Below are 55,960 nucleotides of genomic sequence, written 5' to 3' on the forward strand. Positions count from 1 at the left end.
GCCCCCCGCCCCGCCCCCCCCCCCCCCGCCCCCCGCCCGCCCCCCCCCGCCCCCCCCCCCCCGCCCGCCCCCCCCCCCCCCCCCCCCCCCCCCCCACCACCGGAAGGGGTGAATGCACGTAACTTTCGCCGCGCGGTCGCGTTCGGTCGCGGTACGCGCCGGGGCGGCCACGGAGGGTCAGACGGTGGCGGGCTCCCGGCGCCGCTCCCGGCGCTCCGCCGCGCGGACCGGGTCGAGCGAGGGGACGGCCGCGAGGAGCCGCCGGGTGTACGGGTCCCGGGGTGCGCCGTACACCTCGGCGACCGTGCCCTGTTCGACGATCCGGCCCTCGTGCATGACGGCGACCCGGTCGCTGACCTGCCGGACGACGGCGAGGTCATGGGCGATGAAGACGAGCCCGAGGCCCAGTTCGGCCTGGAGTTCGGCGAGCAGCGCGATGACCTGGGCCTGGGTGGTGACGTCGAGCGCGGAGACGGGTTCGTCGCAGACGATCAGCCGGGGTTCGGCGGCGAGGGCGCGGGCGATGCCGACGCGCTGCCGCTGTCCGCCGCTGAACTCGTGCGGGTAGGCGCCGTACCGGTCGGGGTCGAGGCCCACCCGGTCGAGCAGTTCCCGCACCCGGGTCCGTATCCGGGTCCCGTCGCGCTCCCCCGCCGCCCGCAGCGGGTCGGCGATCGACTCGCCGACGGAGCGGCGCGGGTTGAGGGAGGAGACGGGGTCCTGGAAGACCATCTGGAGTTCGCGTCGGTGGGGGCGCAGTTCCCGGTCGGTGAGGGAGCCGATCTCCTCTCCCCGGTAGCGGAGTTCGCCGTCGGTGGGGTCGAGGAGGCGGACCAGCATCCGGCCGAGGGTGGTCTTGCCGCTGCCGGACTCCCCCACGACGCCGAGGGTCTCGCCCGCGCGGACGGTGAGGGAGACCCCGTCGACGGCGGTGAAGGCCTTCCGGCCGCGCCCGAACTCCCTGCGCAGGCCGTGTGCTTCGAGGAGCGGCGGGCCGTCCTTGGCCGGGACGGGCCTGACCGGTCCGTCGAGCCGGGGCACGGCGGCGAGCAGCCTCCGGGTGTACGGCTCCGCCGGGGCGCCCAGGACGTCCCTGACGGGGCCGTGTTCGATCTGGCGGCCGTCGCGCATGACGAGGATCTCGTCGACGCTCTCGGCGGCCACGCCGACGTCATGGGTGACGAGGAGCAGCGCGGTGCCGGTCTCGCGGCGCAGTTCGTGCAGCAGGTCGAGGATCTGGGCCTGCACGGTGACGTCGAGGGCGGTGGTCGGTTCGTCGGCGACGATGAGCCGGGGTTCACAGGAGAGGGCCATCGCGAGCAGGGCGCGCTGCCGCATCCCGCCGCTGAACTCGTGCGGGCGGGAGCGGGCGCGGCGGGCGGCGTCGGGGATGCCGACGCGGTCGAGGACCTGGACGGCGCGGGCGCGGGCGGCGCGCCGGGTGCCGCCGAAGTGGGTCCGGTGGACCTCGGCGATCTGGTCGCCGACGGCGTAGTACGGGTCGAGGGCGGACAGCGGGTCCTGGAAGACCATGGCGGCGGTGCCGCCGCGCAGCCGCCGCAGCGCGGCGGGGCCCGCGGTGGCCGGGTCGGTGCCGTCGACGCGTACGGTGCCGCCGATACGGGCTCCGGTGCCCCGGTGGAGTCCGAGGAGGGCTCCGGCGACGGTGGACTTGCCGCTGCCGGACTCGCCGACGAGGGCGAGCGCCCGGCCCTCCTCCAGGGTGAAGGAGAGTCCGTCGACGGCCCGGACGGGTGCGCCCTCGCGGGCGAACTCGACGGTGAGGTCGCGGACTTCGACGAGCGGTGCCGTGGCGGCGGGGCCGTGGACTCCGGCGGGCGGGGTCGTGGCGGTGGTGCCGGGTGCTTCGGCGGGCGGGGTGGTGGCGGTGGTGCCGGGGGCTTCGGCGGGCGGTGTCATGTGAGGACGACCCTTCGGTCGGCGGCGGCGTAGAGCACGTCGGCGAGGACGTTGGCGAGGACGACGAAGACGCCGGTCACCAGGACGACGCCCACCACCACCGGCAGGTCGACGGAGCGGACCCCGTCGATGAGGGTCTTGCCGAGTCCGGGGATGCCGAAGAGGGACTCGGTGAGGACGGCTCCGCCGAACATCGAGCCGAAGTCGACGGCGCTGACCGCGATCACGGGCGGGACGGCGCCCCGCAGGGCGTGCCGGGTGACGACGGAGCGTTCCCCGACGCCGTAGGCGCGGAAGGTCCGGATGTGGTCCTCGGCGAGGGTCTCCAGGGTGGAACTCCTGGTGAGCCGGGCGTACTTGGCGGACTCGAAGAGGCCGAGGGTGAGCCAGGGCAGCAGCATGTTCCAGGCCCACTGCTCGGGGTCCTCGCCGAGCGGTACGTAGCTGGGGAAGGGCAGCCACTGGAGGTGGGCGCAGACCACCATGAGGAGGACGAGGCCCAGGATGAAGACGGGGGTGCCGGTGCCCGCGAGGGTGACCAGGGTCAGCAGGCGCTCGGTGGGGCCGCCCCGGCGGAGCGCGGAGAGCAGTCCGGTGCCGACGCCGACGACGAGCCAGACCGCCATGGCGCCGAAGGTGAGGGAGGCGGTGGCGGGGAGGCGGTCCAGGATGATCCGGGTGACCTGCTGGTCGCTCTGGTAGGAGAGGCCGAGGCAGGGCGCGTCGCAGTGGACGACGGAGGTTCCCGCCGAGTAGTCGCGGCCGGTGAACACACCCTGGAGGAAGTGCAGGTACTGCGCGAACATGCTTTCGTTCAGGCCGAGTTGCTCACGGACCTGGGCTATCTGCTGGGGGTTGCAGCGCTCCCCGCAGGCGAGCCGGGCGGGGTCGCCGGGGGCCAGGTAGAAGAGCGCGTACACGAGGACCGAGAGCGCCAGGAGGACGAGCGCGGCACCCGCGAGCCGCTTGAGGACGAAGCGGGTCATCGGGAGGTCTCCTTACGGGTGCCCACGCGCAGCCGGCCGGCCTCGCGCGGGTCGAGGGCCGTGCGGACCGCGTCGCCGAGGACGGTGAAGGCGAGCACGGTGACGAAGAGCAGTCCGGCGGGGAGCAGGACGTAGGCGGGGTCGGCCCGGAACCAGGTCTGCGCGCTCGACAGCATCTGCCCCCAGGACGGGGTGGGCGGGGTGACGCCCACGCCGAGGAAGGAGAGCGAGGCCTCGACGACGATGTTGGTGGGGACGAGGATCGCCGCGTAGGTGATGACGGGGGCGGCGAGGGAGGGCAGGAGTTCGCGGCGGGCGGTCCGCCAGGGGCCGGAGCCCGCGAGCCGGGAGGCGGCGACGAAGTCGAGGCCGCGCAGGGTGAGGGTCTGGGCCCGCACGATCCGGGAGGTCCCGGCCCAGCCGAGGAAGCCGATGACGAGGATCAGCAGCAGCGGGCGGGGGAAGCCGCGCGGGACGACGGCGGTGAGGGCGACGGCGAGGACCAGCATCGGCAGGGCGACGAGGACGTCGGTGACGCGGCCGAGGACGCTGTCGGCCCAGCGGTTGCCGAGCCCGGCGGCGAGGCCGACGAGGAGTCCGATGAGGACCTGGACGACGGTGGCGCCGACGGCGACGAGGAGGGAGATCCGGGCGCCGTACAGAAGCCGGACGAACAGGTCGCGGCCGGTGCCGGGTTCGACGCCGAGCCAGTGGTCGGCGCTCGCCCCGCCGAAGGCGCCGTACGGGACGCCGCCGCGGGCCGAGTCGACGAGGTCGTCGTGGTACGTGTTCGGGTCCTGGCCGGTGAGGGCGGCGATCAGCGGTGCGGCGAGGGCGAGGAGGACGAGCAGGAGGAGGACGGCGGCGGAGACGAGGGCTGCCGGACTGGTGCGGAGCCGTCGCCACACCTGCCGGGCGGCGCCCGTGACGGGAAGGTCCGCCACGGGCGCCGTCGTACCGGTCGGGGAGGTCACTTGACCGCGACCTGCGAGACGTCGAGGACACCGGTCCAGTCGCTGATGACGACGTTCTTGACGCTCTTGCCGACCAGCCGCTTGTAGACGGGGTGGAAGAGGGGCACGTCGAGGGCCTGGGCGCCGATCTTCTTGTCGAGGGCGCCCCAGCGGACGGCGGCGGCCTTGAGGTCGGTGAGCTTGTTGATCTCGTCGATCTCCTGGTTGACCGCCGGGTCGTTCAGCTGGGCGTGGTTGTAGTTGGAGCCGTTGGTGACGATCTGGCGGCCGTCGAAGATCGGCGCGAGGAACGGTCCGCCGGCCGGCCAGTCGGCACCCCAGCGGGAGAGGAAGAAGCCGGGGGCGTCCTTGACGCTCCAGCGCTTCTCGTTGAAGGAGTTGGGCTCCTGGCCGTCCAGCTCGACCTTGATGCCCGCCTTGCCGAGGGCCTCCTGGACGGCGGTGGCGATCTCGGGGCTGGTGGCACGGTTCTGGGCGGTGGAGTGCAGCAGGGTGATCGTCAGCCCCGAGGGGTAACCGGCTTCCTTGAGAAGGGCCTTGGCCTTCTCCGGGTCACCGGTCTTCCCGGCCGGGAAGTGGTCGTACGGCGTGTACCCGAAGGACTCGCGCTCGGGCAGGAAGGTGGTGGCGGCCTCGGCGAGCGCGGAGCCGCCGGCCGCGTTGACGACGCTGGTGCGGTTGATGGCGTACGAGATCGCCTGCCGCACCTTCGGGTTGTCGAAGGGCTTCACCTTCGGGTTGAAGGCGAGGTAGTTGGTGTAGCCGAAGTGGCCGGTGCCGACGCGGGCGGCGAGTGCCTTGTCGGAGCCGACCTGGGCGAGTTCGGCCGGGCCGAGGTTGGTGTCGGTGGTGACGGCGGCGGAGTCGGCGCCGGTGGAGGTGGCGAGGCGCTGGTTGATGACGGCCTCGTCGAGACCGGAGCGGACGTCGATCCGGTCGGGGTAGGCCTTGCGCTCCTCGTCGGTCTTCGGGTCCCAGTGCGTGTTGCGCTCCAGGACCAGGCGCTCACCGTCGTTCTCGTTCCGCACGACCTTGTACGGGCCCGAGGACAGCGGGTGCTCCTCGTACTTCGCGCCGGTGTCCTTGGCCTTGGGGACGGGGGCGAACTGGGTCTGGGTGGCGACGAAGGGGAACTCGCCCTCGGGCTTGCGCAGCTTGAAGACGATGGTCCGGGCGTCGGGGGTGGCGACGGAGGCGAGGCCCTTCTTGTCCTTGTACGGGCCCTGGTAGGTGTCGCCGCCGATGAGCCAGTCCCGCAGGTAGGGGGCGCCGCCGGAGAGTTCGGCGGCGAAGGAGCGCTCGACGCCGTGCTTGATGTCGGCGCTGGTGATGGGCGTGCCGTCCTCGAACTTCAGGCCCTCCTTCAGCGTGAACGTCCACTCGGTGGCGTCCTTGTTGGGGCGGCCGGTGTCGGTGGCGAGGTCGGGGACGACCTCGGTGCCCGCGGCGCCCTCCTCGCGGTTGCGGGTGGTGAGCGTGCGGAAGACGAGGGAGGGGACGTTGCCGCCGCCGGAGGTGTAGAGCCGGGCGGGGTCGAAGTCGGTCTGGGGCTCGCTGTTGAGGACGGTCAGCGTGCCGCCCTTCCGCGGGGCGCCGGAGTCCTTGCCGGGGGTGCCGTCCGCGGCGCCGGTGCCCTCGGGGCCCGCGCAGGCGGCGGCGCCCGAGGCCAGGACGAGACTGACGGCGGCCGCTGCCACGCGGCGCGAGATGACGGACGATCGACGCATCGGAAGAAAACCTCTCGGGGAACTGCGGACGGGGAAAGGGAATTCCACGCGGGCAGCGGCGAGCGGAGTCGTCCCCGTGAATGTGCCGGGAAACGGGAAAAGCAGAAAGCCGCGCCTGCGGGAAGGAAGAACCCGGGCGCGGCACATTCGCGTAGGAAATTACGGGAAGAAGGGCCGACGAGCGCTCGGGCGGGCGTCAGCTACAGAGAACGTCGGCGACGGAGTGTCCGGTCACGCCGATGAGCGCCAGCTCAATGGCGGCGCGCTCGGAGACGACGTGACGGTGCGACATGCCGAGAAATATGAACGAACATGCGAGCGATGTCAATGCGGCACGGTGAATCCCGGGATTCCGCACCCCGGCCGACGGGCCGGAATCCATCGGCCGGAATCTCAACTCCCGGGATAGACCCAGGGGTTGGGGCGGCACTTGATTCCGCCGATGTTCAGGGACTTCGTCTGCTGCTGCATCACCGGGGCGAGGGCGCCGGGCGTGGCACAGTCCTTGTGGGTGTGCCCGAGCCGGTGTCCGACCTCGTGGTTGATGAGCATCTGCCGGTAGGCGTACATCGCCTTGGGTCCGAAGGTCGCCGACCCCTGGGCCCAGCGGAACGCGTTGATCATCACGCGTTCGGTGGAGGCGGAGTCGCAGGACACGTTGTCGATCGTCGTGTCGAGGTCGGACTTGGCGCACCAGAAACCGGTGGTGCCGGGGCTGGCGAGCGTGATGACGAACCGGGGCTCGCCGCTGGAGATCCGCTCGAAGGACATGGCGCCCCGCCCGGCCCAGCTGCGCGGGTCGTTGAGGGTCTTCTGCACGGCCGAGGCGAACAGCTCCGGGTCGAGCCCGAGCCCCTCCTCGACGTCGATCCGGTAGCGGATCAGCTGTCCGGGGCCGGGGGCCTTCTGCAAGCCGGGCACGGCCTTGAAGGCGCCGGAGCCCTTCAGCTTCGGGTCGATCGGGTACTGCCGGGTCATCAGCTGTTCGTAGGTGGGCGGCGGCGGGGTGACGACCGGCGCGGGGGTCGTCGGGGCGGTCCGCTCGTCGGAGCGGGAGGCCGGGCCGTCGGCCGAGGCCCGCCCGTCCGGCTCCCCGGCGGCGCGGGGGGCGGCCTCGGTCGTCTCCCGGTCCGTGACCTGTCCGGCGACCACGACGGCGAGGACGGTGGCGACGGCGGCGGCCGCGACTCCGGTGAGGGTGCGGCCGAGTCCGCCCCGGGCGGCCGGGAGCTCCGCCTTCGGCCCCTCCTCGGGAAGGCCCTCGTGGCGGGGGCCGGGGACGAACGGCGCCTCGGCGCCCCGCCGGGTCCGGCCGGGCCCGGGTCCCGGACCGTACGACCCGGGGCGCGGACCGCCCTCGTCGTGCTGCGGATGTCCCCCGCGCGCGGACGCCCCGGGAGCACCGGCCGACGCGGGGACCCGGTGGACGGGGGTGCCGTGCGCGGGAGTGCCCGGGCCCGCCGACCCGTACGCGGGGGTGCCGTGCGCCGGAGTGCCCCGCTCCGGGGTCCCGTACAGCGGGGTCCCGTGGGCGGGGGTGCCGGGCCCGTCCGGCTGCCTGCGGCGGCGCCCGGTGCCCTGCGGGGTGCCGGGCCGCGACGGCGCCGGTTCCACCACGGGCTGCTGCCCGGTGTCGGCCACCGACGGCGCGGCACCCTTGCGGCTGTGTCGTCCCACGCCCCGGATCAGCTCCCGCCGTTGTCGGCGATCAGGTCCCGGACGGCCTGCGCGACCGTCTCGGGGTACTCCATCATCGCCACGTGACCCGCCTCGGGAAGGGTCAGCAGGCGCGAGCCGCTGAAGGCGACGGCCGCCCGGCGTGCCATCCGGTACGAGACGAGCTGGTCGCGTCCACCGTAGACGAGCAGTGTCGGCGCGAGGACCCGTTCGGCCTGCCGCCACAGTCCGTGCTGGCCGCCCAGCGTGTACGCGTCCACGATGCCGCGCGCGGAGCGGGCCATCGCGTCCCAGAAATAAGGGAGTTCGAGGCGCCGCTCCATCTCCTCCACGGCGTGCAGGAAGCCCTCGTCGGTGACCTTGCCGGGGTCCCCGTAACAGAGGGAGAGGACGCCCCGGACGCGCTGCTCCGGCGTCCAGTCCCGGCTGAGCTTCGCGAAGAACCCGGCGACGCCGGGCACCGCGAGCAGGGCCGTCGGCCAGGCGGTCCGCTGGGCGCGCAGCTCGGGCAGGGCGGGCGAGACGAGGGTGAGGGTGCGGACCAGGTCGGGCCGGGCGGCGGCGACCCGGGTGGCGACCGCGCCGCCCAGCGAGTTGCCGACGAGGTGGACCGGACCCCGGCCCGAGGAGTCGAGGAGCCGGACGACGGCCCGGGCGTGCCCGGTGACGGAGTAGTCGCCGTCGTCGGGCGGCGGGGAGTCGCCGAAGCCGGGCAGGTCGACCGCCTCGGCGTCGAGGAGGTCCGAGAGCAGCGGCATCAGGGTGGACCAGTTCTGCGAGGAACCGCCGAGACCGTGCACGAACAGCGCGGGCGCCCGCCCCGGCCCGTCGCCGGGCCTGGCGCGCACCGAGAGGGTGAGTCCGGGCAGCGGCACGGAGCGGAGCTCCTCGCCGTCGGCGACCCGTACGGCGCGGGGGGCGCGCGACCCGGAGGACGGGGCGGCGGTCCGGGTTTCCGGCAGCTCGGTCGACGACATGGCCGCAATATTACGAGACGATCACGCGCGGGCGTGTGTGGATGCGGTCACACGTACGGAACCGTGCGGTCACCCGTCCGTATGCGGTGGGGGGCGGCTGCTCCTAGGCTCGGAGGAGAGGGCCTTCGGAGAGGACCGCGACCCGCCGCCGGAAGGAACCCCATGACCGTCGATCCGAGCGATCCCGACACTTTCGCCGAGGAAGCAGAGGAAGCCGAAGAGGCCCGGGAAGGGAGCACCGTGCTGGACGACGAGATCCCGGAGGCGGACGCGGCCGAACAGCACACGGAACTGCGGCAGCGCGAGGACGAACCGGTCACCCACCTCGAACGGGATTCGGCGAACGAGGCCGATTCCTCCGAGCAGGCCCGGGTCGTCGCCCTGGACGAGGACGACTATCGCTGATTTGTTCGGTTTAAAGTTGAATCGACTGTCGACCCGGACGTCCGGTCCGTGAAATTCTGCGTTCGCACCGCGCACAGCCGGGTTACCCAAAAGTACGATGGCGACGCGGGCGACAGCGCGCATGGATCGATTCTTGGGAGGCCGCGTGAGCGCCATCGAGCAGACAGAGGCAGCACGCCCTCGCGGCACGCGCCTGCCGCGACGTGCCCGACGGAACCAGCTCCTCGGCGCGGCCCAGGAGGTCTTCGTCGCCCAGGGATACCACTCGGCCGCCATGGACGACATCGCCGAGCGGGCGGGCGTCAGCAAGCCGGTGCTCTACCAGCACTTCCCGGGGAAGCTGGAGCTGTACCTCGCCCTGCTCGACCAGCACTGCGAGTCCCTGCTCCTCGCGGTGCGGACGGCGCTCGCCTCCACCTCCGACAACAAGCTGCGCGTCGCCGCCACGATGGACGCCTACTTCGCGTACGTCGAGGACGAGGGCGGCGCCTTCCGGCTGGTCTTCGAGTCCGATCTGACGAACGAACCGGCCGTGCGCGAGCGCGTCGACCGGGTGAGCCTCCAGTGCGCCGAGGCGATCTCCGAGGTCATCGCCGAGGACACCGGTCTCGACAAGAACGAGTCGATGCTGCTCGCCGTGGGCCTCGGCGGGGTCTCCCAGGTCGTGGCCCGCTACTGGCTGTCGAGCGGGTCCGCCATCCCCCGCGACAAGGCGGTCGGTCTGCTGACCTCGCTGGCGTGGCGGGGCATCGCCGGGTTCCCGATGCACCCGGTCGACGGACAGCTGAGCGCCGAGGGCCACTGAGCGTTCCCGCGCCCTGTTCGCTCCTGGCGTGCGGCGGCTGAACCGTGCACGTCCCCTCACCGGGCTAATGTGTGCAGCGTACGGCGCGGAGAACCGCGCGACGCCGACCGTTCGGAGGGACATAGCCGTGGAGGTCAAGATCGGCGTGCAGCACGCACCCCGGGAGATCGTTCTGGAGAGCGGGCAGTCCGCCGAGGAGGTGGAGCGCGCCGTCGCCGACGCGCTGGCCGGCAAGGCGCAGCTGCTCAGCCTCTCGGACGAGAAGGGCCGCAAGGTCCTCGTTCCGGCCGAGAAGATCGCGTACGTGGAGCTCGGCGAGCCCGCCGTGCGCCGCGTGGGCTTCGGCACGCTCTGAGCCCACCGGGCCCGGAATCAGCGCGGAAGGCCCGGTGGACCGTCCTGGTCCACCGGGCCTTCCGTGTGTCCGGACCGGAAAAACCGGAAAACCAGCAACCGCAAACCGGCAATCGGGAAGGGGCCGGGGCGTCGGCCGGGGAGCCGGATTCCAGGGGCCGGGGGCCCGGATTCCAGAGGCCGGGGGCCCGGATTCCAGGGGGCGCGGGACCGGCTCCGGTCGGGCGGCCACCGAAGATCCGCCGAAGACCGGCAGAAGATCCGCCGCTCGGTCTTTCGTATGCCTGTATGTCCACGTCAGGGCGTACGGAAGGATTGTTTCCCGGACGCCGTGGGTAGGAGGGCCTTCGACCGCACCACCCGCCCCGCACGCTCCGCGAGGTGATCCCCCGTGTTCCTGGAAGCCCTCGGTTCCGCCCTGCTCGGTCTGGCCCTGGCCTGGGCCGCCGCACACCGGCTGCCCGACCGTCTCCCCGTCCGGGCGACCGTCCTTCTCGCCGGCACCCTGGGCGGTGTCTTCGGGGCGCTCGTCACCCACGGGGCCCTGGGGCCGGGCCACTTCCTCGCCACCCTCGTCGGGGGCGTGGCCGTGGCGGCGGTGCTCATCTCACTCCTCGTCAGGCCCGCCGCACGGCGGCTGCGACGATCAGCGGCGGCGTGACGGCCGCCGCCGACCGTACGGAGGAGCGGCGGTCTCAGGCCGCCAGACCCAGCGCGGCCATCCGCTTGGTGTGCGCCTCGGTGATCCGGGAGAACATCCGGCCCACCTCCGCGAGGTCGAAGCCGTCCGCGACCCCGCCGACCAGCATCGTGGAGAGCGCGTCCCGCTCGGCCACCACCCGCTGGGCCTGCGAGAGCGCCTCGCCCATCAGCCTGCGCGCCCAGAGCGCGAGCCTGCCGCCGACGCGCGGGTCGGCGTCGATCGCGGCGCGGACCTTCTCCACGGCGAAGTTGCCGTGGCCGGTGTCGTCGAGGACGGCCAGGACGAGCCCGCGCGTGTCGGAGTCGAGCCGGGCGGCGACCTCCCGGTAGAAGTCGCTGGCGATCGAGTCGCCCACATAGGCCTTGACCAGGCCCTCCAGCCAGTCCGACGGAGCGGTCTGGCGGTGGAAGTCGTCCAGCGCCTTGGCGAAGGGCTCCATGGCCGAGGTCGGCTCCGCGTCGACGGCGGCGAGCCGGTCCCGCAGCCGCTCGAAGTGGTGGAACTCGGCCGAGGCCATCTTCGCCAGCTCCGCCTTGTCCGCGAGGGTCGGCGCCAGCTTGGCGTCCTCGGCGAGCCGCTCGAAGGCCGCGAGCTCTCCGTAGGCGAGGGCACCGAGGAGGTCGATCACGGCCGCGCGGTACTGCGGCTCCTCGGCGGCCGTCGCCCAGTCCTGGGCGGCGATCCCGGTCGGTGTGGCATTGTCAGGCGTCTCCATGGAGCGCACAATAACCCGCTCGCGCACCGGGGTAAGGCGCTGGTCATTCAGTGTGACCGTGCCCTCATCGCCATTTCTCCCGACACACATGCGCGATTCCGGGGTACAGTGGTAATGCGCCTGCTGAGTATGCGGACATGCTTTCGCACGTTCGGACGTATCCGGTGGGCCGACTCATGAATGAGGATGCCCGGTCGGTGGCCCGATCGGCTCCGGCCCGACAGCCCTTCCGGCGGACCCGCGGAAGGGTCACCCTCAGCGGTACGACGCTCGAGCGACGGCAGTGGTCCCGTGCCACCCGGCAGCGATCCCAGGATCGCGTCGGCGGTTCCCGGCACGGTACGACCCCCTTCGTTCGCCTCGCGCCGCGTCTCACAGAAGAGGCAGCACCCTGACTACGACTTTCCGAGAACTCGGAATCCTCCCCGAGACGGCCGAGGCCCTGGAGGCCGTCGGTATCGTCACTCCCTTTCCCATCCAGGAGATGACCCTCCCGGTCGCCCTCACCGGCACCGACGTCATCGGCCAGGCCAAGACCGGCACGGGCAAGACCCTCGGTTTCGGCCTCCCCATCCTGGAGCGCGTCACCGTCCCGATGGACGTCGAGGCCGGCCGGGCCCAGCCCGAGCAGCTCACCGACGCCCCGCAGGCGCTCGTCGTCGTGCCCACCCGCGAGCTGTGCCAGCAGGTCACCAACGACCTCCTGACCGCCGGCAAGGTGCGGAACGTACGCGTGCTCGCGATCTACGGCGGCCGGGCGTACGAGCCCCAGGTCGAGGCGCTCCAGAAGGGCGTCGACGTCGTCGTCGGCACCCCGGGCCGCCTGCTCGACCTGGCGGGCCAGCGCAAGCTCGACCTGTCCAAGGTCAAGGTCCTCGTCCTCGACGAGGCCGACGAGATGCTCGACCTGGGCTTCCTGCCCGACGTCGAGAAGATCATGAACATGCTTCCGCCGAAGCGTCAGACCATGCTGTTCTCGGCCACCATGCCGGGCGCGGTCATCGGTCTCGCCCGCCGCTACATGTCGCAGCCGACGCACATCCGCGCCACCTCGACCGACGGCGAGGGCGTGACCGTCGCCAACATCACGCAGCGCGTCTACCGCGCGCACTCGATGGACAAGCCGGAGATGGTCTCCCGCATCCTCCAGGCCAACGGCCGCGGGCTCGCGATGATCTTCTGCCGCACCAAGCGGACGGCCGCCGACATCGCCGAGCAGCTGGAGCGGCGCGGCTTCGCCTCCGGCGCGGTCCACGGCGACCTCGGCCAGGGCGCCCGCGAGCAGGCGCTGCGCGCCTTCCGCAACGGCAAGGTGGACGTCCTCGTCTGCACCGACGTCGCCGCGCGCGGCATCGACGTCGAGGGCGTCACCCACGTCATCAACTACCAGTCCCCCGAGGACGAGAAGACCTTCCTGCACCGGGTTGGCCGCACCGGCCGCGCCGGGGCGAAGGGCACCGCCGTCACGCTGGTCGACTGGGACGACATCCCGCGCTGGCAGCTCATCAACAAGGCCCTCGGTCTCGACTTCCACGAGCCTGCCGAGACGTACTCCAGCTCCCCGCACCTGTTCGAGGAGCTGGACATCCCGGCGGGCACCAAGGGCGTCCTGCCCCGCGGCGAGCGGACCCGCGCGGGTCTGGGCGCGGAGGAGCTGGAGGACCTGGGCGAGCCCGGCGGACGCCGTGGACGCGGCCCGAAGACCGAGCGCACCGAGCGGACCGAGGAGCGCCCGGACCGCACCCGGACCCCGCGCCAGCGTCGGCGCACCCGTGGCGGCGAGCCGGACGAGGCTCCGGTGACCACCACCGAGACGGCTCCGGTCGCGGACGAGGCGAAGACCGAGGCCGGTCCGCGCACCCCGCGCCGTCGTCGCCGCACCCGTGTCGGCGCCCCCGACGCCCTGCCGGTGACGCAGTCGCAGCCGGTGGCCCGGCAGACCGGGACGGCCCCGGCCGCCCCGGTGGCGACCGCCGTCGAGTCCACCCCGGCGCCCGTCGCCTCGGCCGCTCCGGCCGAGGAGCCGAAGGCCCCGGCCGAGGAGCCGAAGGCGCCGCGTCGCCGTTCGGCGAAGAAGACCACCGCGCGTCCGGAGGCCGTCAGGACCGCTCCGGCCGCCCAGGCTCCCGTGGCCCAGGGACAGGCTCCGGCGCCCCGCCGTCGCCGCCCCCGGGTGGTCCGGCCTGCCGAGGACACCGGTTCGTTCCAGACCGTGGAGTCCGCCGCGGCCGCGCTGCACGCGGCGAAGGCGGCCCCGGCCGCCCCGGTGGCCGCCGTCGTCGAGGCCGCTCCGGCGCCCGTCGTCGAGTCCGTCCCGGCCGAGGAGCCGAAGAAGGCCCCCCGCCGCCGCACGACGAAGAAGACCGCCGCCCCGGTGGCCGAGGCCGCCGCTTCGGCCGTCGCGGTCGCCGAGCCGGTCGCCGCCGCCCCCGTGGTGGCGGAGCCCGTCGCCGAGGCCCCGGCCACGGCGGAGGTTCCCGCGCCGCGCCGCCGCCGGGTCGTCCGCAAGGCCGCCGGTTCGCCGGTGACCGCCGCTCCCGTCGTGGAGCCGGTCGTCGAGCCGGAGCCCGCGCCGGTCGTGGCGGAGGAGCCGCAGAAGCCCGCCCGCCGCCGGGTGGTGCGCAAGGCCGCCGGTTCGCCGGCCGGTTCCGCGCCCGCCGAGGCGGTCGTCGTGACGGTCCCGGCCGTCAAGTCGGCCCCGGCCGCCCCCGTCGCGGAGGCCGCTCCGGCGCCCGTCGTCGAGGCCGTCCCGGCCGAGGAGCCGAAGAAGGCCCCCCGCCGCCGCACGACGAAGAAGGCCGCTGCCGCTCCGGCGGACACGGCCACCGAGGCTCCGGCCGCCGAGGCAACCGAGGAGGCCCCCAAGGCTCCCCGGCGCCGTACGACGAAGAAGGCGGCGGTGGCCGCCGAGGCCCCCGACGCCTCCGAGCCGAAGACCCCGGCCCGGCGCCGTACGACGAAGAAGGCCGTCGCCGCTCCGGCGGACACGACCACCGAGGCTCCGGCCGCCGAGGAGGCCCCCAAGGCTCCGCGCCGCCGCACCACGAAGAAGGCGGCGGCGGCTCCGACCGAGAGCTGATCCCGTCCGACCCGTCGCCGAGGCCCGGCCCCCTTCCCGGGGGGCCGGGCCTCGGCGCGTACGGGGGACTTCCCCCAGTCCCGAGGCGCGCGGCCCCTACGGGCCTGAAGGGTCCGGCCTCCCCCGAGCCCCGGCCGTACGCGGACGGTTCGGGGCTCCCCCTACGGGAACCCCGCCGGGTCGCCCCTGAGGACGGCGGCCCGCCCGGGCGCCGCACAGATGGACCACCCGGGTCCGGCGGACCCGGACCGCCCCGTGCCCCCGCGTGTGCGGGCCGCTCCCGGTCCCGGGTGGCGTGGGCCGCCCGGGAGCTCGGCGGGGTACCGGGCGCCCGGTACCCCGGCCGTCCTGGCCGCCCCGGTCCGCGTTCCTCCGGTTACAGTCCAGACATGAGCAAGCCCCGGTCCCTCGCGCTGCCGACCCGTACCCGCGTCCGTCGCCTGGTGACCGCGCGCGGCGACTTCGCCGTCCTCGACTCCGAGCCGGGCGGCGAGCGACGGGGCACGGTGCTGCTGCTGCCCGGCTACACCGGCAGCAAGGAGGACTTCCTCGCCCTGCTCGGGCCGCTGGGCGAGGCCGGGTACCGGGCCGTGGCCGTGGACGGGCGGGGCCAGTACGAGACCCCGGGCCCCCGGGGCCGGGCCGCGTACCGGCGCAAGGCGCTGGCCCTGGACGCGGTGGCTCAGGCCGCCGCCCTCGGCGACGGCCCCGTACACCTGCTGGGGCACTCCTTCGGCGGTCTGGTGGCCCGGGCGGCGGCCTCGCTCGCACCGGGCGCCTTCCGCTCCCTGACCCTGCTCTCCTCGGGCCCCGGCCGGGTGTCCCGGCCGCAGCGCGTCCGGGTCCGGGTGCTGCGCGCCGCCCTCGCGCTGCTGCCGAAGGAGCGGGTGTGGCAGGCGATGTGCTGGCTGGACAGCCGGGGCGAGGAACCGGACACCGACGACGCCCCGCAGCTCGCGGACTTCCTGCGGCGCCGCTGGACGCGCACCCGGATCGCCCAGCTCTCCGGTGCGGGGCGGCTGCTGCTCAGCCGCCGGGACGGCACGTCGGAACTCGCCGCACTGCCGCTGCCGCTCCACATGGCGTACGGCGCGGACGAGATGGTCTGGCCGACGGCGGAACTCGCCCGGGCGGCGGCCGACACCGGCGCCCACCACACCGTGGTCGCGGGCGCGGGCCACTCCCCCAACGTGTCCCACCCGCGTGAGCTGACCGACCGGCTCACCGGCTTCTGGGAGCGGACGGCGGTGGCCCGGACCGCCGGGACCGCCCACTGAGCTCCGCTTTCGCCCCCGGCGAACCGGGGGCCGGGCGTCAGAACTGCGTCTTGAGGTGCTGCCAGAAGCCGTCGCGCAGGGCGCGCCGGAGGGCCGAGTGACCGCGCAGGGAGCGGCTGAGCAGGCGTTCCGCCTCGACGAGCAGTTCCTGGTCGACGGGTCCGGGCAGATAGGGAGCGGCGGGCATCAGCTCGGCGAGCCGCTCACGGCCGCGTTCGCCGAGCCAGATGGCCGCGATCCGGGCGCCGATGAAACGCACCTCCTCGCGGGAGGGCGGGGGCTCGCCCTCGTTCTCGTATGTGGTGACGGGACGGCGGGTGACGTACGGGCGGCAGAAGTCGAGCTCGAAGGTGCGCTGGCTGTCGACCTCCCAGAGCAGGGCCTCGGCCTGGTTGCGGCCCTCCGCGGCCTCGATGCCCCAGAGGTGGACGCGGGCGCCGTAGCCCTGGGCGGCCTCGACCGCCGAGACGAGGTCCTCGTCGCCGCCGACCAGGGCGGCGTCGCTGATGGCGCGGTGGCGGGCGAGGGACTCCAGGTCGGAGCGGATGAGGGAGTCGACGCCCTTCTGCTGGTTGTTGGCGTTGAGGTTGCCGAGGCGGACCTTGACGTCGGGGAGTTCCGCGATGGCCTGCTGTTCGGGCGTGTGGATACGGCGACGGGCCCCGTCGTACCAGTAGACGCGGAGCAGTCGGCTGTCGGCGAAGATCGTGCGGGCCGTGTCGATGAAGGCGTCGATGAGGCCTTCGGCGTCGAGGTCGAAGGAGCGGCGGTCCTCGGTGCCCGCCACCAGCAATCCGGCCGCAGCATGGACGTAACCGGCGTCGACGAAGATGGCGTGGGTGGAGGGGGTCTTGGCGACCTCGGCCAGCATCCGCCGGAGGAGGTCGTTGGTGCGGTCCAGGCGTGCGTCGAGGGCTTGCAGGCGGGCGTCGGTCCCGGTGGCCGGGGCCGCGTCGGCGGTGCCGGGGGTCTCGGTGGTACCGGTGGCTTGGGTGGTGCCGGGGGCTTCGGTGGCGCCGGGCGTCCGGGCGGTGTCTGCGTCGTTCATACGCGGCTCATTCTCCGCCTCGGCGGTCCCTCCCGCCACACCCCTACCAGGTAGTAGTTAGGCATTCGAAAATTTTCCTTAGCGTAGGGAATGTTTGCAGGATGCATCTCGTTGGACACGGATGTAAGACAGTTCTCCGCACGGAGGATCAACTCGGACGAAGGGAGAAGCCTGTGCGCTTCGAAATCCTGCGACTCGACGACATCGACGGCACGCCCGTCGACAGGACCGTCGTGGACGCCTCCTCCGTCAACCGGATCGTGCAGCAGGCCGCAGCGATCGGCCAGCGCATCTGGATCCGCCCCGCCGAGACCTCGGCCTCGTAACAGGCCGGGTTCCACCCACACGCACCGCGCCCCCGCGCGGACTCCGCGACAGCGGAATCCGCACGGGGGCGCAGTGGCGTCCGGGGCCGGGTGACCGGCGGGGCGGGTGACCGGCAGCGCGGACACGCCGGACACATCGAATGCACGGATGCACGGACGATCCGGCGCACGGGCGCACCGGGCGGTCAGGCGCTCTGGACGACCTGGGTGACGCCGTTGATGATCTGCTGGACCGCGATGGCGGAGAGCATCATGCCCGCGAGCCGGGTCACCAGGACCACACCGCCGTCCTTGATGACCCGGATGATCAGCAGCGAGTAGCGCATGGCCAGCCAGAGCACGAGGTGCATGGCGAGGATGGCGGTCCAGACGGCGACCTGCGAGGCCACGCCGTCGGCGTTCTGCACGGCGAGGATCACCGAGACGATCGCACCGGGACCGGCGAGCAGCGGCATCCCGAGCGGGACCAGGGCGACGTTGACGTCCTTGGTCTGCTTGGGCTCGTCGGTCTTGCCGGTGAGCAGGTCGAGGGCGATGAGGAGCAGCAGCAGACCGCCCGCGATCATCAGCGCGGGGACGGAGACGTGCAGATAGGCGAGGATCTGCTGGCCGAGGATGCCGAAGACGGTGATGACGCCGAAGGCCACGGCGACGGCCTGCCAGGCCATCCGGCGCTGCACCTTGGCCGGGCGGCCGGAGGTGAGCGCGAGGAAGATCGGGGTGATCCCGGGGGGATCCATGATCACGAAGAGGGTCAGGAACAGCGAGCCGAAGACGGCGACGTCGAACACGTGGATTGCCTTGCGGGAGAGACGAACGGTGGGGTGGGACCCCCGCGGACCGGAATACAAAATTCCGGGGGCGGGGCAGGTGGAGCGCCGCCCCGCACACGGCACGGAGCCGTACGGGGGCGGACCAGGACGAAGGGAGTGCGGGAAGGAGAGGGCTGGGCTCGGGCGGCACGGGCGGGGTGGTCGACGGGCCTGTCGGATCAGCCGGACGGACCGGACCGGACGGACCACTCGGACCGGGAGCCGTTCGCACCGGACGGACCGGTGTCGGACCGAGGGACCGAATGGGCCGACAGAACCGTTCGTGCCCGGTGGATCGTCGGGCCGAGTGCGGCACACGGTCGCTCCCGGTCGGTCGACCCGGCGGGCGGCGGGTTCCCTACGGGCTCGCGTCCCCCCTAGGGGGTCAGCGTTCCCTTACGGGTTCCGGCTTCCCCTAGGAGATCTGATCCCCCTACGGGGTCCGGCCCCCTGTCAGGGACCTGGCCCCCTTGCGGGATCCGGTACCCCCTACGGGATCCGGCGCCCTGACGGGGTCGCTCCCCCTGACAGGGTCCGGTTCCCCGGCAGGGACCGGTTTCCCATGGGGACAGCCCCTCGGGTGAGGACCGGTGGTGACCCGGGGCGCCCGACGGCACGTGACCGGTGCTCGGCGCCATGGGCTCGGCGCGATCCGCGAGGACGCCCGTCGAAAGGGCGCCTGCGGTCACGCCCGGCTCGTGGCACTCCGGCCCCGTCCCGCACGGCGGCAGCCGTCAGGCGGCGGGTCCCCCCGCGCCGGGGACCGGGAAGGCGCCCGAGGCGCGGCGGGTGATCTCCCCGTAGATCTCGGGGTCGGTCGTGTACTCGCCGAGACGACAGGTCTTGCGGCTGCCGTGGTAGTCGCTGGAGCCCGTGGCCAGCAGCCCCAGCTCCTTGGCGAGGCCGCGCAGCCGCGCCCGTGTCGCCTCGTCGTGGTCCATGTGGTCGACCTCGATGCCGTCGAGACCGGCCTCGGCGAGCCGGACCATCGTGGACTCCGGCAGCACCTGCCCGCGCTTCACGGCGAGCGGGTGCGCGAAGACGGTGACGCCGCCGGCCGCCTTCACCAGGCGGATCGCTTCGACCGGGTCCAGTTCGTGCTTCCCGACGTGGGCCCGGCCGCCGTCGGCGAGCCAGTCGGAGGTGAAGGCCCCGGAGACGTCGGGGACGACCCCGAGCTCGACGAGGGCCTCGGCGACGTGCGGACGGCCGACCGAGCCGTCCCCGGCGATCCGGGCGACCTGCTCCCAGGTCACGGGGACGCCGAGGTCCTGGAGCCTGCCGACCATGGCACGGGCGCGCGGGACGCGGTCGTCACGGACGAGTTCGCGCTCCGCGAGCAGCGCGGGCTCCTCGGGGTCGAAGAGGTACGCGAGCAGATGGAGGCTGATCCCGTCGATCCGGCAGGACAGTTCGGCGCCGGTGACGAGGGTGAGGCCCTCGGGCAGCGCGGCGACGGCCTCCGCGTGTCCCCGGGTGGTGTCGTGGTCGGTGAGGGCGACGACGTCGAGCCCCGCGGCGGCCGCGTTCCTCACGAGTTCGGCCGGGGAGTCCGTGCCGTCGGAGGCCGTGGAGTGGGTGTGCAGATCGATGCGCACGACGCGGAACTCCCGGAACTCGGCACGGACGAGGGACGCTCCAGCATAACGGCCCGTTCGAACACCCGGGTACGGAACGTGACGGCCGTCTCCGCCGCGCCCGTCACTCCCACCAGCCGTCCCCTACCCTCCCGTCACCCCCACCGGCCGTCCCCGACCCGCCCGTCACCCCCACCCGACGTACCGCCCCGGCCGCCCCCGTCGTACCGACTCCGCCGTCATCGCGGGACGCACCGGTACATCGCCGGACCTGCGGGGCCCACGGACACCACCGGACACGACCGGACCCGCGGGGACGCCTCCGTGTCCACGGGCTCCGCGTCCATCGTCTCCGCAGGGCGCACCGAACGGCCCGCAGGTTCGCCGTCTCCTCCAGGGCGTACCGGGCTCCGCCCCGCCCGTCGCCCCACCAGGCGTACCACCCCTCCCTCGCCCCACCGTGCCCACCGTCTCCGGCAGGTGGCGTTCGGCCCGCGCCTCAGCCCAGCAGTCTCGGGGTGAGCGCGCCGCAGGGGACCAGTTCGACCTCGGCGCCCGCGTCGCGCAGGTCCGTCAGGACCAGTTCGTCGTACATGAGGAGGCCCGACTGCTCGGGCCAGACGATCGCCCACAGCCAGAGTCCACGGGCCTCCCCCGCGAAGACCGCGCGGTCCTGCGGGGTGCCGGTGACGTGCCAGAGCGGGGTGGGGCGCCCCGCGGCGAGGACCTTGGTCTGCGGGGGCTTGTCGATGGCCATGCCCGCACCGGGATCGGGGCCGTCGATGCCCGCGTACCGCGCGCCGAGGCCGACGCCCAACTCCTCTGCGACCAGGAGGAGTTCACCGAGGCCGCCGAGTGGTCCGGGGCCGGAGCAGGCGACGGCGGTCGCGCGTCCGCCGCTGCGGTCGTCGCCCGCGTACGCGACACCGGTGAAGAGCCAGCCGACGGGCAGGGGCCACGGCATCCAGACCGGCACGTGGGACCGGTGCACGACGACACCGAGGCCCTCGATGCTGGGCGGGATGACGGGCTGGAGCGGGTGCACCGAGCCGTGCGCGTCACACTGCCAGGAGTCGGCGAAGAGTCCGGGCGCCCTGACCCGGCCACCGCACTTCGGACAACTGGGTTCGCCCCTCATAGGGCCCAACGGTCCTACCCCCGGGGCCCGGCGTCAAGGACGATCACGGACGATCACCCGTCCGGCCTGTGGCGTTCACTCCGCGTCTCCGCCGGAGCCGCCCCCACCCCTTTTCCCACATGGATGCAGGCTGCACTCGTTAGGCTCCTCAACTTTTTCCGCGCTCGGCGCGACCGTCCCGACGCGGAGGAGCGCCACCATGCGGAGAGAAGGAGGGAAGGAGAGAAGACGACACGGCGGACACGGACACGAGAACGATCCTGCTCGACGAGTCGACGAGTCGACGCCCGGCCTCGGCATGGTGTGCGGCCCGCTCCTCGGCACCGTCCCCGGCGACGTCGACAGGCGCTGACCGCGCCTTCGGCACGGCGGCGCCGACGGCGGCGGGCTTCCCGTGCATCGCGGCGTCCCTCCAGGAACAGCCGAAGCCCGCCCGCAGGACCTCACCACCGGACCCGGTCCGCCACCAGCCCGCCCCGACCCGGCCCCGCCCCTCAGTCCAGATCCACGGACCGCCGCAGCGGGTCGCGCAGGTCCGTCCCCCGGGCCAGCCAGCGCTCCTCCAGGGCCTGCGCCCCGTGCACCCGCTTCCAGGCGGCCTCGTTCGCGGTCATCGGGAGGAGGGGCAGGAAGCGCACCGGGTCCATCGGCCCGTCGAGCTCCAGATCCGCCACCAGGCCGCCGGACTCCGCGACGAGGACCGAGCCGAAGGCGGCGCCGGGCCAGAGCGGCTCGCCCACGTCGAGCGAGGCGCCCGGGGCCACGACGACGCCCTCCACCTGCGGGGTGGAGGCGAGCACGGCCAGCGGGCGCAGCACCTTGTCGGTGTCGGCGAGCCCGCCCCGGACGGTGAGGACCAGTTCGGCGCGCGGTCCCGCGACCGGATCGGCGAGGGTGGCGGTGGGGTCGGCCATCGGCTGGGCGGACATGCCGAGGGTCGCGTACCGCACGAGATCCCCGTCGATGAACCGGAGCACCTCGATCCGGTCCGTGCCGAGGAACGTCACCGCGGCCCGCGCGTCCGGTTCCCCGAGGGCCGTACGCAACCGGGCCTCGACCAGAGCAAGAACTTCTCCCATGGGTTGAGCATAAAGCGCGTATGGAACGGGCAAAGTAAGGGATTGACCATCAGTCGGCTGATAGTCTTGGCCGCTGGTCGGGAGTCCCGAACTCCCGGCTACTCGTCACACGTCATCCCTCACGAGGGACCGGCCGGAGGAGGTGGGGCTGCGATGGACCGAAGTCGATCGGGTAGTACCAGCCGCTCTTCCGGCCCGCACCCCAGCCAGGTGCCCACGTCTCTCCGGTGATCACGGGTCCGCACGGATCTCCTTCTCCGGCTTCTCGCATGACGGAAGAGCATTTCGCCTTTGCCTGTCAGTAGCGAACGCCGTCACCGCGTCCCTTCGGTGCCGCCCGCTTTGTGGACGACGCAACAGCTCCACGTCCCCATTCCGGGCTGTGCCGTGCTCGCCGACGGCCCTCCGTGAAGGAGCATGCCCATGTCGATGATCCGTGACCTGCGCGCCGCCGTCCGTCCCAGCCTGCTGCACCCGCTGCGCAAGACCCCGACCGCGTACACCGCGTACGACCCCACCCGTGACCACTCCGCCTCCAGCGCCGTGGTCGACTGCGCCGTCTACCGCGACGGACGCCGGACCGACGACCGCGAGTGCCTCACCCCGCGCGGCGCGATGCAGCAGGTGCGGGAGAGCGGCGGCTTCGCCTGGATCGGCCTCCACGAGCCGACCGAGGCCGAATTCGCCGGGATCGCGGCCGAGTTCGGACTGCACCCGCTCGCCGTCGAGGACGCCGTCCACGCCCACCAGCGGCCCAAGCTGGAGCGGTACGACGACACCCTCTTCACCGTCTTCAAGACCATCCACTACGTCGAGCACGCCGAGCTGACCGCGACCAGCGAGGTCGTCGAGACCGGCGAGGTCATGTGCTTCACCGGCCCCGACTTCGTCATCACCGTCCGGCACGGCGGCCAGGGCTCGCTGCGCAATCTGCGGCACCGCCTCGAGGGCGAGCCGGAGCTGCTCGTCAAAGGCCCCTCGGCCGTCCTGCACGCCCTCTCCGACCACGTCGTCGACGGTTACATCGCGGTCGCCGACGCCGTCGAGCTCGACATCGACCAGCTGGAGATCGATGTCTTCTCGCCCGCCGCGAAGGGCTCCACGCGCGGCACGGACACCGGCCGGATCTACCAGCTGAAGCGTGAGGTCCTGGAGTTCAAGCGGGCCGTCACCCCGCTCATGCGGCCCATGCAGCTGCTCAGCGAGCGGCCCATGCGGCTGGTGGACCCCGACATCCAGAAGTACTTCCGGGACGTCGCCGACCACCTCGCCCGGGTCCAGGAGCAGGTCGTCGGCTTCGACGAACTGCTCAACTCGATCCTCCAGGCCAACCTGGCGCAGGCGACCGTCGCGCAGAACGAGGACATGCGCAAGATCACCTCGTGGGCGGCGATCGTCGCCGTCCCCACGGCGGTCTGCGGCGTGTACGGCATGAACTTCGACCACATGCCCGAGCTGCACTGGAAGTACGGCTACCCGATGGTGCTGACCGGCATCGTCGTGATCTGCTTCACCATCCACCGCACCCTCAAGCGGAACGGCTGGCTGTAGGCCGCCGCCCCCTCGGCTCCCCCGCTCTTCTCCCCGTACCTCCCCGTACCTCCCCGTACCTCCCCGGGAAGGTGTCCGGCGGGCCCGGCCCGGCCCGCCGGGCATCCCCTAGGCTTCGGGCCATGACTGAAGAGCTGCCCGGGTCCGCCCTCGTCGAGGAGGCCACCAAGAAGTCGGGCCTGGTGTGGGTGCGCGGCACCGGCCCGGCCCGCGCGCTCTGGCACGTCTGGCACGACGGAGCCGCGCTCCTCGTCGGCGACGGCCCCGGCGAGCAGCCCCTGCCGGACCTGGCGGACGGCGGTACGGCCGAGGTCACGGTCCGCAGCAAGGACAAGGGCGGCCGGATCGTCGGCTGGACGGCCGCCGTGCGCGAACTCGCCCCCGGTACGGACGAGTGGGACGCGGCCGTGGCCGAGCTGAAGGGCAAGCGGCTCAACGCTCCGGACGGCGAGGCGATGACCGCCCGCTGGGCGCGCGAGTGCCGGGTGCTGCGGCTGGACCCGCGCGCGGTGGACGAGGACCTGCCGGACGGCTCCCTCGCCGCCGTACCGCTGCCCTCGCCCGCCACCACCCGCGAGCCCGTGCCCGCCGCCCTGCCGAAGCTGCTGTTCCGGCGCCGCGGGCGCTGACCCGCGCGGCCGGGAGCGCCGCTCAGGTGCGGGGCAGCTGCTTGCCGTAGTCGAGGGTCTCCTCCTTGGACGGCTCGGCGAGCGGGAAGCTCTTGTTCCACTCGCTGAGCACCACCACGCCCGCTCCCCCGCCCCGGGCGAACCTGAGCGGGTACGGGTCGCCGTCCAGGGCCACGTCGAGGGTGCCGCCCTCGCCGTCCCCGCCGCCCTTCACCTTGATGGTGCGGATGCCGCCGATCTGGTCCCGGTCGCCCTTGACCTTCTCGCCGTGCAGCTCGGTCAGGCCGTTGAGCAGCAGCCCCATGTCGGTGAAGCCGCGCAGCTGGTTGTACGAGGGGTCGCCCTGCGGCACCTTCACGAACTTGTCGTCGAGCTTGTCGGCGGCCTCGGAGTCCGCCTTCGAGGGGGAGCCGTCGGCCGAGGTGTCGTGGGACCAGAAGTCCGCCGCCGCCTTCAGGAAGAGGGTGTCGCCGACCCGCAGCAGCTCGAAGGTGCTGTTCTTCGTGGTCACGGAACCGGCGGCGCCGTCCTTCCGCAGCCGCATGTTCAGCTTGAACGTGCCGCCCTTGCTGACCAGGCTGCCCGAGAGACGGACCGACTTCGCGGTGTCCGCCGTGTCCCGCGCCTTGCCCTCGATCTCGGTCGCGGAGAGCCTCCCGACCCCGTTGGTCCCCTCGTCGGGATCGGCGGCACAGGCCGCCGTCCCGGCGATCAGACCGGCGCAGAGCGTCAGGGGCACGACGGCCCTGCGGAGACGCGACGACGGGGCGCGAAAGGGCATCTGCGCTACCTCTCCTGGCATGGGGGACACAGGCCGCGGCCGTACGGGGAGAACCGGGGCGGCGGCCGTCCGTGCTGCTCGGGGACACCGGACGGGGGGACGCCGGCGTGCCGGTGGGGGACGGCAGTCCGCAGCGTACCCGGACCGGACGACGACCCCTGCGGGGGCCGTCCGGAGTCGCTGCCGGGGCGGGGTGGATCGGCACGGGCTAGCCTGAATCAGGCAAAGCTCGGCAATGACTCGAATCGTGCGGCACCGAGGAGGCGCGTGGCATGGCGGCAGGCGCCCCCCGGATCTTCGTCTCCCACCTCGCGGGAGTGCCCGTCTTCGACCCCGTCGGCGACCAGGTCGGCCGGGTCGGCGACCTGGTGGCCATGCTGCGGGTCGGCCGCAGACCGCCCCGGCTGCTCGGCATGGTGGTGGAGGTGCTCAGCCGCCGCCGGGTGTTCGTGCCGATGACCCGGATCATCGGAGTGGCGTCCGGCCAGGTCATCACCACCGGTGTGGTCAACATGCGGCGCTTCGAGCAGCGGCCGACCGAACGGCTCGTCCTCGGCGAACTCCTCGACCGGCGGGTCCGGCTCGTGGGGCCCGGCGGGGAGGAGGGCGAGGAGGTCACCGTCCTCGACGTCGCCGTCCAGCAGCTGCCCGCCCGCCGCGAATGGGAGATCGACAAGGTCTTCGTCCGGCGCGGCAAGGGCGGGGCGCTGCGCCGGAAGGCCGAGACGCTGACCGTGGACTGGTCGGGTGTCACCGGCTTCTCCCTGGAGGAGAACGGGCAGGGCGCCGAGAGCCTGGTCGCCACCTTCGAGCGGCTGCGGCCCGCCGACGTCGCCAACGCGCTGCACCACCTGTCCCCGAAGCGCCGGGTGGAGGTGGCGGCGGCACTCGACGACGACCGGCTCGCCGACGTCCTGGAGGAGCTGCCGGAGGACGACCAGGTCGAGATCATCGGCAAGCTGAAGGAGGAGCGGGCGGCCGACGTCCTGGAGGCGATGGACCCGGACGACGCGGCCGACCTGCTGTCGGAGCTGCCCGAGGAGGACAAGGAGCGGCTGCTGACCCTGATGCGGCCGGACGACGCCGCCGACGTACGGCGTCTGATGTCGTACGAGGAGCGCACGGCGGGCGGTCTGATGACGACGGAGCCGATCGTGCTGCGGCCGGACGCCACGGTCGCCGACGCGCTGGCCCGGGTCCGCCAGCAGGACCTGTCGCCCGCGCTCGCCGCCCAGGTGTACGTGTGCCGGCCGCCGGACGAGACGCCGACCGGCAAGTACCTGGGCACGGTCCACTTCCAGCGGCTGCTGCGCGACCCGCCGTTCACCCTGGTCAGCTCGATCGTGGACAGCGACCTGCCGCCGCTCGGCCCGGACACCCCGCTGCCCGCCGTCACCAGCTATCTCGCCGCGTACAACATGGTCGCGGCGCCGGTGGTGGACGAGAGCGGGGCGCTGCTCGGCGCGGTCACCGTCGACGACGTCCTCGACCATCTGCTGCCGGAGGACTGGCGGGAGACCGAGTTCCACGAGGAGGGGACGGGGCATGGCCGCTGAGCGCGCCCAGGACCGGGACCGGGAGCGGCCGGGCGCCCGCGTCCGGCTCGACCAGCCGCGCGAGCGGCGGGCCAGACTGCTCCCGGAGTACGACCCCGAGGCCTTCGGGCGGATCTCGGAGCGGATCGCCCGGTTCCTGGGGACGGGCAGGTTCCTGGTCTGGATGACGCTCACGATCATCGTGTGGGTCGCCTGGAACATCTTCGCGCCGGGTTCGCTGAAGTTCGACGAGTACCCGTTCATCTTCCTGACGCTCGCGCTGTCCCTCCAGGCCTCGTACGCGGCGCCGCTGATCCTGCTCGCGCAGAACCGGCAGGACGACCGGGACCGGGTCAATCTCGAACAGGACCGCAAGCAGAACGAGCGGTCGATCGCGGACACCGAGTACCTGACGCGGGAGATCGCGGCGCTGCGGATGGGCCTCGGCGAGGTGGCGACCCGCGACTGGATCCGCTCGGAGCTCCAGGACCTGGTGCGGGAGCTGGAGGAGCGCCGGGACCTCTTCCCGTACGGCGAGGACCGGGGACGTGACGTACCCGACCGTTGACAGGGCTTTCATGGGCCGGTGGTCCGCGCCGTACCATCGTCGGTATGGCTACGGAAGACACGGTCCTCGAAGCACTGGCGACGGTGAACGACCCTGAGATCAACAAGCCGATCACCGAGCTCGGCATGGTCAAGTCGGTGGAGATCGAACCGGACGGCAAGGTCGCCGTGACGGTCTATCTGACGGTCTCCGGCTGCCCGATGCGCGACACCATCACGCAGCGCGTGACGGATGCCGTCTCCCGGGTCGAGGGCGTCACCGCCGTCGAGGTCTCGCTGGACGTGATGAGCGACGAACAGCGCAAGGAGCTGGCGGCGGCGCTGCGCGGCACGAGCGCCGAGCGCGAGGTGCCCTTCGCGAAACCGGGTTCGCTGACCCGGGTGTACGCGGTGGCCTCCGGCAAGGGCGGTGTCGGCAAGTCGTCGGTCACCGTGAACCTGGCCGCGGCGATGGCCGCCGACGGGCTGAAGGTCGGTGTCGTCGACGCCGACATCTACGGCCACAGCGTGCCCCGGATGCTGGGCGCGGACGGCCGTCCGACCCAGGTCGAGAACATGATCATGCCGCCGTCGGCGAACGGCGTGAAGGTCATCTCCATCGGCATGTTCACCCCGGGCAACGCGCCCGTGGTGTGGCGCGGGCCGATGCTGCACCGGGCGCTCCAGCAGTTCCTCGCGGACGTGTACTGGGGTGACCTGGACGTCCTCCTGCTCGACCTGCCCCCGGGCACCGGCGACATCGCGATCTCGGTCGCGCAGCTCGTGCCGAACGCGGAGATCCTGGTCGTGACCACCCCGCAGCAGGCGGCGGCGGAGGTCGCCGAGCGCGCCGGTTCGATCGCCGTCCAGACCCACCAGAAGATCGTCGGTGTGGTGGAGAACATGGCGGGTCTGCCGTGTCCGCACTGCGACGAGATGGTCGACGTGTTCGGCACCGGCGGCGGTCAGCGGGTCGCGGACGGGCTGACGAAGACCACCGGCGCGACGGTCCCGCTGCTGGGCTCGATCCCGATCGACGTACGGCTCCGTGAGGGCGGCGACGATGGCCGGCCGGTCGTCCTGTCCGCCCCTGACTCCCCGGCGGGCGCGGCCCTGCGCGCCATCGCGGGCAAGCTCGGCGGGCGGCAGCGCGGGCTCTCCGGCATGAGCCTGGGCATCACCCCGCGCAACAAGTTCTGACGCGTCACCGGAAAGGGCGCCCCCCTGGTGGGGGGCGCCCTTCGTCGTACCGGGTGCGCGCCGCCGGGTCGGGGCGGGCGGACCCGCTCGCCCGCGCTCCCGGCCGCGCCCGGTCAGGCGTACGCGTCGAGGTCCTTGATCTGCGAGAAGCCGAGCCCGTACGCGCTCATGCCCCGCCCGTACGCCCCGATGTGGACGCCGTCGGCGGACCCGGCGAGGACCCAGCCGAACTCCGTCTCGCGGTAGTGGAAGGTCACCGGCACCCCGTCCACCGGCAGCGAGAGCGACGACCAGTCCGGTCCTTCGAGGTCGTCGGCCAGTTCGAACGCGGTCTCGGTCTGCTGGTCCAGCCAGTTGTCCCGGGTCATGTGGTCGAGCGAGGGGGGCCAGGTGTGGACGAGCAGTCCGCTGCCGGCCAGCCAGGCGGCCGAGGAGACCGTGGTGGCGTCGAGGACGCCGGTGCCGTCCCCGGTGCGGCGGACCGGGCTGGCGGCGACGGTGACGACGACCGCGAACCGCTCCTTCTCCGTGCCGCTCGCGTCGGACTTTATCGACGGCGCGTCACCGTGGCCGGTCGAACCGTGCTGCACGCTGCCGTCCGCCGCCGTGCCCACCTGCATGAGCCGGCGGGGCCCGGTGAACGCCTCGTCCAGGCCGTACCAGGCGAAGGGCGCGCGCAGATAGCCCTCGGCGGTCCGCCGGGCCGTGGGCACGCCCTCCGCCGGACTCGTGGTCTCCATCTCGGCCGCCTCCTCGTTCGATCGACAGAGGGAGGATAGCCACCGGGAGGCGCCGGACCGGTGACGGCCCGGCGTCAGGTCGCGTCGGAGTCGTACGGAGGACGCTCGCCGGTGTCCGGCTTGTCCTGCTTCTTGAGGAGGTCCGGGGTGCCGCCGGGGGCGGTCCCCGCACCGCCGGAGCCGTTCACCGGAGTGCCGTTGACGGAGGTCCCGTTCACCGCGGTCGACTGCGGCTCACGGCCGTGGACCGCGTCGGCGACCTCGTTCATCTCCTTGCGGAGGTCGAAGCTGCCGCGGAGCTCCTTGAGCTCCCGCAGGTCCTCGTTCTGCTCCATCTGCTTGCGGAGGAACGTCTTGGGGTTGAGGTCCTCGAAGTCGAAGTCCTTGAAGTCCGGCCCCAGCTCGCTGCGGATGTCCTCCTTCGCGCCGTCCGAGAACTCACGGATCTTCCGCACGAAGCGCGAGACGTCCTGGATCATCTTCGGGAGCTTGTCCGGCCCGAAGACGAGCACGGCGAGGACCACGAGCGTCACCAGTTCGAGTGCGCCTATGTCGCTGAACACCTAGTAGCTCCTTCACGCCGGTCCAGGGCCCGGTCCACGGTACCCGCCGAAACTGCCGGACGGGTACCTCCCGGTGTCCGCCGGATGGCGCTCAGCCGCCCTGCGAGGATCCGAGGGTCAACGTCTTTGTCAGCTCTTTGCCGTCGCGGTTCAGGGTGAGGGCCAGCCGGTCCCCCGGGCGGTGGGCGCGGATCTTGACGATCAGCTCCTCGCCGTTGTGCACGCGCTGGCCGTCGACCTTGGTGATGACGTCCCCGGGCAGGAGTCCGGCCCTGGCCGCCGGGCCGTCGGGCGTGACGGACGCGGTGCCGTCCTTGCCCTTCTCGCCGACGCGGGCGCCGTCGCCGTTGAACTGCATGTCGAGGCTGACGCCGATGACGGGGTGGGTGGCCTTGCCGGTGTTGATGAGTTCCTCGGCGACCCGCTTGCCCTGGTTGATCGGTATGGCGAAGCCGAGGCCGATGGAGCCGGGCTGGCTGGCCCCGGCGCCCTCGCCGTCCCCTCCGGAGCCGCCCGCGGCCCGGATGGCGCTGTTGATGCCGACGACCCGTGCCTTGGAGTCGAGGAGCGGGCCGCCGGAGTTGCCGGGGTTGATCGGGGCGTCGGTCTGGAGGGCGTCGACATAGCTGATGTCGCTGCCGTCGCCCTTCTCGCCGCCCGCGGTGATGGGCCGTTCCTTGGCGCTGATGATGCCGGAGGTGACCGTGTTGGACAGGTCGAAGGGCGCGCCGATGGCGACGACGGGGTCGCCGACCCGGACGTCGTCGGAGTTGCCGAGCGGCAGCGGCTTGAGCCCCGAGACGCCGGTGACCTGGACGACCGCCAGGTCGTAGCCGGTGTCCTTGCCGATGAGCCGGGCGCGGGCGGTCTCGCCGCTGGAGAACGTCACCGTGATGTCCTTCGAGGACTCGGCGGCGTCGACGACATGGTTGTTGGTGAGGATGTGGCCCTTGGTGTCGAGGACGAAGCCGGTGCCGGTGCCGGACGATCCGCCGCCCTTGACGTGCAGGGTGACCACGCCGGGCAGGGCGCTGGCGGCGATCCCGGCGACGCTCTCGGGGGCCCGGCCGGTCTCCCCGGCCTCCGCCTGGGGCAGTTCGACGGTGGTGAGTCCGCCGTTGCGCTCGACGTAGGCGCCGATGCCGCCGCCGATGACTCCGGTGACGAGCGCGAAGGCGAGCGCCCCGGCGAGGGCGAGGCCCTTGCGGGACTTCTTCGCGGGCGCGGGCGGGAGTCCGGGCGCACCGGCACCCCAGGGGTCGTACTGCACCCAGGGCGCCCCCGCACCCGGCAGGTGCGGCTGGGCGTGGGGGTGCGGCGGTACGAGGGGCGGCGCGACGGCCTGCGGGGGCGGTACGGGCGCCGCCGGGTGCTGCACGGGCGGCGCGGGCGCCCACGGCCCCGGCTCCCCGTAGGGAGGCGTCCGGTACTCGTCGGGGGCGTGCAGGGGGGCGGGGGCGCCCTCGGGGGCCGCGTCCACGGGGACGGCCGGGCCGACGGGCTCACCCTTGGTCAGCGGGACGGGCCCGGGGGCGGGTTCGGCGGAGGGTTCGCCCGTGGGCGTCCGGGGCGCAGCGGCGGGCCCGGTGAGGTCCCCGGGCCGGGACTCGTACGGTCCGGCGGGGGCTTCGGTCCCGTGGGGCTCGGTGAGCGCTCCGGGCCCGGGCTCGGACGTCCCGGCGACGGCACCGGTCCCGTGGGGCTCGGTGACCACCACCGGCTCGTACGTCGCCGTGACGGCCTCCGGCTCGTACGTCTCCGTGACCGCCTCGGGCTCGTACGGTCCGGTGGTGCGCTCCGGTGAGGGGCCCGGGGCCCCCGTCTCGGCAGCGGGCTCCCCGGCGGCCGCCGGGGCCTTCCGGTCCGTCACGTCCGGCTGGTCCGGCCGGTCCGTCGAGTCCGTGCGGTCCGGCGGGACCACCGGGTCCGTCACGTCCGGGCCGGTGTGCGGCCGGGGCGCGGGCAGCGGAAAGTCACCGTCGCCGTCCTCGGCCGGCGGCGGCGTGGGTATCCGCGCCGCCTCCGGGCCCTCCGAAGGCCGGCTCCACCAGTTCGGCTTCCCGTCGTTCATGCTCTCCCCGCAACCGCTGGCCCGTCCGCGCCCCTGGGTCGGGCGCCCGTGTCCCTGGATTCAACCAGGTCGCGGGTCAGCGGTGGGAGCCGAGCGGCCCGGTCGTCGGGCTCGCCGCCGGACTGGGCCCGGGGGCGAAGGCCAGCTGGAGGGCCGGACCCGTCGGGCGCACGAACGGCGAGAGGGCAAGGAAGGACTGCGGGGACGGGTTCTGGAGGCGGACGGAGAGCAGCGGGGTGGCGGGGGAACGGACCGCGTCCGGCGGGACGGCGCCCGCCGGGACCGTGCCCTGACCGGTCGCCGCGACCGGCCCCCGCGCTGCCGAGAGGGGCATCACCGGGGCGGACGGGGTACCGGTGACGTCCTGTCCCGCCAGGGCGGACTGGGCGCCGGACCGCTCCCCGGAGCGGGTGCCCCGGGTGACGGGCGTGCCCGTGCCGGGCCCCGCGGTGCCGGTGCGCAGCGGGGTGACGGAGCTGCCGGTGCCCTGGCCGCCGCGCGCGCTGGCGCTCACCGAGGCGTCCAGGGGCAGGGTCCCGCCGAGGGCGATGGCCGCGAAGGAGACCGCGCTGGCCGCCACGAAGGCGAACCTGCGGCCGCGCCCGGCGGAACCGGGCGCGCGGTCGGCGACCTCGTGGATGCGGAAGCCCGGGTGCGGGGTGACGGGGGTGACGACCGCGGCGGTGGCGAAGCCGTCGGACCTCACTCCCCCGGCGTCGAGGAGTTCTTCGAGGGGTCCCCGGGGTCCTCCGGAGCCGCCAGGACCCCCGGGCAACCCCTGGAGGCGGGCGAGGAAGCCTTCGGAGAGCGGTGGGGGCGCGGCGGAGGCGAAGACGCTCTTGAGGGTGCGCTGTGCGTCGGCCTCGGCCTTGCAGCGGGCGCAGGTCGCCAGGTGGGCGAGGACCCGCTCGCGGGCGTCGTGGCCGAGCTCGCCGTCGACGAGCGCGGCCAGCCGGTCTCCGAGGTGGTGTTCGGCAGGAGTCGGAGACGAGGAAGGGCTACCGCTCACGCTGTCCCCGCCTCCCATCCGACGGAGGCCAGGGCACGCTCCGCCCGTGCCTCGGGCGACCGGTGCTTGAGGGCCTTGCGCAGGTGGGAGCGGCCGCGGTGGATCCGGCTGCGGACGGTGCCGAGCTTCACACCGAGGGTGGCGGCGATCTCCTCGTACGACAGTCCCTCGATGTCGCAGAGGACCACGGCGGCGCGGAACTCGGGCGCCAGGGTGTCGAGGGCCTGCTGCACGTCGGCGTCGAAGTGCGTGTCGTTGAACACCTGCTGCGGGGAGGGCTCGCGGCTGGGGAGCCGCTCGGCGGCGTCGTCGGCGAGCGCGTCGAAGCGGATGCGCTGCTTGCGGCGGACCATGTCGAGGAAGAGGTTGGTGGTGATGCGGTGCAGCCAGCCCTCGAAGGTGCCCGGGGTGTAGGTCGACAGCGAGCGGAAGACGCGGACGAAGACCTCCTGGGTGAGGTCCTCGGCGTCGTGCTGGTTGCCGGTCAGGCGGTAGGCCAGCCGGTAGACCCGGCCGCTGTGGGTGCTGACGATCTCCTCCCAGGTGGGAGGGGTCCACGCCGGCGATTCCGCATCCGATGCGAAGGTCGCGGTGGTGGGAGCGGAGTCGGTCGTGCGGAAACGGTCAGCGGTGTCGGTCACGGATTTCGGCTCACCCGCCGACCTGAGAAGACGCCGAAGCACTCCTCCCCGATCCACAGGCGCAGCCGCACCTCCCCTGTCGGCTCTGGTGGTGTCCAGTGGAGCCCCTACCATAGCCACCTCGCCCGTTAGCTCCGGATAAGAATCTTTACGCGAATTTGGAGCCGGGTCGCCCGGCTGTCTCCTGTCGCGTCCTTCCCCTGGTGAACGCCCGGTCCCATCTGCGGGTTCCCGCTGACAGCGGATACAGTCACCGTTGCGTCAACTACGGGGACAGGAGAGGGCCATTACCGCCAACCGGCAGACGAGCTGGTCGTTCGCCGACGCCTTTGTCGCCGAGAACGACGCTCTGCGCTGGGCCCGGGAGCGGGCCAGGGAGGCAGGGCTGCCCTCGGTGTCCCCCGGTACGGGCGGTGCGCTGCGCCTGCTGGCCGCGACGGCGGACGCGAAGGCGGTGGCGGAGATCGGCACGGGCACGGGCGTGTCCGGGATCTATCTGCTCCTCGGGATGCGTCCCGACGGGGTCCTGACCACGGTGGACCTCCAGCCGGAGCGGCAGCAGCTGGCCAAGACGGCGTTCCGGGCGGCGGGCTTCGCGGGGAACCGGGCCCGGTTCATCCCGGGCCGGGCGCTGGACGTCCTGCCCCGGCTCGCGGACGGCGGCTACGACCTCGTGTTCTGCGACGGGGACCGGCTGGAGTACCTGGACTATCTCGCTGAATCGTTGCGCCTGCTGCGGCCGGGCGGCCTCGTCTGTTTCGAGGGCGTCTTCGCGGAGGGCCGCACGGTCGACGCGGCGGCCCAGCCGCCGGAGGTCCAGCGGGTGCGGGAGCTGCTGCGCGCGGTCCGGGAGAGCCCGGAGCTCATTCCTTCGCTGCTGCCGGTGGGCGACGGTCTGCTCTGCGCGGTCCGCCGGGGCTGACCCCGTCCGCGCGGGGTGCGCCGCGGCCCGCGCACCGCGTGTCCCGGCGCCGGACGCACCGCTGCCCCGGGACGGCGGGGCCGTACCGGGGCAGCGGTGAGGATCGTGGAGAACCGGGTCAGCCGACGACCTTCTTCAGGGCGTCGCCCAGCGCCCCTGCCTCGTCCGGGGTCAGCTCGACGACGAGCCGGCCGCCGCCTTCGAGCGGAACGCGCATGACAATGCCCCGCCCCTCCTTGGTCACCTCGAGCGGGCCGTCACCCGTCCGCGGCTTCATGGCCGCCATGCTCGTTCCCCTTCCTGAAACCAGCTCATCGTCGGCCGGGCAGCTCCATGACCTGGAGCACGTCTCCGGCTTCGAACACATTGCTTCCAGGTCATTATCCCGCATGGCAGCACCCGATGACCAACATCCATCGGCATCGCTTGCGCAACGCGCGCTCGCAAAACCCCATAATTCGGCGATCGGCCTGCGATACTCCGCCGCTCGGCTTCCGACTGCGGGCCTCCGGAAGCTGGTCGGATTGACGCAGCTCACATGGGCGGTGCGGGTGATGTCCGCCATGCTGGGCGGGTCGACGACGCGATGAGGCGAAGGGATACCGATGGCCGACACGGTGCTGTACGAGGTGCGCGAGGGACTCGCCACCATCACGCTCAACCGCCCCGAGGCCATGAACGCCATGAACGTGGCGGCGAAGGCCGCCCTCCGGGAGGCGGTGGAGACGGCCGCCGGGGACGCCGCCGTACGGGCGGTGCTGCTGACCGCGGCCGGTGACCGGGCGTTCTGCGTGGGCCAGGACCTGAAGGAGCACGTGGGTCTGCTCGCGGCGGACGCGGAGAACGGCACGCGGGAGACCATGAGCACGGTCCGCGAGCACTACAACCCGATCACGCGGGCCCTCGCGGGGATGCGGAAGCCGGTGGTGGCGGCGGTGAACGGGGTCGCGGCCGGGGCCGGTTTCGGCTTCGCGCTCGCGGCGGACTTCCGGGTGGTCGCGGAGACCGCCTCGTTCAACACCGCGTTCGCCGGGGTCGCGCTCACCGCCGACTCGGGCGTCTCCTGGACGCTGCCCCGGCTGATCGGCCCGAGCCGGGCGGCCGACCTGCTGTTCTTCCCCCGCTCGATCAGCGCCTCCGAGGCGTACGAGCTGGGCATCGTGAACCGGCTCGTCCCGGCCGCCGACCTCGCCGCCGAGGCGGAGAAGGTGGCCCGGCGGCTGGCGGAGGGGCCGACGGTGGCGTACGCGGCCCTGAAGGAGTCACTGGCCTTCGGTGCGGCCCACTCGCTCGCCGAGACGCTGGAGAAGGAGGAGGAGCTGCAGAGCCTGGCCGGGGCCTCGGCCGACCACACGATCGCGGTCCGCGCCTTCGTCGCCAAGGAGAAGCCGACGTACCTGGGCCGCTGACCGCCACCGGGCCACCGGGCCACCGGGCCACCGGGCGGAGTCGGGTGGTCCGGGGGCGGTTCCCCGTCCCGGGGTCCGGTTCCGTCCCGGGGGCGGGGAAGCGGCTCCCCGGTCACTCACTTCCCGCCGCGGGCCACGCAGTCCGTCACGTGGTCGTCGACGAGCCCGCACGCCTGCATCAGGGCGTAGGCCGTCGTCGGTCCGACGAAGCGCACACCGCGCTTCTTGAGCGCCTTCGACAGGGCCGTCGACTCGTCGGTGACCGCCGGGACGTCGGCGACCGTGCGCGGGGCCGGGCGGTCCACCGGATCGGGGGCGTACGACCAGATCAGACCGTCGAGCTCGCCCGGGGACCAGCCCGCGAGCAGCCGGGCGTTGGCGAGGGTCGCGTCGATCTTGGCGCGGTTGCGGATGATGCCCTCGTCCTGGAGCAGCCGCTCGCGGTCCGCGTCCCCGAAGGCCGCGACGGAGGCGATCCGGAAGCCCTCGAAGGCGGTGCGGAAGCCCTCCCGGCGGCGCAGGATCGTGATCCACGAGAGACCCGACTGGAAGGCCTCCAGACAGAGCCGCTCGAAGAGCGCGTCGTCGCCGTGGACCGGGCGGCCCCACTCCTCGTCGTGGTACGCCAGGTAGTCCTCGGCCGACAGGCCCCAGGGGCAGCGGAGCCGCCCGTCGGGGCCGGGCACCGCGCCGGAGGCGGTCACGCGGGGCCCTCTTCCCCGGCGCCCTCGGCCCGCCCCGGACCCTCGGCGCGCTCGGCGGAGGGGCCGGTGAGCGACTCCTCCAGCTCGGCGATCCGGGCGTCCCGCTCGGCCAGCTCGGCGCCGAGACGGACGAGGACGTCGTCCACGTCCGCCATGCGATAGCCCCGCAGCCCGACGGGGAGGCGGAGCGCCTCGACGTCGGCGCGGTCGACCGGGCGGCTGACCGGGAGCGGGTCGACGAGCTGCTCGGGCGCCACCTCGGGCAGCACCTCGCTGTCGCCGCCGCCGATCACGGCGAGGGTCACCGCGGCCACGACCACGACCATCGTGATGAGCAGAAACCAGAACACTGCGCGCCTCTCCCCGGAGTGGAAAACGTCCCGTGCCGATCGTGCCACGTGCCACCGACGGCTAGGGTCGCAGGCGAACGGACACGAGGGAGGACAAAAGGGATGCTGCGCTTGGGACGGCGTGAATTCGGGCCGCACGAGCCGGTGATCATGGCGATCGTGAACCGGACCCCGGACTCGTTCTACGACCAGGGCGCGACCTTCCTGGACGAGCCCGCGCTCGCGCGGGTCGAGCGGGCCGTGGCCGAGGGCGCGGCGATCGTCGACATCGGCGGGGTGAAGGCGGGCCCCGGCGAGGAGGTGACGGCCGAGGAGGAGGCGCGGCGCACGGTCGGTTTCGTCGCCGAGGTCCGGCGCCGCCATCCCGATGTGGTCATCAGCGTGGACACCTGGCGGGCGGAGGTCGGCGAGGCGGTCTGCGAGGCGGGGGCGGACGTCCTGAACGACGCGTGGGGCGGGGTGGACCCGGGTCTCGCCGAGGTCGCCGCGAAGTACGGCGCGGGCCTGGTGTGCACGCACGCGGGAGGCGCGGAGCCGAGGACCCGACCGCACCGGGTGGCGTACGAGGACGTGATGGCCGACGTCCTGCGCGTCACGGTGGGCCTGGCGGAGCGCGCGGCGGCGCTGGGGGTGCGCCGGGACGCGATCATGATCGATCCGGGGCACGACTTCGGGAAGAACACCCGGCACAGCCTGGAGGCGACCCGGCGGCTGGGGGAGATGGCGGCGACGGGGTGGCCGGTGCTGGTGTCCCTGTCGAACAAGGACTTCGTCGGGGAGACGCTGGACCGGCCGGTGAAGGAGCGGGTCCTGGGGACCCTGGCGACCACCGCCGTCTCGGCGTGGCTGGGCGCCCAGGTGTACCGGGTCCACGAGGTGGCGGAGACGAAGCAGGTCCTGGACATGGTGGCCTCGATCGCGGGCCACCGCCCGCCGTCGGTGGCACGCCGGGGCCTGGCGTAGCGGAGCCGGTCGGCCCCCGGAGCGACGAGGGCCTCGGCGGGGCGGGGCACGGGGAGGCCGCCCGGCAGATCCGGACGGTCCGTGGCGTGGTGCGCGGTGCGCGGCCGACGGTGACCGGGGGCGCGTCGGCGGTCCGCGCGGCCGGGTGGTTGGGCGGTTGGTTGGCCGATCCCTCGGGGGTGCGGCCGGTGCCTGGCGGGACGCCACCCCGGTCGACGGCGCCGCTTCCGGCGCCACCCGCCCGTACCCCGTACGGCCCCGGGACCGCCGCGCCCGTACGGCCCGGCGGGCAGGACCCCGGCCCTGCCCCGTGAGCGGGACCCCGGGCACGGCCTGACCAGCCCGGGGCCCGTCAGCGTTCACGCATTCTGGTCCACCACCAGCCGAACACCGCCAACTCGATGTAGTGGGGTTCCGGCAAGGTACGGCGCTCGAATTCCGCGTCGATGCGTGTGATCAGCCGTCCCAAGTCCCTTCGGGCTCCGGGAGGAAGGTGCAGCATCGCCCGCTCCAGATCGTCACGGGCGTCTTCCACCTCCATCCCGGGCGAACAGGCCTCGGAGGCGTTCAGGTAGCGGCCAGGCTGCTGGAAGGCCCGCTCGAAGCGAGAGAGCGCAAGCGCGACCGCGTCGGGCCGCATCTCCTGGTCCTCGACCCGGCGGATCGCCGCACGGGTGCGCGCGGAGACGCCAGGGACCCTCAGGACCGGATACTGCCATCGTGGCCGCCACCGCTCTGCGCGGACGGCCTTGGGACGCCTACGCGGCATCGCCCTTTCGGATCATCATGGGGTCATCCTGCCACGGCCGGGCCCCGCACGGCCCCCGGCCACACACCCGCCCGCGGCGACGCAGGTCTCCACGGCGCGGCCGAGGCCCTGCCACAGACGGAACCGGTCGGCGACCCGCAACCGGGCACCCAAGCCCTGACCCCCCGCGCCCGACACGCCGTCATATACCCCTGACCCGGGGGCGTTTCGGCGCCATCGGGCTCTTTGCTCATTCTTTCCGGTGGGTCGCGCCGGGACCTTTCGGAGGCCCGCACCCGGCCTCATCAGGGAGGGGGCTCGGGCGGTGGTTTCTCGCCACGCCCGTCGCGGCGCGGGCGGTGCCGCAGGTTCTGTCCGGACCCTTCCCACAGCCATGTGACGTGTGAAATTGTACCCACGTTCCGCCCCAGTTTGACGGAGCATCATCAATCAATCCCCCACTGTGTCCGGCCGCGCCACCCACGCGGCCGAGCAAGGCCTGGAGGCCTAGGTGAAAACCTCCCGGATATCGGGACTGCCGTACCGCGTACGGCTCCTGACCGCCACCGTCACGTCCTGTCTGGCGCTCGGACTGCTCGCGCCGCTCAGCCAGGCCGCCACCCCGAGCCCCGCCCCCGCCCCCGCCGTGCCCGGCGCGCCCGGCGCGGAGCGGCCCGCTCCCCGGCCCGCTCCCGACCTCGCCCCGGAGACCCGCGAGGCAGACCGGACGACCGGATCCGTCGCCGCCGCCGAGCGGACCCCGTACCTCCCGCCGGCCAGCCCCGCCGCCACCGCCCGGCTCTCCGCCTCCCGGTCCCTGACCGCCGCCGCCTGCAACGTCAGCGACTTCACCAGCCGCACGGGCAGCGCCCTGGTGCAGCAGATCAAGTCCGCCGAAGCCGGCTGTGTCAACGAGCTGTTCGGCCTCACCGGCGGCGACGCCTACGGCGCCTTCCGCGAGGCGCAGATGACGACCGTCGCGAACGCGCTCCGCGACAACGCCGTCGCCTACCCCGGCGACAACAGCACCTCGACCTACCAGCTGGTGCTGTTCCTGCGCGCCGGTTACTACGTCCAGTGGTACCACTCGGCGGACGTCGGCTCCTACGGCACGACGCTGCGGACCGCGATCCGGGGCGGCCTCGACGGCTTCTTCGCCAACGCCCGCTCCAAGGACGTCACCACCGCCAACGCGGGAACCCTCGGCGAGACCGTCACCCTGGTCGACAGCGCCCAGGAGAACGTCCGTTACCTGCCGGTCGTGAAGCGGCTCCTGAACGCCTACGACGCGGGCACCTACAACTCCGTCGCGGGAATGCCCGGCGCCGTCAACAACATCTTCACCGTGCTCTTCCGCGGCCACCAGACCAGCGGCTTCCTCGCCGCCGTCCAGGCCGACCCGAGCCTGCTCGACAACCTGTACTCCTTCGTCTCCCGCAACAAGGCGCTCCTCGGCGGCGATCACGGCTACCTGCCGTACAACGGCGCCCGTGAGCTGGGCCGGTTCCTCCAGTACCCGGCCCTCCTGCCCAAGCTCAAGCCGCTGATGCGCCAGCTCGCGGACCAGAGCGCCCCGAGCGGCACCCCCGCCTACCTGTGGGCCGCCGTCGCCGAGATGGTCAACGCCTACGACCCCACGCACGCGGCCGACTACGGCACCGCCGACCACATCGCCCGGCTGCGCGCGGGCATCCTGCCGGTCAGCCACACCTGCAGCCCCTCCATCAAGGTGCTGGCCCAGCAGGTGACCGCCGACAACCTCGCGTCGGCCTGCGACAGCCTCCAGAAGCAGGACGCGTTCTTCCACGCCGTCGCCCGTGACCGGGGCCCCGTCGCCGACGACCTCAACACCACCATCGAGGTCGTGGTCTTCGACACCAGCTTCGACTACCAGGTGTTCGCCGCCGCCATCTACGGCATCGACACGGACAACGGCGGCATGTACCTGGAGGGCAACCCGGCCACCCCGGGCAACCAGCCCCGCTTCCTCGCCTACGAGGACACCCGCGTGCGGCCCGACTTCCAGGTGTGGAACCTGAACCACGAGTACACCCACTACCTCGACGGCCGCTTCAACATGTACGGCGACTTCAACGCGGGCGTGTCCACCCCGACCATCTGGTGGATCGAGGGCTTCGCCGAGTACGTCTCCTACTCCTACCGCAAGCTCCCCTACGACGCGGCCATCGCCGCCGCCGGGCGCCACACCTACTCCCTGAGCACCCTCTTCGACACCACCTACGAGAACACCAACACCGAGCGCACCTACCGCTGGGGCTACCTCGCCGTGCGCTACATGACGGAGAAGCACCGCGCCGACGTGGACGCCGTGCTCGCCAAGTACCGCACCGGCGACTGGAACGGTGCCCGCACCCTCCTGAAGACCACCATCGGCACCCGCTACGACGCCGACTTCGACGCCTGGCTGACGAGCTGCGCCGCCGGTGCCTGCGCCACCAACCCGGACCCGGGCCCCGGCCCGTCGCTGCCCGAGTGCCCCGGCGCCGACCCGCGCCAGCTGGGCCAGAACTGCTCGCGCTCCAACCTGTCGGCGACCGTCGCCAACTACGCGTACCACTACCTGTACGTCCCGGCCGGGACCCGGCAGCTGACGATCACCACCGCCGGTGGCACCGGCAACGCCGACCTCTACTACAGCGCGTCGAGCTGGGCCACCACCGGCTCGTACACCAGCCGCTCGGTCCAGTCCGGCAACACCGAGACCCTGACGGTGAACAACCCGCCCACCGGCTACGTCTACATCAGCCTGCACGCCAAGGAGACCTTCGCGGGGGCGAGCGTCTCCGTCCAGTACTGACCCGGGACCGGGCCACCGCCCGGACCGGCCCGTGGAAAGGCCGCCCCGCCCCCGTACGACACGGGGGCGGGGCGGCCCGCGTTCCTCCGCCCCGGGGCGGCCCCGCTAGCGGCCGACCTCCTTCGTCACGAGGCTGACCGCCTCGTCCACGTCGTCCGTGAGGTGGAAGAGGAGCAGGTCCCGCTCGGACGCCTTGCCGCCCGCGACGACCGTGTCGCGCAGCCAGTCGACGAGCCCCTTCCAGTACTCCGTGCCGAAGAGGACGATCGGGAAGCGGGTGACCTTGCGGGTCTGGACCAGGGTCAGCGCCTCGAACAGCTCGTCGAGGGTGCCGAGGCCGCCGGGCAGGACCACGAAGCCCTGCGCGTACTTCACGAACATCGTCTTGCGGACGAAGAAGTAACGGAAGTTCACGCCGATGTCGACGTGCTGGTTGAGCCCCTGCTCGAAGGGCAGCTCGATGCCGAGACCGACCGAGACGCCCTTGGCCTCCCTGGCCCCCTTGTTGGCCGCCTCCATGGCGCCCGGACCGCCGCCGGTGATGACCGCGAAACCGGCCTCGACGAGCGCCCGGCCGATCCGGACGCCCGACTCGTACTCCGGCGAGTCCCGCTTCGTACGGGCCGAGCCGAAGACGCTGATGGCGCTCGGCAGTTCGGCCAGCGCCCCGAAGCCCTCGACGAACTCGGACTGGATGCGCATGACCCGCCAGGGGTCGGTGTGCACCCACTCCGAGTCGCCCTCGGTGTCGAGCAGCCGCTGGTCCGTGGTGCCCGGCTGGACCTGCTCCCGCCGCCTCAGCACCGGTCCGAGTCGCTGCTCCTCGGGCTTCGCCATTCCCTCGGGAATGCCCATGGCCTGCTCCCTCCGCCGATCGGCGGCCCGCTTCCGGCCGCCGGCTGATCTTCTGGTCCGGTCAGCGTAGGACCACAGAGGTGACGAAACGCGAAATTACGGAAGTCGGGATCACGGAAATCGGACGGTCAGGCGGTCAGCCAGTCGCGGAGCCGCGCCTCGCAGTGATGGATCCGGTCCACGACGACGTGCTCGTCCCGCTTGTGCGCGTAGATGGGGTCGCCGGGGCCGTAGTTGACGGCGGGCACGCCCAGCGCGCTGAAACGGGACACGTCGGTCCAGCCGAACTTGGGCTGGGCGCTGCCGCCGACGGCCTTCATGAACGCCTCGGCCGCCGGGTGGGAGAGGCCCGGCAGCGCGCCGGGGCTCTCGTCGTCCACGACGAGGTCGGCGATGTCGCAGTCGGCGAAGACCTCCCGGACGTGCGCCAGAGCCTCGGCCGGGGAGCGGTCCGGGGCGTACCGGTAGTTGACCGTGACCGCGCAGGCGTCGGGGATGACGTTGGTGGCGACACCGCCCCCGATCGCGACCGCGTTCAGGCCCTCGTGGTACTCCAGGCCGTCGATGACGGGCTTGCGCGGCTCGTACGAGGCGAGGCGGGCGAGGATCGGGGCGGCGGTGTGGATGGCGTTGGAGCCCATCCAGGAGCGCGCCGAGTGGGCGCGCTCGCCCGCCGTGTGCAGGATCACCCGCAGGGTCCCCTGGCAGCCGCCCTCGACCTGGGCGTCGGAGGGTTCGAGGAGGACGGCGAAGTCGCCCTCCAGCCACTCGGGGTGCGCGGCGGCGATCTTCCCGAGGCCGTTGAGGTCGGCGGCGACCTCCTCGTTGTCGTAGAAGACGAACGTGAGGTCGCGGTTGGGGGCCGGGACGGTCGCGGCGATCCGCAGCTGGACGGCGACACCGGACTTCATGTCGGTGGTGCCGCAGCCCCACAGGACGCCGTCCTCGTCGAGGCGCGAGGGCACGTTGCCGGCGATCGGCACGGTGTCGATGTGTCCGGCGAGGACGACGCGCTCGGAGCGGCCGAGGCGCGTGCGGGCGACGACGTTGTTGCCGTACCGGTCCACCGTGAGGTGCGGCAGGGTGCGCAGGGCCCGCTCGATCGCGTCCGCGAGCGGCTGCTCGGTCCCGCTGACGGACGGGAAGTCGACGAGGGCCGCGGTGAGCGCGGCTCCGTCCTGGGACAGGTCGAGGATGCCGCCGTGCGCGGTGATGTCTGCCATGTGCCGACCCTAACGCGGCCTCCAGTACGGTGGGCCCCGTGTCCGACCCCACCCGCCCCGCCCGTCGCGGCCGCCTCGCCCGTTCGGCGGCCGCCCTCGCCGCGCTCCTCGGTCTCGCCTCCTACGTGGCCTTCCACCAGGTGACGGGGAGCAGAGGAACGCCCCGGTGCAGTGTCGGCAGCGGGGACAACCGGTACACCTTCACCCCGGACCAGGCGTCGAACGCGGCGACGATCGCCGCCGTCGGCACCGGCCGGGGGCTGCCGGAGCGGGCGGTGACGATCGCGCTGGCGACGGCGCTCCAGGAGTCGGCGCTGCGGAACATCGAGCACGGCGACCGTGACTCGCTCGGGCTCTTCCAGCAGCGTCCCTCGATGGGCTGGGGGACGCCCGCGCAGATCCTGGACCCGGTGTACTCGGCGGAGAAGTTCTACGCGGGCCTGGAGAAGGTCCCGGGGTACTCGCGGCTGCCGCTGACGGTGGCGGCGCAGAAGGTGCAGAAGAGCGGGTTCCCGCAGGCGTACGCGAAGCACGAGCCGGACGCGGCGCTGCTCGCGGCGGCGCTGACCGGCCGCTCCCCCGCCGCCCTGTCCTGTACGACGGGCGACCCGGACGGGGTGCCGGGCGATCCGGAGCGGGTGCGGGCGGAGCTGGTGCGGGCGTTCGGGAAGGGCGCCGCGCCGGAGACGGTGACGGGCGGTCCCGGCGCGGGCCGTTCGGCGGCCGGGCCGCCGGTGCTGCTGGTTCCGGTGCGCGCGGCGCGCGGCGCGGGGGCGGCGCCGGGTGCCGGGGAGGACGAGCGGCGCGGCTGGGAGCTGGCGCAGTGGGCGGTGGCGCGGGCGGGGACGCTGCGCATCACCGAGGTGACCTTCGGGGACCGTTCGTGGCGCGCGGGCGAGGGGCGCGGCGGCTGGTCGAAGGTGTCCGGGGCGCTTGCCACGGACGGGGAATCGGTCCGCGTACGGCTCGCTTCCTAACCGGTCATACGTACGGTGGTTCACTCGGGCGCGGCATGGACGCGGAGTGGACCGGAGGAAATTCACCACGTTTCCGAGCGGCTTTTTTCGGCGTGCGCTCCGACCACCCAATTCCCTTGGGGGGCAAGAGAAGTGACGGTTCGCCAACCGGCTGCGCAATGACGTGTTCGTCCGCCTTCCTCCCCACCCGACAATACGACGCATTGCCAATTCTTTACCTTCGGCCTCCGCAACCTCACCCGCCCCAGAGCCGGTTGTCAGTGCGACCGAACACCACCTCGCACCTCGTCGAAGGAGCACCATGTCCCTCCCCATGACCCGCCGGATCGCCCGCGTCGCCCTCCTGATCGCGGCCGGAGCGGCCCCCGTGGTCGGTGCGGCCGGCTCCGCGAGCGCCCTGGACCAGAACCTCTCCCCGACCGGCGCGCTCGGCGGCCTCACCGCCCTGGACACCGCCGGAGCGGGCACCGCCGTGGACACCGCCGCGCAGACCGCGACCGGCGTCGTCGGCGCCACCGGCGCCCAGGCCGTCGGCACCGCCGTCCCCGCCGCGGGCAAGGCCGTCGGCACGGCGGGCCGCACCGCCACCCCGGTCGCCCAGAAGGTCGCGGGCGACACCGCGGGCAGCGCGGGCGAGGTCCTCGGCAAGACGGCGGGCGCCGCGGCGGAGAGCGCCGAGGGCCCGACCGGCGGCGCGCTGGGCGGCGGCCTCGGCAACCTGCCCACCGGCCAGACCCTCGGCGGCCTCCCGATCGGCTGAACCACCGGCCCCACCACCGGCCCCTCCAGGGGCTGGACCACCGGCCCCACGACGGGCCGGACCACCGGCTGGACCACCGGGGGCGCCCGCGCCGCGGCCGACGACGGCGCGGACCGCACCCGGGAACCACTGCGGGCCCGGGGAGCATGTGCTCCCCGGGCCCGCGGTGGTGTCCGAGGTCCGGAGGAAGGCCGGGCCCGAGGTACATCGGGGTTCCGGCGGACCGGCGCCCCCAAGGGGCCCGGCGGACCGGAGTCCTACAGGGTCCCGGAGTGCCGTAGCGCCCCTCCAGCCCCCCACAGGCCCCTACGGGTTCAGCCCAGTCGCTCGACGGCCGCCGCCACGCGCTCGTCCGTCGCCGTGAACGCGACCCGCACGAAACGCTCCCCCGCCTCGCCGTAGAAGTCGCCGGGCGCCACCAGGACGCCCTTCTCCGCCAGGTACGCCACGGTGTCCCAGCACGGCTCGTCCCGGGTAGCCCACAGGTACAGGCTCGCCTCGCTGTGCTCGATCCGGAAGCCGTGCGCCTCCAGGGCCGCCCGCAGCGCCGCCCGCCGGGCCGCGTACCGCTCCCGCTGCTCGGCCACGTGCGCGTCGTCACCGAGCGCCGCGACCGTCGCCGCCTGCACCGGGGCCGCCGTCATCATGCCGCCGTGCTTGCGGATCAGGAGCAGCTCGCCGAGCACCGCCGCGTCGCCCGCGGCGAACGCCGCCCGGTATCCGGCCAGGTTGGAGCGCTTGGACAGCGAGTGGACGGCGACGATCCCCTCGTACGAGCCACCGCAGACGTCCGGGTGCAGGACGGAGACCGGCTCGGCCTCCCAGCCCAGCTCCAGGTAGCACTCGTCGGAGAAGACCAGCACGCCGTGCTCGCGCGCCCAGGCCACGATCCGGGTCAGCTCCTCCTTGCCGAGGACCTTCCCGGTCGGGTTGGACGGGGAGTTGAGCCAGAGCAGCCTGACCCGGGCCGGGTCCAGGTCGGCCACCGGGTCGTCGTAGACGACGGGCGTCGCGCCGCAGAGCCGCGCGCCGACCTCGTACGTCGGGTAGGCGAGGCGCGGGTACGCCACCTCGTCCCCGGCGCCGAGTCCCAGCTGCGTCGGCAGCCAGGCCACCAGTTCCTTGGAGCCGACCACCGGCAGCACGTTCTCGTGGACGAGGCCCACCGCGCCGAGCCGACGGCCGCACCAGCCGGTCAGCGCGTCCCGCAGCTCCTTCGTGCCCCACACCGTCGGATAGCCCGGCGAGTCCGCCGCCGCCACCAGGGCCTCCTGGATCAGCGCGGGAACCGGGTCGACGGGCGTGCCCACCGACAGGTCCACGATCCCGTCCGGGTGCGCCAGGGCCGTCTTCTTGTACGGCTCCAGCTTGTCCCAGGGGAAGACGGGCAGGCGCGAAGAGACTGCGCTCACGGGTTCGCTCTCACTTCCTGTACGTACGGAGAAACGCCTCGGTCCCGCACGGCGGCCGACGCCGTACGGGACCGGATGCGGTCGATCAGCCGTTCTGCGGCGGCAGGGCGGCGATGAAGGGGTGGTCCCGCTCGATCTCACCGAGCTTGGAGGCACCACCGGGCGAACCGAGCTCGTCGAAGAACTCGACGTTCGCCTTGTAGTACTCCTTCCACTCCTCCGGGGTGTCGTCCTCGTAGAAGATCGCCTCGACCGGGCAGACCGGCTCACAGGCCCCGCAGTCGACGCATTCGTCCGGGTGGATGTACAAGGACCGCTTGCCCTCGTAGATGCAGTCGACGGGGCACTCCTCGATGCACGCCTTGTCCTTCACGTCGACACAAGGCTGCGCGATGACGTAGGTCACGCTGTCGTTCCTCCTCGATAGGGCTGGTCTGCGCGGGAGCGCGGCGTCGTCGATGCCCGCACCTAGTATCTCCGTTCTCGGGGGCGATCCGAACAGGAGGGGCGGAGAAGCTGTGGAATTCACCGGCGGCGGACGTCTTGAGGTCCGAATTACCAGCATTGACGTGGGAAAGCGTGTCTCCGTTCGGTACGTGACGGAGGACCCCGAGCCGGGCGCCAGGTTCACCGACGCGGTCGGAGTTCTCACATCATGGGACGACGCTGTGCTGCTGGTCACACGGAAGAGCGGTGAGAGCGTCCGGATCGCGGAATCCTCGCTGGTCGCCGGGAAGCTCGTCCCCGCCGCCCCGGCCCGCCGCCGGGGCCCCTCGGCCACCTTCGCCGAACTCGCGCGGGCCACCGCGCGCGCGTGGCGGCCGGTCGAGAGCGAGGCCCTCGGCGAGTGGACCCTGCGGGCCGCCGACGGCTTCACCCGCCGCGCCAACTCCCTCCTCCCGCTGGGCGATCCCGGACGGCCCGTGGAGGAGGCCCTGGAGCACGCGCGCGCCTGGTACGCGGCCCGGGGGCTCCCCGCGTACGTCCAGACCGCCACCGGCGCCGAGGGCACCCAGGAGATGCTCTGCGCCGAACTCGACCGGCTCGGCTGGCGCCGTGAGGTCTCCGCCGAGGTGCGGACCGGGGCCCTCGCCCCGATCGGCGACCTGGACGCCGACGTCTCCGCCGTCCGCCTCTCCCGTACCGTCGACGACCCCTGGCTCCGCCGCTACCAGCGCTCCGGCGAGCCGGGACCCGCGGTGCGCGCGGTCCTCGCTTCGGGCCCCAGCACCTGGTTCGCGTCCGTGCCCGGCCCCGGCGAGGTGCCCGCGGCCATCGGCCGGTGCGTCGTCGACGGACGCTGGGCCGGGTTCATGGCCGTCGAGGTCGATCCGGAACAGCGGCGCCGGGGGCTGGCGACCGCCGTCATGGCCGCCCTCGCCCGACAGGCCCTCGACGAGGGCGCCTCGGCCGCCTGGCTCCAGGTGGAGGCGGACAACGACGGAGCGCTCGCCCTCTACGACGGGCTCGGCTTCGCCCCCCACCACCATTACCACCACTACCGGTGGGCGGCGGCGTGACGCCGGACGGGTCCCCGCAGGACCCGCCGGACTGGCGGCGGGAGTTCGCCGAGGAGGCCCGCTCCGAACGGCCCGACCTGGCCCGGCTCTGCCTGCTGATCGGGGCGGTCGCCGACCCCTCCGTGACCCGGCACGACCTGAACGGGGCCGAGATCGAACTCGACCGCCTCGCCGGGCTCGTCCCGTACGCGACCCGGGTCACCGGCGACTGGAGCGGTACCCTCGCCGCGCTCCTCGGCGGCCGCGAGGGCTTCACCGGTGTTCCCTCCGACTACCAGCGGCTGGAGTCCTCCCTGCTCCACGAGGTGCTCCGGCGCCGCCGGGGGCTGCCGATCCTGCTGTCCGTGGTCTGGATGGAGGTCGCCCGGCGGGCCGGTGCCCCCGTGTACGGGCTGGGGCTTCCGGGCCACTTCGTGGTGGGCTTCGGCGACCCGGCCGATCTGGACCTCGCCGACCCGTTCGCGGGCGGCCGGGCCATGACCGGGACCGACGCGGAACTCCTGGTGGCGGGCGCGACCGGGGAGGCCCTCGACCGCTCGATGCTGCGGCCCGCCGAACCCGGCGCGATCGTGCTGCGCGTCCTCAACAACATCCGCGCCTGGGCGGCCCCCCGCCCCGAACGCTCCGACGTCGCCCTGTGGGCGGTGGAGCTCGCCCTGCTGCTGCCCTCCCACCCGGCCCGCCTCCGTCACGAACGCGCCGAGCTGCTCGTGCGGCGCGGTGACTTCCTCACCGGGGCGGCCGAGATGGAGGCGTACGCGCGGGTGATGGACGCGGTCGACCCGGAGGCCGCCGCCACGATCCGGCTGCGCGCCCGCGCGGCCCGCGCCCGGCTCAACTGAGGCCCCCGGGCCGTACGCCCGAGCCCCCGGCCGACAGGGGTCGGACGGGGGCTCGGGGCGGCTCGCGGAGGGACCGTCAGCCCTCGCCGCTGAGGTCGATCGTCTTCGTCCGCTCCGCCTCGGTCTTGCCCAGGAGGGCGTCCCGCATCACGAAGGCCACGTCGTCGGCGGACACCTGGTGCTTGGTGCCGTCACCCTTGGTGATCATGATGCCGTCGAAGGCGCCGTCGAGGAGCCGCTCGATCGCCTTCTTGTCGTAGACCTCGACCAGACGCCCGTCGATGGCCTTCATCGAGAGGATCTGCGGCAGCGAGCGCGTCGGGCCGAACTGGATCGGCTTGCCGCCCGCGATGATCGTGATGCGGCCGGACATGGCGGGCTCGGCGAACTCCCGCATGGCCCGGTCCAGCTCCGCCTTGGAGATGCTCGGCTGACGGACCGTGACCGGCAGTACGACCACCTTGGACCGGCCGGTCTCCACCTGGGCGCGGAACGCGTCCCTCACGGAGATCATCGAGTGCCGCACGTCGAGGCCCTTGCCGGGCTTGCCCTCGACCGGTGTGACCTTGCCGGGGGCGAACAGGATCGTGCCGTCGGTCGCCGAGGCGGCCGAGCCCGCGAGGTCGGTCAGCGCGACCGCCAGCTTCTCCTCGTCCACGGGCAGGACCGGGCTGGCGACCCGCTCGCCGCCGAAGAGGGAGCCGATCACCGACACCGGGTTGTAGTCGCTGCCCGCGGCGCCCCTGACGGTCTCCTGGCTGTCGAGCGTCAGACCCGCCTTGTCCGGGGCGAGCTGGACCTTGTTGCCGCCGATGTCGAGCTGGAGCGGGGTGCGGGCCCGCTTGCCCAGGGCCGCCTCCAGCGTGTTGACGGCCTCCTCCTTCGTGCCGCCGCCGATGTCCACCCCGAGGACCGTGGTGCCCTTGGGCACGTCGGAGTGGTTGAGCAGCAGTCCGGCGCCGTAGGCGACCCCCGCGAGGCCGAGGACGGCGACGGTGAGGAGGACCAGCTTGGAGCGGCCCTTCTTCGCCGGTGCGGCGGACGCCGCCGGACGCGGGGCGGGCGCGGGGGCCGGGGCGGGCGCCGCCGTCTCCTCGATGCGCGGGGTGAGGTCAGGCCGGGCCGCCTTCGGCGGGACGACCGGGATGCCGCTGGTCAGCGTGTCCCCGGAGCCGCGCCCGGAGCCGCCGCCCTGACCCGGGCCGGTGCCCGGCACCGGTGCGGGGAACTGCGGGGTCAGGATCGCGGTGTCGTCGGAGAGCCGGGGGGCGGTGCCGCCCTGGACGGTCGGGAACGGGGCGGTGGGGAACGGGGAGGCCGCGCCCTGGCCCTGGCCGCCCGGGAAGGGGGCGGGGGCGGGGGCACCCAGCGAGGCGGTACCGGTGACCGGTCCGGTGGTGGGCCCGGTGGGGGCCGCGGGTCCGGGGGGCACGGGCGTGCCGCCCGCGGGGGTCCCGCCGTACACCGGGGTTCCCCCCGCCGGGGTGCCGTCGTACCCGGGAGTGCCGTCGTACACCGGCGTACCGCCCGGGGGGGTCCCGCCGTACATCGGGGTCTCCCCCGCCGGGATGCTCCCGTACACGGGGGTTCCCCCCGCCGGGGTGCCGTCGTACGCGGGGGTCCCGTCGTACACCGGCGTACCGCCCGCCGGAGTCCCGTCGTACAGGGGCGTGCCGCCCGGCGGGGTGCCGCCGTACACCGGGGTGCCTCCGGCCGGGGTGCCCTCGTACAGCGGGGTCCCCCCGGCCGGGGTGCCGCTGTCGTACAGCGGGTTGCCGGGGGCCGGGAGCGCGGAGGTGACCGGGCGGCTCGACGGGGTGCTGCCGACCGTCGGGACGCCGGAGGTCGCCGAGCCCGCGAAGCCCGTGCCCTGGGTGTCCGGCCCGAGGGGGCCCGGAGCGGGCCTCGGGGCCTGCGCGGGGGCGGGTGCGGGTGCGGGTGCCGGGGCGGGAGCCGGGGCCTGGGGCGCCGCCTTGCGGGGGGCGAACCAGTCGCTGGGCTCCTTGGTCTTCGGCTCCTCGGCGCGCGGCGGCTCGGGGGCCGCCACCGGCTCGGGCTCCGGCTCCACGGGGGGAGCGGGCTCGGCCGCCGGTTCCGGAGCGGGCGCCTCGTTGACCGTCTTGCGGACCACGACCGGCGGGATCGGACGCGACCCCGGGATGTTGATCCGGATGCGGGTCGTCAAGGTCGTCTCGGTCTTGGGCTCCTCGGGCGGCGCGGACGCGGCGGTCTCCTCCGCCGCGTCCTGCGTGGGATGGAGCGACGGATACTGACGGGATCCGTACGGCGGGGTACCCGAGGGGTACGCGGCTCCACCGCGCCCCTGGGCGCCGGAGGACGGGCTGTCAGTCTCTCGACCAGTTTCACGACTCAAAGCAGGATCTCCCGGTTGGCTCCACCGCCCGCTCTTGCTGATGCTCGTGTTGTCCCGGGCGGTTCGGCGGCGCGCACCACCATACTGGCCGCCGCCGTCACATACCCGACCCCTGGGGCACGTACGACGGTCAATCCGGCCGAAGTCAGGCGGTCAGGGGGTCAAGTCGGCCTGTTCACGCCGTCGGACGCGGCAGCCGGGGCAGCGTGGTGCACATCACAGCGGCGGCCATGCCCCCGAAGAGGAACAGCAGCTCGCCGGCTCCGCCGCCGAACACCCCGTCGCCCTCGGGGCGTCCGAAGCTGAGCAGGATCACCGCGACGAGCCAGCCGCCGCCGCCCGCGGCGACGCCGATCTGGGTGCCGGTGGCGCGCAGCCCCCCGTAGAAGAGACCGGCGGTGGCGAGGAGGCCGAGGAGCAGACCGCCGGGGAACCAGGCGGCCTGGACGAGCGCGCCCGCCGCGCCGACGAGCAGTCCGAGGACGGCGAGGCCCGCGTACCAGGCGAGCCGGGCGTTGCGGGAGACCGGGGCGGCGACGGGGGCGCTCACGCGGTCACCCCGGCGAAGAGGTCCGTCTCGCGGGTGCCGGCGGGGGCCCCGGGGACCCCGTGCACCAGTTCGTAGTACTCGGTGGTGAAGAGGGGCTGGCCCAGGTCGTTGGAGAGGGCGAAGAACGGGCCGTCCACGGCGACTTGGGTGAGGTGCGCGGCCATCGCCGCGCTCTTGCGGGCGGTGAGCCCGGGGTCCGCCTCGATCGCGGCGGTGATGCGGTCGTCCTCGACGACTCCGGGCACGTCGCCGATGGTGGCGTCGGCGGGGAAGACGGAGCCCTCGGCGCGCAGCCGGGCGAACCCCGCCTCGGCGACCGGGCGCGGGACCCGGTTCCAGTAGATCTTGGCGATGGCGTGGGCCGGTCCGAGGTCGGGCCGGAAGGCCGGGTCGGCGGCGAGTTCGGCGGCGCGGGTGGCGACCCGGTGGGCCTGGATGTGGTCGGGGTGGCCGTAGCCGCCGTCGGGGTCGTAGGTGACGAGGACCTGCGGGCGGGTCTCCCTGATCACCTCGACGAGGTGGGGGGCGGCGGTGTCGACGTCGGTGTTCCAGAACGCGTGGGCGCGCCGGTTCTGTTCGGCGCCCATCATCCCGGAGTCGCGGAAGCGGCCGGGGCCGCCGAGGAACCGGTGGTCGGTGACGCCCAGTTCCTTCATCGCGTCGGCGAGCTCCTCGGCGCGGTGCGGACCGAGCCGGTCCTCCCGGTCGGGCGCCAGATGGGCGAGACCGGGCGGGATGACCTCGCCCTCCTCGCCGAGGGTGCAGGTGACGAGGGTGACGAGGGCGCCCTCGGCCGCGTACCTGGCCATGGTGACGCCGTTGTTGATCGACTCGTCGTCCGGGTGCGCGTGCACGAGCAGCAGACGGCGGGCGGGGAGATCGGACATGTCCCCACCCTACGAGGTCCGGGCCGGAGAAGGGTCAGGACGTGGGCTCGCTCAGAACTTGAGGCCCCCGATCATGCCCGCCACATTGGTGGTGAGGGTGCTGATGGAAGGAGCGAGGGACGAGCTGGCCAGGTAGAAACCCAGGAGTGCGCAGACCGCCGCGTGTCCGGCCTTCAGTCCGGATTTCCGGATCAGAAGGAAGACGACGATCGCCATCAGCACCACCACGGAGATCGAGAGTGCCACGGCGGTTCACCTCCACACTTCTTCGGTCAGACGTTTGAGTATGCGAACGGTTCGGGCCAGGCGCATGTGCCAGCCGGGTACATACCCACCTAGCGCTACGGATCATAACTATCCGTGCCATCGCATCGATCGGCGGACGGAGGCATGAGGGGGGCGCACAGCGCTACTTTCGGCCGCGCGACCCTGGCTCCGCCGCCGCCCTCCGGCGCCTCCGACGGGGAGCGCGCGGCCTCCGTGCGGTCCGGCACGGAGACCGGCCGGATCCCCCGCCTCCAGGCCCCCGGCCTTCCCCGCGACGGCGGTGGCGCGCCCTCGGCGCGGGCCCTCGCCGACTCCGGAGGCTCCCCTGGCGGCCGGGCGGACGGTTCCGGCGGCCAGGAACGGGACGCTCCGGAAGTCCCTTGCGCCTCCTGCGAATTGGCCGAATCCATCACCCCTGAGAAAAGGGGACGGGAGCGGGGTCCACGGTCGCCGCCGAACGGATTACGGCGGCCGCCCGCCGGGCCGGGACGGCGCGGTCCGGGTCACCAGCCGGGCGGCTGGGGGTACGGCGGGGCCGGGGGCGCCGTCCGGCGCGGGGGCCGGGGGACGGCGGCGGGGGCGCCGCGCCCGGCGAGGAGGGCGAGGACGGCGGTCCCGGCGAGGAGTCCGTAGGCGGCGGTGAGGACGGCGAGGCGGTCGGTGGTGGGGATGTCGGCGAAGTGGCCGACGAGTTCGTACCGGACGGTCCTGGCGGTCTCGGCGAGGCCGCCGAGGGCGAGGAAGGTCCCGGCGAGCAGTCCGAGGGCGCGGGCGTGCCGGGCGCGGGTGAGGGCGGCGACGGCGGCCGTGCCGTAGAGGGCGACGAGGACGAGGGAGAGCCAGGCGGGCGGCGGGGCCAGGGCCGCCTTGAGGACGGACCGGCCGCCGGTGAACCGGTCGACGGTGATCTCCAGGGGCAGCTGGGCGGCCCAGTACAGCTCCCAGGCGGCCAGGGCGAGCGCGGCGACGGCGAGGAGCGTTCCGGCGGCGACGGCGGGGCCGGTGCGGGGGCGGGTGGGGAGGTGTTCGTGCCCGGCGGCGCGGCGGCGGCCGACGGTGGCGACGGCGAGGAGTCCGGCGGCGAGGCCGAGGGCGAGGAGGGCGGTGACGAGGACGCCGCTGTCGTGCGACCAGAGGCCGGGGAGGCGTACGGCGAGGGTGGCGGAGCCGGTCGCGGCGAGGGCGGAGGCGGCGTGCCGGGAGCGGATCGAGGCGACGGCGGTGACGGCGGAGACGAGGAGGAGGACGGGGTCGGCGAGGGAGGTGGCGGAGCGTCCCCGGATGAGGAAGTGGTGGTCTCCGGCCCAGTACCACGCCAGGTCGGCGGGGGAACCGAGGGCGGCGAGGTCCTTGAGCACCCATATGGTGGCGAGGAGGGTGAGCGCGGCGCAGAGCGCGGCGCCGGTGAGGCGTGCCGGGCGTGTCACAGTCACGGACCCGATACTCACGGTTGCCACGGCCGGGCACAAGCGGTTCCGGGGAACCCGTGTGCGACGGGCGGCCGGCCGGTACGGCGGGACCGTTCCGGCCGGTCCCCGGCACCCGTACGGGCGTACGCGCTCCGGGGTGTCGGGTCCCGTACTGGGCGTACGCGCTCCGGGGTGTCGGGTCCCGTACGACCGTCAGCGCTCCGGTGTGCCGGAGACGTGTTCCGGGGCCGGTCCGCCCGGGTCGCGCCGGGGTCAGACCGGCTCGGGGGGTGTGCCGTCGGTGGTGCCGTTCTCCGGCGGGACGACCTGCTTCTCCTCGGCGAAGTGGCAGGCCGAGTCGTGCTTGGCCGGGCTGTCGACGAGGCGGAAGACGGCGGGGACGGCCAGTTCGGGGACTTCCAGGGAGCAGCGTTCCTGGGCTTTCCAGCAGCGGGTGCGGAAGCGGCAGCCGGAGGGGACGTTCGCCGGGGAGGGGACGTCGCCGCTGAGGATGATGCGTTCGCGGTGCGCGCGGGCGCCGGGGTCGGGGACGGGGACGGCGGAGAGCAGCGCCTGGGTGTAGGGGTGGGTGGGGTGGTCGTAGATCTGGGCGTCGCTGCCGATCTCGACGATCCGCCCGAGGTACATGACGCCGACGCGGTCGGAGATGTGCCGGACGATCGACAGGTCGTGGGCGATGAACACGTACGAGAGGGAGAACTCGGACTGGAGCTTCTCCAGGAGGTTGACGACCTGGGCCTGGACGGAGACGTCGAGGGCGGAGACCGGTTCGTCGGCGACGATGATCTCGGGCTGGAGCGCGAGGCCCCGGGCGATACCGATGCGCTGGCGCTGGCCGCCGGAGAACTGGTGCGGGTAGCGGTTGATGTACTCGGGGTTGAGGCCGACGACGTCGAGGAGGTCCTGGACCTTGCGGCGGCGGTCGCCCTTGGGGGCGACCTCGGGGTGGATCTCGTACGGCTCGCCGATGATGTCGCCGACGGTCATGCGCGGGTTGAGCGAGGTGTACGGGTCCTGGAAGACCATCTGGATGTTGCGGCGGACGGCCTTGAGGGCGCGCGGGGAGAGGGTGGTGAGGTCCTCGCCCTTGTAGCGGATGGTGCCGGACGTCGGCCGTTCCAGGTTGACCAGCATCTTCGCGACGGTCGACTTGCCGCAGCCGGACTCGCCGACGATGCCGAGGGTCTCTCCGGCGGCGAGGTCGAAGTCGACGCCGTCGACGGCCTTGACCGCGCCGACCTGCTTCTTGAAGAGGATGCCCCGGGTCAGCGGGTAGTGCTTGTGGAGGTCCCGGACTTCGAGGATGGCCTCAGCCATGGAGGCACTCCTTCCAGAAGTGGCAGGCGCTGGAGCGGGGCACCGGGGAGCCGGTCACGTCGTACAGCGGGGGCACGTCGGTGCGGCAGACGTCCTGGGCCAGGGGGCAGCGCGGGTTGAAGGCGCAGCCCGGCGGGATCTTCAGCAGGTTGGGCGGGAGCCCCTTGATGGCGTAGAGGTCCTGGCCCTTCTGGTCGAGGCGGGGGATCGATTCGAGGAGGCCCTTGGTGTAGGGGTGGGCGGGGGCCTTGTAGATCTCGTGGACGGGGGCGCGTTCGACGATCCGGCCCGCGTACATGACGGCGATCTTGTCGGCGACGTCGGCGACGACGCCGAGGTCGTGGGTGATGAGGATGAGCCCCATCCGGAGTTCGCGCTGGAGTTCGGCGAGGAGGTCCATGACCTGGGCCTGGACGGTCACGTCGAGAGCCGTGGTGGGCTCGTCGGCGATGATCAGGTCCGGTTCCAGGGCCAGCGCCATGGCAATCATGATGCGCTGGCGCATCCCGCCGGAGAACTGGTGGGGGTACTGGCCGACGCGTTCCTTGGCGGCGGGGATGCGGACCCTGTCCATGAGTTCGACGGCCTTGGCCCGGGAGTCCTTGCGGGACATGCCCCGGTGGACCTGGAACATCTCGCCGAGCTGTTCGCCGACGCTGAGGACGGGGTTCAGGGAGGAGAGCGCGTCCTGGAAGATCATCGCCATCTTCGCGCCGCGGATCTTGCGCCGCTCGTCCTCCTTGAGCTTCAGGAGGTCCTTGCCCTGGAAGAGGATCTCGCCCCCGGT

54 protein-coding genes (1 of these 54 cut by a window edge) are annotated in these 55,960 nt (G+C 73.2%); 20 read left to right on the forward strand and 34 right to left on the reverse strand.

Going from position 1 to position 55,960, the window contains the following annotated elements:
* Window positions 1-177: 177 nt before the first annotated feature.
* From ACIRQY_RS03820 to ACIRQY_RS03850, 7 genes are all read right to left on the reverse strand, one after another.
* Window positions 178-1,920, reverse strand: a complete 1,743-nt coding sequence (locus ACIRQY_RS03820) for a dipeptide ABC transporter ATP-binding protein (RefSeq protein WP_403922309.1) — start codon at window positions 1,918-1,920, stop codon at window positions 178-180.
* Window positions 1,917-2,906, reverse strand: coding sequence for an ABC transporter permease (locus ACIRQY_RS03825; protein ID WP_351795747.1), 990 nt, complete (start codon window positions 2,904-2,906; stop codon window positions 1,917-1,919). The genes ACIRQY_RS03820 and ACIRQY_RS03825 overlap by 4 nt, the downstream gene beginning before the upstream one ends.
* On the reverse strand, window positions 2,903-3,850 hold the full coding sequence (locus ACIRQY_RS03830) for an ABC transporter permease (protein ID WP_403922312.1): 948 nt from the start codon (window positions 3,848-3,850) through the stop codon (window positions 2,903-2,905). The genes ACIRQY_RS03825 and ACIRQY_RS03830 overlap by 4 nt, the downstream gene beginning before the upstream one ends.
* 26 nt (window positions 3,851-3,876) lie before the next feature.
* Entirely contained in the window at window positions 3,877-5,607 is a 1,731-nt protein-coding gene (locus ACIRQY_RS03835) for an ABC transporter substrate-binding protein (RefSeq protein WP_403922314.1), read from the reverse strand.
* Between the two features lie 196 nt (window positions 5,608-5,803).
* Window positions 5,804-5,899: an Ms4533A family Cys-rich leader peptide gene (locus ACIRQY_RS03840; RefSeq protein WP_351795738.1), complete on the reverse strand. Its 96-nt coding sequence runs from the start codon at window positions 5,897-5,899 to the stop codon at window positions 5,804-5,806.
* 101 nt (window positions 5,900-6,000) lie between these two features.
* Window positions 6,001-7,284, reverse strand: a complete 1,284-nt coding sequence (locus tag ACIRQY_RS03845; RefSeq protein ID WP_403922316.1) for a DUF3152 domain-containing protein — start codon at window positions 7,282-7,284, stop codon at window positions 6,001-6,003.
* Window positions 7,285-7,292: 8 nt separating this feature from the next.
* Window positions 7,293-8,261, reverse strand: a complete 969-nt coding sequence (locus ACIRQY_RS03850; protein WP_351795733.1) for an alpha/beta hydrolase — start codon at window positions 8,259-8,261, stop codon at window positions 7,293-7,295.
* A gap of 162 nt (window positions 8,262-8,423) precedes the next feature.
* On the opposite strand from ACIRQY_RS03850, the gene ACIRQY_RS03855 reads away from it, so the two are divergent.
* The 4 genes from ACIRQY_RS03855 (at window position 8,424) to ACIRQY_RS03870 (ending at window position 10,486) form a co-directional block, all read left to right on the forward strand.
* Window positions 8,424-8,666, forward strand: coding sequence for a hypothetical protein (locus tag ACIRQY_RS03855; RefSeq protein WP_403922318.1), 243 nt, complete (start codon window positions 8,424-8,426; stop codon window positions 8,664-8,666).
* 145 nt (window positions 8,667-8,811) lie between these two features.
* The gene (locus ACIRQY_RS03860) at window positions 8,812-9,471 is read left to right on the forward strand and encodes a TetR/AcrR family transcriptional regulator (protein WP_351795728.1); all 660 of its coding nucleotides are present in this window, start codon (window positions 8,812-8,814) and stop codon (window positions 9,469-9,471) included.
* Between the two features lie 127 nt (window positions 9,472-9,598).
* Window positions 9,599-9,826 carry a DUF3107 domain-containing protein gene (locus tag ACIRQY_RS03865; protein WP_351795725.1) on the forward strand — a complete coding sequence of 76 codons (228 nt, stop codon included), beginning with the start codon at window positions 9,599-9,601 and terminating at the stop codon, window positions 9,824-9,826.
* A gap of 390 nt (window positions 9,827-10,216) precedes the next feature.
* A complete protein-coding gene (locus tag ACIRQY_RS03870; RefSeq protein WP_351795723.1) occupies window positions 10,217-10,486 on the forward strand; it encodes a hypothetical protein in 270 nt (89 codons plus the stop codon).
* A gap of 34 nt (window positions 10,487-10,520) precedes the next feature.
* On the opposite strand, the gene ACIRQY_RS03875 is transcribed toward ACIRQY_RS03870, so the two are convergent.
* Window positions 10,521-11,243: a ferritin-like fold-containing protein gene (locus ACIRQY_RS03875; RefSeq protein WP_351795721.1), complete on the reverse strand. Its 723-nt coding sequence runs from the start codon at window positions 11,241-11,243 to the stop codon at window positions 10,521-10,523.
* 484 nt (window positions 11,244-11,727) lie between these two features.
* Here ACIRQY_RS03875 and ACIRQY_RS03880 point away from each other — a divergent pair, with 484 nt between their 5' ends.
* Both ACIRQY_RS03880 and ACIRQY_RS03885 read left to right on the forward strand, forming a co-directional pair.
* Window positions 11,728-14,322 (forward strand): DEAD/DEAH box helicase, encoded by a 2,595-nt coding sequence (locus tag ACIRQY_RS03880; protein WP_403922321.1) that lies wholly within the window; start codon window positions 11,728-11,730, stop codon window positions 14,320-14,322.
* Between the two features lie 389 nt (window positions 14,323-14,711).
* Entirely contained in the window at window positions 14,712-15,599 is an 888-nt protein-coding gene (locus tag ACIRQY_RS03885) for an alpha/beta fold hydrolase (RefSeq protein WP_403922323.1), read from the forward strand.
* 37 nt (window positions 15,600-15,636) lie between these two features.
* Here the strand turns inward: ACIRQY_RS03885 and ACIRQY_RS03890 are convergent, their stop codons facing one another.
* A complete protein-coding gene (locus ACIRQY_RS03890; protein WP_366440315.1) occupies window positions 15,637-16,470 on the reverse strand; it encodes an NYN domain-containing protein in 834 nt (277 codons plus the stop codon).
* 350 nt (window positions 16,471-16,820) lie between these two features.
* On the opposite strand from ACIRQY_RS03890, the gene ACIRQY_RS03895 reads away from it, so the two are divergent.
* Entirely contained in the window at window positions 16,821-16,973 is a 153-nt protein-coding gene (locus ACIRQY_RS03895; RefSeq protein WP_017239951.1) for a hypothetical protein, read from the forward strand.
* Between the two features lie 185 nt (window positions 16,974-17,158).
* Here the strand turns inward: ACIRQY_RS03895 and ACIRQY_RS03900 are convergent, their stop codons facing one another.
* The 4 genes from ACIRQY_RS03900 to ACIRQY_RS03915 form a co-directional block, all read right to left on the reverse strand.
* Window positions 17,159-17,764, reverse strand: coding sequence for a MarC family protein (locus tag ACIRQY_RS03900; protein WP_351795713.1), 606 nt, complete (start codon window positions 17,762-17,764; stop codon window positions 17,159-17,161).
* Between the two features lie 755 nt (window positions 17,765-18,519).
* The gene (locus ACIRQY_RS03905) at window positions 18,520-19,383 is read right to left on the reverse strand and encodes a PHP domain-containing protein (protein WP_351795710.1); all 864 of its coding nucleotides are present in this window, start codon (window positions 19,381-19,383) and stop codon (window positions 18,520-18,522) included.
* Between the two features lie 478 nt (window positions 19,384-19,861).
* Window positions 19,862-20,500 (reverse strand): DUF6758 family protein, encoded by a 639-nt coding sequence (locus ACIRQY_RS03910; RefSeq protein ID WP_351795708.1) that lies wholly within the window; start codon window positions 20,498-20,500, stop codon window positions 19,862-19,864.
* Between the two features lie 494 nt (window positions 20,501-20,994).
* Window positions 20,995-21,579: a suppressor of fused domain protein gene (locus ACIRQY_RS03915; protein ID WP_351795705.1), complete on the reverse strand. Its 585-nt coding sequence runs from the start codon at window positions 21,577-21,579 to the stop codon at window positions 20,995-20,997.
* Between the two features lie 423 nt (window positions 21,580-22,002).
* Here ACIRQY_RS03915 and ACIRQY_RS03920 point away from each other — a divergent pair, with 423 nt between their 5' ends.
* Together ACIRQY_RS03920 and ACIRQY_RS03925 are read left to right on the forward strand one after the other, a co-directional pair.
* Window positions 22,003-23,130: a magnesium and cobalt transport protein CorA gene (locus ACIRQY_RS03920; RefSeq protein WP_403922325.1), complete on the forward strand. Its 1,128-nt coding sequence runs from the start codon at window positions 22,003-22,005 to the stop codon at window positions 23,128-23,130.
* 122 nt (window positions 23,131-23,252) lie between these two features.
* Window positions 23,253-23,759, forward strand: coding sequence for a hypothetical protein (locus tag ACIRQY_RS03925; protein ID WP_351795699.1), 507 nt, complete (start codon window positions 23,253-23,255; stop codon window positions 23,757-23,759).
* 22 nt (window positions 23,760-23,781) lie between these two features.
* On the opposite strand, the gene ACIRQY_RS03930 is transcribed toward ACIRQY_RS03925, so the two are convergent.
* The gene (locus tag ACIRQY_RS03930) at window positions 23,782-24,540 is read right to left on the reverse strand and encodes a hypothetical protein (protein WP_351795696.1); all 759 of its coding nucleotides are present in this window, start codon (window positions 24,538-24,540) and stop codon (window positions 23,782-23,784) included.
* A gap of 272 nt (window positions 24,541-24,812) precedes the next feature.
* On the opposite strand from ACIRQY_RS03930, the gene ACIRQY_RS03935 reads away from it, so the two are divergent.
* Genes ACIRQY_RS03935 through ACIRQY_RS03945 form a run of 3 tightly spaced genes read left to right on the forward strand, consistent with a single transcriptional unit; the run spans window position 24,813 to window position 27,821 of the window.
* Complete coding sequence (locus tag ACIRQY_RS03935) at window positions 24,813-26,096, forward strand: magnesium transporter MgtE N-terminal domain-containing protein (RefSeq protein WP_403922326.1); 1,284 nt, start codon at window positions 24,813-24,815, stop codon at window positions 26,094-26,096.
* Window positions 26,086-26,643 (forward strand): DUF1003 domain-containing protein, encoded by a 558-nt coding sequence (locus ACIRQY_RS03940; protein WP_351795690.1) that lies wholly within the window; start codon window positions 26,086-26,088, stop codon window positions 26,641-26,643. Before ACIRQY_RS03935 ends, ACIRQY_RS03940 begins: the two co-directional genes overlap by 11 nt.
* Window positions 26,644-26,687: 44 nt before the next feature.
* Window positions 26,688-27,821, forward strand: coding sequence for an Mrp/NBP35 family ATP-binding protein (locus tag ACIRQY_RS03945; protein WP_351795688.1), 1,134 nt, complete (start codon window positions 26,688-26,690; stop codon window positions 27,819-27,821).
* A 113-nt stretch (window positions 27,822-27,934) separates the two neighbouring features.
* On the opposite strand, the gene ACIRQY_RS03950 is transcribed toward ACIRQY_RS03945, so the two are convergent.
* From ACIRQY_RS03950 to sigE, 5 genes are all read right to left on the reverse strand, one after another.
* Window positions 27,935-28,561: a hypothetical protein gene (locus ACIRQY_RS03950; RefSeq protein WP_351795685.1), complete on the reverse strand. Its 627-nt coding sequence runs from the start codon at window positions 28,559-28,561 to the stop codon at window positions 27,935-27,937.
* Between the two features lie 74 nt (window positions 28,562-28,635).
* Window positions 28,636-29,124: a sec-independent translocase gene (locus ACIRQY_RS03955; RefSeq protein ID WP_403922328.1), complete on the reverse strand. Its 489-nt coding sequence runs from the start codon at window positions 29,122-29,124 to the stop codon at window positions 28,636-28,638.
* A gap of 91 nt (window positions 29,125-29,215) precedes the next feature.
* A complete protein-coding gene (locus ACIRQY_RS03960) occupies window positions 29,216-31,195 on the reverse strand; it encodes a trypsin-like peptidase domain-containing protein (RefSeq protein ID WP_403922330.1) in 1,980 nt (659 codons plus the stop codon).
* Between the two features lie 76 nt (window positions 31,196-31,271).
* Window positions 31,272-32,204 carry a zf-HC2 domain-containing protein gene (locus ACIRQY_RS03965; RefSeq protein WP_403922331.1) on the reverse strand — a complete coding sequence of 311 codons (933 nt, stop codon included), beginning with the start codon at window positions 32,202-32,204 and terminating at the stop codon, window positions 31,272-31,274.
* A complete protein-coding gene (gene sigE / locus ACIRQY_RS03970) occupies window positions 32,201-32,959 on the reverse strand; it encodes an RNA polymerase sigma factor SigE (RefSeq protein WP_351795674.1) in 759 nt (252 codons plus the stop codon). The genes ACIRQY_RS03965 and sigE overlap by 4 nt, the downstream gene beginning before the upstream one ends.
* A 142-nt stretch (window positions 32,960-33,101) precedes the next feature.
* On the opposite strand from sigE, the gene ACIRQY_RS03975 reads away from it, so the two are divergent.
* Entirely contained in the window at window positions 33,102-33,767 is a 666-nt protein-coding gene (locus ACIRQY_RS03975; RefSeq protein WP_351795671.1) for an O-methyltransferase, read from the forward strand.
* 118 nt (window positions 33,768-33,885) lie between these two features.
* Here the strand turns inward: ACIRQY_RS03975 and ACIRQY_RS03980 are convergent, their stop codons facing one another.
* Window positions 33,886-34,053 (reverse strand): DUF3117 domain-containing protein, encoded by a 168-nt coding sequence (locus ACIRQY_RS03980; protein WP_069086806.1) that lies wholly within the window; start codon window positions 34,051-34,053, stop codon window positions 33,886-33,888.
* 319 nt (window positions 34,054-34,372) lie between these two features.
* On the opposite strand from ACIRQY_RS03980, the gene ACIRQY_RS03985 reads away from it, so the two are divergent.
* Complete coding sequence (locus tag ACIRQY_RS03985; RefSeq protein ID WP_403922334.1) at window positions 34,373-35,176, forward strand: enoyl-CoA hydratase/isomerase family protein; 804 nt, start codon at window positions 34,373-34,375, stop codon at window positions 35,174-35,176.
* Window positions 35,177-35,292: 116 nt separating this feature from the next.
* Here the strand turns inward: ACIRQY_RS03985 and ACIRQY_RS03990 are convergent, their stop codons facing one another.
* On the reverse strand, window positions 35,293-35,880 hold the full coding sequence (locus tag ACIRQY_RS03990) for a DNA-3-methyladenine glycosylase I (RefSeq protein ID WP_351795666.1): 588 nt from the start codon (window positions 35,878-35,880) through the stop codon (window positions 35,293-35,295).
* A complete protein-coding gene (locus ACIRQY_RS03995) occupies window positions 35,877-36,230 on the reverse strand; it encodes a hypothetical protein (protein ID WP_403922336.1) in 354 nt (117 codons plus the stop codon). Before ACIRQY_RS03995 ends, ACIRQY_RS03990 begins: the two co-directional genes overlap by 4 nt.
* Before the next feature lie 102 nt (window positions 36,231-36,332).
* Between ACIRQY_RS03995 and folP the strand changes: the two genes are divergently transcribed.
* Window positions 36,333-37,193 carry a dihydropteroate synthase gene (gene folP / locus ACIRQY_RS04000; RefSeq protein ID WP_351795660.1) on the forward strand — a complete coding sequence of 287 codons (861 nt, stop codon included), beginning with the start codon at window positions 36,333-36,335 and terminating at the stop codon, window positions 37,191-37,193.
* Window positions 37,194-37,545: 352 nt separating this feature from the next.
* On the opposite strand, the gene ACIRQY_RS04005 is transcribed toward folP, so the two are convergent.
* Entirely contained in the window at window positions 37,546-37,833 is a 288-nt protein-coding gene (locus ACIRQY_RS04005; protein ID WP_403922338.1) for a hypothetical protein, read from the reverse strand.
* Window positions 37,834-38,452: 619 nt separating this feature from the next.
* Between ACIRQY_RS04005 and ACIRQY_RS04010 the strand changes: the two genes are divergently transcribed.
* On the forward strand, window positions 38,453-40,759 hold the full coding sequence (locus ACIRQY_RS04010) for a M9 family metallopeptidase (RefSeq protein ID WP_403922340.1): 2,307 nt from the start codon (window positions 38,453-38,455) through the stop codon (window positions 40,757-40,759).
* A 105-nt stretch (window positions 40,760-40,864) separates the two neighbouring features.
* On the opposite strand, the gene ACIRQY_RS04015 is transcribed toward ACIRQY_RS04010, so the two are convergent.
* Together ACIRQY_RS04015 and dapE are read right to left on the reverse strand one after the other, a co-directional pair.
* Window positions 40,865-41,614 carry a TIGR00730 family Rossman fold protein gene (locus tag ACIRQY_RS04015; protein ID WP_403922342.1) on the reverse strand — a complete coding sequence of 250 codons (750 nt, stop codon included), beginning with the start codon at window positions 41,612-41,614 and terminating at the stop codon, window positions 40,865-40,867.
* A 128-nt stretch (window positions 41,615-41,742) separates the two neighbouring features.
* Window positions 41,743-42,837 carry a succinyl-diaminopimelate desuccinylase gene (gene dapE / locus ACIRQY_RS04020; RefSeq protein WP_403922344.1) on the reverse strand — a complete coding sequence of 365 codons (1,095 nt, stop codon included), beginning with the start codon at window positions 42,835-42,837 and terminating at the stop codon, window positions 41,743-41,745.
* A 29-nt stretch (window positions 42,838-42,866) separates the two neighbouring features.
* Here dapE and ACIRQY_RS04025 point away from each other — a divergent pair, with 29 nt between their 5' ends.
* Window positions 42,867-43,814 carry a hypothetical protein gene (locus tag ACIRQY_RS04025; RefSeq protein ID WP_403922345.1) on the forward strand — a complete coding sequence of 316 codons (948 nt, stop codon included), beginning with the start codon at window positions 42,867-42,869 and terminating at the stop codon, window positions 43,812-43,814.
* Window positions 43,815-44,115: 301 nt separating this feature from the next.
* On the forward strand, window positions 44,116-44,574 hold the full coding sequence (locus tag ACIRQY_RS04030; protein WP_351793304.1) for an ATP-binding protein: 459 nt from the start codon (window positions 44,116-44,118) through the stop codon (window positions 44,572-44,574).
* Window positions 44,575-44,888: 314 nt separating this feature from the next.
* Here the strand turns inward: ACIRQY_RS04030 and dapC are convergent, their stop codons facing one another.
* Entirely contained in the window at window positions 44,889-45,986 is a 1,098-nt protein-coding gene (gene dapC / locus ACIRQY_RS04035) for a succinyldiaminopimelate transaminase (RefSeq protein ID WP_351792593.1), read from the reverse strand.
* Between the two features lie 85 nt (window positions 45,987-46,071).
* Window positions 46,072-46,392, reverse strand: a complete 321-nt coding sequence (gene fdxA / locus ACIRQY_RS04040) for a ferredoxin (RefSeq protein ID WP_351792596.1) — start codon at window positions 46,390-46,392, stop codon at window positions 46,072-46,074.
* Window positions 46,393-46,504: 112 nt separating this feature from the next.
* On the opposite strand from fdxA, the gene ACIRQY_RS04045 reads away from it, so the two are divergent.
* Together ACIRQY_RS04045 and ACIRQY_RS04050 are read left to right on the forward strand one after the other, a co-directional pair.
* Window positions 46,505-47,506, forward strand: coding sequence for a GNAT family N-acetyltransferase (locus ACIRQY_RS04045; RefSeq protein WP_403922348.1), 1,002 nt, complete (start codon window positions 46,505-46,507; stop codon window positions 47,504-47,506).
* Window positions 47,503-48,348, forward strand: a complete 846-nt coding sequence (locus tag ACIRQY_RS04050) for a tetratricopeptide repeat protein (protein WP_403922350.1) — start codon at window positions 47,503-47,505, stop codon at window positions 48,346-48,348. Before ACIRQY_RS04045 ends, ACIRQY_RS04050 begins: the two co-directional genes overlap by 4 nt.
* A gap of 76 nt (window positions 48,349-48,424) precedes the next feature.
* Here the strand turns inward: ACIRQY_RS04050 and ACIRQY_RS04055 are convergent, their stop codons facing one another.
* The 7 genes from ACIRQY_RS04055 to ACIRQY_RS04085 form a co-directional block, all read right to left on the reverse strand.
* On the reverse strand, window positions 48,425-50,533 hold the full coding sequence (locus ACIRQY_RS04055) for a hypothetical protein (RefSeq protein WP_403922352.1): 2,109 nt from the start codon (window positions 50,531-50,533) through the stop codon (window positions 48,425-48,427).
* Between the two features lie 364 nt (window positions 50,534-50,897).
* Window positions 50,898-51,272 (reverse strand): DUF6113 family protein, encoded by a 375-nt coding sequence (locus ACIRQY_RS04060; protein WP_403922354.1) that lies wholly within the window; start codon window positions 51,270-51,272, stop codon window positions 50,898-50,900.
* Entirely contained in the window at window positions 51,269-52,159 is an 891-nt protein-coding gene (mshB, locus tag ACIRQY_RS04065; protein WP_403922356.1) for an N-acetyl-1-D-myo-inositol-2-amino-2-deoxy-alpha-D-glucopyranoside deacetylase, read from the reverse strand. The genes ACIRQY_RS04060 and mshB overlap by 4 nt, the downstream gene beginning before the upstream one ends.
* Before the next feature lie 51 nt (window positions 52,160-52,210).
* Complete coding sequence (locus ACIRQY_RS04070; RefSeq protein ID WP_188270068.1) at window positions 52,211-52,405, reverse strand: hypothetical protein; 195 nt, start codon at window positions 52,403-52,405, stop codon at window positions 52,211-52,213.
* 524 nt (window positions 52,406-52,929) lie between these two features.
* Window positions 52,930-53,859: a hypothetical protein gene (locus ACIRQY_RS04075; RefSeq protein ID WP_403922358.1), complete on the reverse strand. Its 930-nt coding sequence runs from the start codon at window positions 53,857-53,859 to the stop codon at window positions 52,930-52,932.
* Between the two features lie 249 nt (window positions 53,860-54,108).
* Window positions 54,109-55,173, reverse strand: coding sequence for an ABC transporter ATP-binding protein (locus ACIRQY_RS04080; protein WP_403922360.1), 1,065 nt, complete (start codon window positions 55,171-55,173; stop codon window positions 54,109-54,111).
* Window positions 55,166-55,960: the 3' portion of an ABC transporter ATP-binding protein gene (locus ACIRQY_RS04085; protein WP_403922362.1), read on the reverse strand. The gene runs 189 nt beyond the window's last position; the window shows 795 of its 984 coding nt (coding positions 190-984); its start codon lies beyond the right edge, outside the window; the stop codon is at window positions 55,166-55,168. Before ACIRQY_RS04085 ends, ACIRQY_RS04080 begins: the two co-directional genes overlap by 8 nt.

It is taken from the genome of Streptomyces sp. NPDC101490 (genome assembly GCF_044767145.1).
GTDB lineage: Bacteria > Actinomycetota > Actinomycetes > Streptomycetales > Streptomycetaceae > Streptomyces.

Excerpts from the sequence above, each read along its gene's own strand:
- ACIRQY_RS03820 (WP_403922309.1), bottom strand. The coding sequence starts at position 1,920 with ATGACACCGCCCGCCGAAGCCCCCGGCACCACCGCCACCACCCCGCCC.
- ACIRQY_RS03825 (WP_351795747.1), bottom strand. The coding sequence starts at position 2,906 with ATGACCCGCTTCGTCCTCAAGCGGCTCGCGGGTGCCGCGCTCGTCCTC.
- ACIRQY_RS03835 (WP_403922314.1), bottom strand. The coding sequence starts at position 5,607 with ATGCGTCGATCGTCCGTCATCTCGCGCCGCGTGGCAGCGGCCGCCGTC.
- ACIRQY_RS03840 (WP_351795738.1), bottom strand. The coding sequence starts at position 5,899 with ATGTCGCACCGTCACGTCGTCTCCGAGCGCGCCGCCATTGAGCTGGCG.
- ACIRQY_RS03850 (WP_351795733.1), bottom strand. The coding sequence starts at position 8,261 with ATGTCGTCGACCGAGCTGCCGGAAACCCGGACCGCCGCCCCGTCCTCC.
- ACIRQY_RS03855 (WP_403922318.1), top strand. The coding sequence starts at position 8,424 with ATGACCGTCGATCCGAGCGATCCCGACACTTTCGCCGAGGAAGCAGAG.
- ACIRQY_RS03875 (WP_351795721.1), bottom strand. The coding sequence starts at position 11,243 with ATGGAGACGCCTGACAATGCCACACCGACCGGGATCGCCGCCCAGGAC.
- ACIRQY_RS03880 (WP_403922321.1), top strand. The coding sequence starts at position 11,728 with ATGACCCTCCCGGTCGCCCTCACCGGCACCGACGTCATCGGCCAGGCC.
- ACIRQY_RS03885 (WP_403922323.1), top strand. The coding sequence starts at position 14,712 with ATGAGCAAGCCCCGGTCCCTCGCGCTGCCGACCCGTACCCGCGTCCGT.
- ACIRQY_RS03890 (WP_366440315.1), bottom strand. The coding sequence starts at position 16,470 with ATGCTGGCCGAGGTCGCCAAGACCCCCTCCACCCACGCCATCTTCGTC.
- ACIRQY_RS03910 (WP_351795708.1), bottom strand. The coding sequence starts at position 20,500 with ATGAGGGGCGAACCCAGTTGTCCGAAGTGCGGTGGCCGGGTCAGGGCG.
- ACIRQY_RS03915 (WP_351795705.1), bottom strand. The coding sequence starts at position 21,579 with ATGGGAGAAGTTCTTGCTCTGGTCGAGGCCCGGTTGCGTACGGCCCTC.
- ACIRQY_RS03920 (WP_403922325.1), top strand. The coding sequence starts at position 22,003 with ATGTCGATGATCCGTGACCTGCGCGCCGCCGTCCGTCCCAGCCTGCTG.
- ACIRQY_RS03925 (WP_351795699.1), top strand. The coding sequence starts at position 23,253 with ATGACTGAAGAGCTGCCCGGGTCCGCCCTCGTCGAGGAGGCCACCAAG.
- ACIRQY_RS03930 (WP_351795696.1), bottom strand. The coding sequence starts at position 24,540 with ATGCCCTTTCGCGCCCCGTCGTCGCGTCTCCGCAGGGCCGTCGTGCCC.
- ACIRQY_RS03935 (WP_403922326.1), top strand. The coding sequence starts at position 24,813 with ATGGCGGCAGGCGCCCCCCGGATCTTCGTCTCCCACCTCGCGGGAGTG.
- ACIRQY_RS03940 (WP_351795690.1), top strand. The coding sequence starts at position 26,086 with ATGGCCGCTGAGCGCGCCCAGGACCGGGACCGGGAGCGGCCGGGCGCC.
- ACIRQY_RS03945 (WP_351795688.1), top strand. The coding sequence starts at position 26,688 with ATGGCTACGGAAGACACGGTCCTCGAAGCACTGGCGACGGTGAACGAC.
- ACIRQY_RS03950 (WP_351795685.1), bottom strand. The coding sequence starts at position 28,561 with ATGGAGACCACGAGTCCGGCGGAGGGCGTGCCCACGGCCCGGCGGACC.
- ACIRQY_RS03960 (WP_403922330.1), bottom strand. The coding sequence starts at position 31,195 with ATGAACGACGGGAAGCCGAACTGGTGGAGCCGGCCTTCGGAGGGCCCG.
- sigE (WP_351795674.1), bottom strand. The coding sequence starts at position 32,959 with ATGGTAGGGGCTCCACTGGACACCACCAGAGCCGACAGGGGAGGTGCG.
- ACIRQY_RS03980 (WP_069086806.1), bottom strand. The coding sequence starts at position 34,053 with ATGGCGGCCATGAAGCCGCGGACGGGTGACGGCCCGCTCGAGGTGACC.
- ACIRQY_RS03985 (WP_403922334.1), top strand. The coding sequence starts at position 34,373 with ATGGCCGACACGGTGCTGTACGAGGTGCGCGAGGGACTCGCCACCATC.
- folP (WP_351795660.1), top strand. The coding sequence starts at position 36,333 with ATGCTGCGCTTGGGACGGCGTGAATTCGGGCCGCACGAGCCGGTGATC.
- ACIRQY_RS04005 (WP_403922338.1), bottom strand. The coding sequence starts at position 37,833 with ATGCGGCCCGACGCGGTCGCGCTTGCGCTCTCTCGCTTCGAGCGGGCC.
- ACIRQY_RS04015 (WP_403922342.1), bottom strand. The coding sequence starts at position 41,614 with ATGGGCATTCCCGAGGGAATGGCGAAGCCCGAGGAGCAGCGACTCGGA.
- dapE (WP_403922344.1), bottom strand. The coding sequence starts at position 42,837 with ATGGCAGACATCACCGCGCACGGCGGCATCCTCGACCTGTCCCAGGAC.
- ACIRQY_RS04030 (WP_351793304.1), top strand. The coding sequence starts at position 44,116 with ATGTCCCTCCCCATGACCCGCCGGATCGCCCGCGTCGCCCTCCTGATC.
- mshB (WP_403922356.1), bottom strand. The coding sequence starts at position 52,159 with ATGTCCGATCTCCCCGCCCGCCGTCTGCTGCTCGTGCACGCGCACCCG.
- ACIRQY_RS04080 (WP_403922360.1), bottom strand. The coding sequence starts at position 55,173 with ATGGCTGAGGCCATCCTCGAAGTCCGGGACCTCCACAAGCACTACCCG.